The organism is Verticiella sediminum (genome assembly GCF_007558815.1).
GTDB lineage: Bacteria > Pseudomonadota > Gammaproteobacteria > Burkholderiales > Burkholderiaceae_B > Verticiella > Verticiella sediminum.
Genome location: NZ_VLTJ01000039.1, coordinates 556,656 through 610,004 on the forward strand (window position 1 = coordinate 556,656; position 53,349 = coordinate 610,004).

At 68.3% G+C, this 53,349-nt stretch carries 60 protein-coding genes, 1 tRNA gene and 1 pseudogene (2 of these 62 running past the window's edge); 27 read left to right on the top strand and 35 right to left on the bottom strand.

What is annotated here, in order from left to right; translation table 11 throughout:
• A pseudogene (locus FOZ76_RS22065) lies at positions 1–327 on the top strand (malic enzyme-like NAD(P)-binding protein) (its annotated part extends 930 nt beyond the left edge of the window); the annotation flags it as partial.
• Positions 328–431: 104 nt separating this feature from the next.
• Here the strand turns inward: FOZ76_RS22065 and FOZ76_RS22070 are convergent.
• The 6 genes from FOZ76_RS22070 to FOZ76_RS22095 form a co-directional block, all read right to left on the bottom strand.
• Positions 432–665, bottom strand: a complete 234-nt coding sequence (locus FOZ76_RS22070) for a hypothetical protein (protein WP_143950417.1) — start codon at positions 663–665, stop codon at positions 432–434.
• An 84-nt stretch (positions 666–749) separates the two neighbouring features.
• A complete protein-coding gene (locus tag FOZ76_RS22075; RefSeq protein ID WP_143950418.1) occupies positions 750–1,028 on the bottom strand; it encodes a 2Fe-2S iron-sulfur cluster-binding protein in 279 nt (92 codons plus the stop codon).
• Positions 1,025–1,345, bottom strand: coding sequence for a ferredoxin (locus FOZ76_RS22080; RefSeq protein WP_143950419.1), 321 nt, complete (start codon positions 1,343–1,345; stop codon positions 1,025–1,027). The genes FOZ76_RS22075 and FOZ76_RS22080 overlap by 4 nt, the downstream gene beginning before the upstream one ends.
• A 7-nt stretch (positions 1,346–1,352) precedes the next feature.
• The gene (locus FOZ76_RS22085) at positions 1,353–1,658 is read right to left on the bottom strand and encodes a 2Fe-2S iron-sulfur cluster-binding protein (protein ID WP_143950420.1); all 306 of its coding nucleotides are present in this window, start codon (positions 1,656–1,658) and stop codon (positions 1,353–1,355) included.
• 67 nt (positions 1,659–1,725) lie between these two features.
• Positions 1,726–2,790 (bottom strand): ornithine cyclodeaminase family protein, encoded by a 1,065-nt coding sequence (locus FOZ76_RS22090; protein WP_143950421.1) that lies wholly within the window; start codon positions 2,788–2,790, stop codon positions 1,726–1,728.
• A 147-nt stretch (positions 2,791–2,937) separates the two neighbouring features.
• Complete coding sequence (locus FOZ76_RS22095) at positions 2,938–3,678, bottom strand: sulfite exporter TauE/SafE family protein (RefSeq protein WP_143950422.1); 741 nt, start codon at positions 3,676–3,678, stop codon at positions 2,938–2,940.
• Between the two features lie 233 nt (positions 3,679–3,911).
• Between FOZ76_RS22095 and FOZ76_RS22100 the strand changes: the two genes are divergently transcribed.
• From FOZ76_RS22100 to FOZ76_RS27615, 7 genes are all read left to right on the top strand, one after another.
• Positions 3,912–5,438 (top strand): hypothetical protein, encoded by a 1,527-nt coding sequence (locus FOZ76_RS22100; RefSeq protein WP_143950423.1) that lies wholly within the window; start codon positions 3,912–3,914, stop codon positions 5,436–5,438.
• An 83-nt stretch (positions 5,439–5,521) separates the two neighbouring features.
• Positions 5,522–6,247 (top strand): iron-containing redox enzyme family protein, encoded by a 726-nt coding sequence (locus FOZ76_RS22105; protein ID WP_143950424.1) that lies wholly within the window; start codon positions 5,522–5,524, stop codon positions 6,245–6,247.
• Positions 6,248–6,466: 219 nt separating this feature from the next.
• A complete protein-coding gene (locus FOZ76_RS22110; RefSeq protein ID WP_143950425.1) occupies positions 6,467–7,942 on the top strand; it encodes an aldehyde dehydrogenase family protein in 1,476 nt (491 codons plus the stop codon).
• 29 nt (positions 7,943–7,971) lie between these two features.
• Positions 7,972–8,451 carry a GlcG/HbpS family heme-binding protein gene (locus tag FOZ76_RS22115; RefSeq protein ID WP_143950426.1) on the top strand — a complete coding sequence of 160 codons (480 nt, stop codon included), beginning with the start codon at positions 7,972–7,974 and terminating at the stop codon, positions 8,449–8,451.
• 58 nt (positions 8,452–8,509) lie between these two features.
• Positions 8,510–9,496 (top strand): 2Fe-2S iron-sulfur cluster-binding protein, encoded by a 987-nt coding sequence (locus FOZ76_RS22120; protein ID WP_143950704.1) that lies wholly within the window; start codon positions 8,510–8,512, stop codon positions 9,494–9,496.
• A 152-nt stretch (positions 9,497–9,648) separates the two neighbouring features.
• On the top strand, positions 9,649–10,293 hold the full coding sequence (locus FOZ76_RS22125; RefSeq protein ID WP_246129734.1) for a GntR family transcriptional regulator: 645 nt from the start codon (positions 9,649–9,651) through the stop codon (positions 10,291–10,293).
• 248 nt (positions 10,294–10,541) lie between these two features.
• Entirely contained in the window at positions 10,542–10,718 is a 177-nt protein-coding gene (locus FOZ76_RS27615) for a hypothetical protein (RefSeq protein WP_170235573.1), read from the top strand.
• Positions 10,719–10,840: 122 nt separating this feature from the next.
• Here the strand turns inward: FOZ76_RS27615 and FOZ76_RS22130 are convergent, their stop codons facing one another.
• The 7 genes from FOZ76_RS22130 to FOZ76_RS22160 form a co-directional block, all read right to left on the bottom strand.
• Complete coding sequence (locus FOZ76_RS22130; protein ID WP_143950428.1) at positions 10,841–11,350, bottom strand: Fur family transcriptional regulator; 510 nt, start codon at positions 11,348–11,350, stop codon at positions 10,841–10,843.
• 78 nt (positions 11,351–11,428) lie between these two features.
• Positions 11,429–11,923, bottom strand: a complete 495-nt coding sequence (locus FOZ76_RS22135; protein WP_143950429.1) for a DUF3299 domain-containing protein — start codon at positions 11,921–11,923, stop codon at positions 11,429–11,431.
• 21 nt (positions 11,924–11,944) lie between these two features.
• Positions 11,945–13,207 (bottom strand): ABC transporter permease, encoded by a 1,263-nt coding sequence (locus FOZ76_RS22140; protein WP_143950430.1) that lies wholly within the window; start codon positions 13,205–13,207, stop codon positions 11,945–11,947.
• Positions 13,204–13,908 carry an ATP-binding cassette domain-containing protein gene (locus FOZ76_RS22145; RefSeq protein ID WP_143950431.1) on the bottom strand — a complete coding sequence of 235 codons (705 nt, stop codon included), beginning with the start codon at positions 13,906–13,908 and terminating at the stop codon, positions 13,204–13,206. The genes FOZ76_RS22140 and FOZ76_RS22145 overlap by 4 nt, the downstream gene beginning before the upstream one ends.
• Positions 13,909–13,912: 4 nt before the next feature.
• Positions 13,913–14,524, bottom strand: coding sequence for a ZrgA family zinc uptake protein (locus FOZ76_RS22150; protein ID WP_211366393.1), 612 nt, complete (start codon positions 14,522–14,524; stop codon positions 13,913–13,915).
• Positions 14,525–14,623: 99 nt separating this feature from the next.
• Positions 14,624–15,793: a GGDEF domain-containing protein gene (locus tag FOZ76_RS22155; RefSeq protein WP_143950433.1), complete on the bottom strand. Its 1,170-nt coding sequence runs from the start codon at positions 15,791–15,793 to the stop codon at positions 14,624–14,626.
• A gap of 361 nt (positions 15,794–16,154) precedes the next feature.
• Positions 16,155–16,850 (bottom strand): SOS response-associated peptidase family protein, encoded by a 696-nt coding sequence (locus tag FOZ76_RS22160; protein ID WP_170235574.1) that lies wholly within the window; start codon positions 16,848–16,850, stop codon positions 16,155–16,157.
• Between the two features lie 140 nt (positions 16,851–16,990).
• On the opposite strand from FOZ76_RS22160, the gene FOZ76_RS22165 reads away from it, so the two are divergent.
• From FOZ76_RS22165 to FOZ76_RS22180, 4 genes are all read left to right on the top strand, one after another.
• Positions 16,991–17,881, top strand: a complete 891-nt coding sequence (locus FOZ76_RS22165) for a thioesterase family protein (RefSeq protein WP_143950435.1) — start codon at positions 16,991–16,993, stop codon at positions 17,879–17,881.
• 293 nt (positions 17,882–18,174) lie between these two features.
• Positions 18,175–18,468, top strand: coding sequence for a DUF1488 family protein (locus FOZ76_RS22170; protein ID WP_143950436.1), 294 nt, complete (start codon positions 18,175–18,177; stop codon positions 18,466–18,468).
• Between the two features lie 215 nt (positions 18,469–18,683).
• Positions 18,684–18,760: transfer RNA gene (locus tag FOZ76_RS22175), tRNA-Val, on the top strand.
• 221 nt (positions 18,761–18,981) lie between these two features.
• Positions 18,982–19,977, top strand: coding sequence for an arsenic resistance protein (locus tag FOZ76_RS22180; protein WP_143950437.1), 996 nt, complete (start codon positions 18,982–18,984; stop codon positions 19,975–19,977).
• 61 nt (positions 19,978–20,038) lie between these two features.
• Here the strand turns inward: FOZ76_RS22180 and FOZ76_RS22185 are convergent, their stop codons facing one another.
• From FOZ76_RS22185 to FOZ76_RS22205, 6 genes are all read right to left on the bottom strand, one after another.
• The gene (locus FOZ76_RS22185; RefSeq protein ID WP_143950438.1) at positions 20,039–20,266 is read right to left on the bottom strand and encodes a hypothetical protein; all 228 of its coding nucleotides are present in this window, start codon (positions 20,264–20,266) and stop codon (positions 20,039–20,041) included.
• A gap of 224 nt (positions 20,267–20,490) precedes the next feature.
• Positions 20,491–20,670, bottom strand: coding sequence for a hypothetical protein (locus tag FOZ76_RS22190; protein ID WP_143950439.1), 180 nt, complete (start codon positions 20,668–20,670; stop codon positions 20,491–20,493).
• A gap of 259 nt (positions 20,671–20,929) precedes the next feature.
• Positions 20,930–21,091 (bottom strand): hypothetical protein, encoded by a 162-nt coding sequence (locus FOZ76_RS27620; RefSeq protein WP_170235575.1) that lies wholly within the window; start codon positions 21,089–21,091, stop codon positions 20,930–20,932.
• Positions 21,088–21,465 carry a hypothetical protein gene (locus tag FOZ76_RS22195; RefSeq protein WP_143950440.1) on the bottom strand — a complete coding sequence of 126 codons (378 nt, stop codon included), beginning with the start codon at positions 21,463–21,465 and terminating at the stop codon, positions 21,088–21,090. Before FOZ76_RS22195 ends, FOZ76_RS27620 begins: the two co-directional genes overlap by 4 nt.
• 3 nt (positions 21,466–21,468) lie before the next feature.
• Positions 21,469–21,786, bottom strand: a complete 318-nt coding sequence (locus FOZ76_RS22200) for a hypothetical protein (protein ID WP_143950441.1) — start codon at positions 21,784–21,786, stop codon at positions 21,469–21,471.
• A gap of 122 nt (positions 21,787–21,908) precedes the next feature.
• A complete protein-coding gene (locus tag FOZ76_RS22205) occupies positions 21,909–23,150 on the bottom strand; it encodes a pyridoxal phosphate-dependent aminotransferase (RefSeq protein ID WP_143950442.1) in 1,242 nt (413 codons plus the stop codon).
• Between the two features lie 175 nt (positions 23,151–23,325).
• Here FOZ76_RS22205 and FOZ76_RS22210 point away from each other — a divergent pair, with 175 nt between their 5' ends.
• Positions 23,326–23,694: a TonB C-terminal domain-containing protein gene (locus FOZ76_RS22210; RefSeq protein WP_143950443.1), complete on the top strand. Its 369-nt coding sequence runs from the start codon at positions 23,326–23,328 to the stop codon at positions 23,692–23,694.
• Positions 23,695–23,719: 25 nt separating this feature from the next.
• Here FOZ76_RS22210 and hpaR read toward each other — a convergent pair whose 3' ends face one another.
• From hpaR to FOZ76_RS22230, 4 genes are all read right to left on the bottom strand, one after another.
• Positions 23,720–24,160: a homoprotocatechuate degradation operon regulator HpaR gene (gene hpaR, locus FOZ76_RS22215; RefSeq protein ID WP_143950444.1), complete on the bottom strand. Its 441-nt coding sequence runs from the start codon at positions 24,158–24,160 to the stop codon at positions 23,720–23,722.
• A gap of 34 nt (positions 24,161–24,194) precedes the next feature.
• On the bottom strand, positions 24,195–25,295 hold the full coding sequence (locus FOZ76_RS22220) for a mechanosensitive ion channel family protein (RefSeq protein ID WP_143950445.1): 1,101 nt from the start codon (positions 25,293–25,295) through the stop codon (positions 24,195–24,197).
• A gap of 239 nt (positions 25,296–25,534) precedes the next feature.
• Entirely contained in the window at positions 25,535–25,906 is a 372-nt protein-coding gene (locus FOZ76_RS22225) for a DUF423 domain-containing protein (protein WP_143950446.1), read from the bottom strand.
• A 110-nt stretch (positions 25,907–26,016) separates the two neighbouring features.
• Positions 26,017–26,919 carry a LysR family transcriptional regulator gene (locus FOZ76_RS22230; RefSeq protein ID WP_143950447.1) on the bottom strand — a complete coding sequence of 301 codons (903 nt, stop codon included), beginning with the start codon at positions 26,917–26,919 and terminating at the stop codon, positions 26,017–26,019.
• A gap of 94 nt (positions 26,920–27,013) precedes the next feature.
• Between FOZ76_RS22230 and FOZ76_RS22235 the strand changes: the two genes are divergently transcribed.
• The 4 genes from FOZ76_RS22235 (at position 27,014) to FOZ76_RS22250 (ending at position 31,244) form a co-directional block, all read left to right on the top strand.
• A complete protein-coding gene (locus tag FOZ76_RS22235) occupies positions 27,014–28,219 on the top strand; it encodes a CaiB/BaiF CoA transferase family protein (RefSeq protein ID WP_211366396.1) in 1,206 nt (401 codons plus the stop codon).
• Between the two features lie 158 nt (positions 28,220–28,377).
• Positions 28,378–29,130 (top strand): enoyl-CoA hydratase/isomerase family protein, encoded by a 753-nt coding sequence (locus FOZ76_RS22240; protein ID WP_246129702.1) that lies wholly within the window; start codon positions 28,378–28,380, stop codon positions 29,128–29,130.
• 30 nt (positions 29,131–29,160) lie between these two features.
• Entirely contained in the window at positions 29,161–29,973 is an 813-nt protein-coding gene (locus tag FOZ76_RS22245) for a crotonase/enoyl-CoA hydratase family protein (RefSeq protein ID WP_246129703.1), read from the top strand.
• Between the two features lie 290 nt (positions 29,974–30,263).
• Positions 30,264–31,244: a Bug family tripartite tricarboxylate transporter substrate binding protein gene (locus FOZ76_RS22250; protein WP_143950450.1), complete on the top strand. Its 981-nt coding sequence runs from the start codon at positions 30,264–30,266 to the stop codon at positions 31,242–31,244.
• A gap of 170 nt (positions 31,245–31,414) precedes the next feature.
• On the opposite strand, the gene FOZ76_RS22255 is transcribed toward FOZ76_RS22250, so the two are convergent.
• From FOZ76_RS22255 to FOZ76_RS22285, 7 genes are all read right to left on the bottom strand, one after another.
• Positions 31,415–32,557 carry an acyl-CoA dehydrogenase family protein gene (locus FOZ76_RS22255; protein WP_143950451.1) on the bottom strand — a complete coding sequence of 381 codons (1,143 nt, stop codon included), beginning with the start codon at positions 32,555–32,557 and terminating at the stop codon, positions 31,415–31,417.
• 17 nt (positions 32,558–32,574) lie between these two features.
• Positions 32,575–33,765 carry an acyl-CoA dehydrogenase family protein gene (locus FOZ76_RS22260; protein ID WP_143950452.1) on the bottom strand — a complete coding sequence of 397 codons (1,191 nt, stop codon included), beginning with the start codon at positions 33,763–33,765 and terminating at the stop codon, positions 32,575–32,577.
• A 2-nt stretch (positions 33,766–33,767) separates the two neighbouring features.
• A complete protein-coding gene (locus FOZ76_RS22265; protein ID WP_143950453.1) occupies positions 33,768–35,453 on the bottom strand; it encodes a long-chain fatty acid--CoA ligase in 1,686 nt (561 codons plus the stop codon).
• 120 nt (positions 35,454–35,573) lie between these two features.
• Positions 35,574–36,065, bottom strand: coding sequence for an rRNA maturation RNase YbeY (gene ybeY, locus FOZ76_RS22270; RefSeq protein WP_143950454.1), 492 nt, complete (start codon positions 36,063–36,065; stop codon positions 35,574–35,576).
• Positions 36,062–37,108 (bottom strand): PhoH family protein, encoded by a 1,047-nt coding sequence (locus tag FOZ76_RS22275; RefSeq protein ID WP_143950455.1) that lies wholly within the window; start codon positions 37,106–37,108, stop codon positions 36,062–36,064. Before FOZ76_RS22275 ends, ybeY begins: the two co-directional genes overlap by 4 nt.
• Positions 37,105–38,574 (bottom strand): tRNA (N6-isopentenyl adenosine(37)-C2)-methylthiotransferase MiaB, encoded by a 1,470-nt coding sequence (gene miaB / locus FOZ76_RS22280; RefSeq protein ID WP_211366433.1) that lies wholly within the window; start codon positions 38,572–38,574, stop codon positions 37,105–37,107. Before miaB ends, FOZ76_RS22275 begins: the two co-directional genes overlap by 4 nt.
• A gap of 180 nt (positions 38,575–38,754) precedes the next feature.
• Complete coding sequence (locus FOZ76_RS22285; RefSeq protein WP_143950457.1) at positions 38,755–39,909, bottom strand: aromatic ring-hydroxylating oxygenase subunit alpha; 1,155 nt, start codon at positions 39,907–39,909, stop codon at positions 38,755–38,757.
• 362 nt (positions 39,910–40,271) lie between these two features.
• On the opposite strand from FOZ76_RS22285, the gene FOZ76_RS22290 reads away from it, so the two are divergent.
• From FOZ76_RS22290 to folE2, 4 genes are all read left to right on the top strand, one after another.
• Entirely contained in the window at positions 40,272–40,532 is a 261-nt protein-coding gene (locus FOZ76_RS22290) for an exodeoxyribonuclease VII small subunit (protein WP_143950458.1), read from the top strand.
• 10 nt (positions 40,533–40,542) lie between these two features.
• Positions 40,543–41,463, top strand: a complete 921-nt coding sequence (locus tag FOZ76_RS22295; RefSeq protein WP_143950459.1) for a polyprenyl synthetase family protein — start codon at positions 40,543–40,545, stop codon at positions 41,461–41,463.
• A 44-nt stretch (positions 41,464–41,507) separates the two neighbouring features.
• The gene (gene dxs, locus FOZ76_RS22300; protein ID WP_143950460.1) at positions 41,508–43,394 is read left to right on the top strand and encodes a 1-deoxy-D-xylulose-5-phosphate synthase; all 1,887 of its coding nucleotides are present in this window, start codon (positions 41,508–41,510) and stop codon (positions 43,392–43,394) included.
• Between the two features lie 120 nt (positions 43,395–43,514).
• Complete coding sequence (folE2, locus tag FOZ76_RS22305) at positions 43,515–44,318, top strand: GTP cyclohydrolase FolE2 (protein WP_143950461.1); 804 nt, start codon at positions 43,515–43,517, stop codon at positions 44,316–44,318.
• Between the two features lie 82 nt (positions 44,319–44,400).
• Here the strand turns inward: folE2 and FOZ76_RS22310 are convergent, their stop codons facing one another.
• Complete coding sequence (locus tag FOZ76_RS22310; protein WP_143950462.1) at positions 44,401–45,288, bottom strand: LysR family transcriptional regulator; 888 nt, start codon at positions 45,286–45,288, stop codon at positions 44,401–44,403.
• A gap of 132 nt (positions 45,289–45,420) precedes the next feature.
• Here FOZ76_RS22310 and FOZ76_RS22315 point away from each other — a divergent pair, with 132 nt between their 5' ends.
• On the top strand, positions 45,421–45,846 hold the full coding sequence (locus FOZ76_RS22315) for a VOC family protein (RefSeq protein WP_143950463.1): 426 nt from the start codon (positions 45,421–45,423) through the stop codon (positions 45,844–45,846).
• 78 nt (positions 45,847–45,924) lie between these two features.
• Here the strand turns inward: FOZ76_RS22315 and FOZ76_RS22320 are convergent, their stop codons facing one another.
• On the bottom strand, positions 45,925–46,410 hold the full coding sequence (locus FOZ76_RS22320) for a YajQ family cyclic di-GMP-binding protein (protein ID WP_143950464.1): 486 nt from the start codon (positions 46,408–46,410) through the stop codon (positions 45,925–45,927).
• 56 nt (positions 46,411–46,466) lie between these two features.
• On the opposite strand from FOZ76_RS22320, the gene murB reads away from it, so the two are divergent.
• Complete coding sequence (gene murB, locus FOZ76_RS22325) at positions 46,467–47,489, top strand: UDP-N-acetylmuramate dehydrogenase (RefSeq protein ID WP_143950465.1); 1,023 nt, start codon at positions 46,467–46,469, stop codon at positions 47,487–47,489.
• Here the strand turns inward: murB and FOZ76_RS22330 are convergent.
• Positions 47,486–48,421 (bottom strand): LysR family transcriptional regulator, encoded by a 936-nt coding sequence (locus FOZ76_RS22330; RefSeq protein ID WP_143950466.1) that lies wholly within the window; start codon positions 48,419–48,421, stop codon positions 47,486–47,488. The two genes, murB and FOZ76_RS22330, sit on opposite strands and share 4 nt — an antisense overlap.
• Positions 48,422–48,577: 156 nt before the next feature.
• On the opposite strand from FOZ76_RS22330, the gene FOZ76_RS22335 reads away from it, so the two are divergent.
• The gene (locus FOZ76_RS22335; protein WP_170235576.1) at positions 48,578–50,011 is read left to right on the top strand and encodes a CoA transferase; all 1,434 of its coding nucleotides are present in this window, start codon (positions 48,578–48,580) and stop codon (positions 50,009–50,011) included.
• Positions 50,012–50,063: 52 nt separating this feature from the next.
• Positions 50,064–51,050 carry a Bug family tripartite tricarboxylate transporter substrate binding protein gene (locus tag FOZ76_RS22340; protein WP_170235577.1) on the top strand — a complete coding sequence of 329 codons (987 nt, stop codon included), beginning with the start codon at positions 50,064–50,066 and terminating at the stop codon, positions 51,048–51,050.
• A 70-nt stretch (positions 51,051–51,120) separates the two neighbouring features.
• On the opposite strand, the gene FOZ76_RS22345 is transcribed toward FOZ76_RS22340, so the two are convergent.
• Complete coding sequence (locus tag FOZ76_RS22345) at positions 51,121–51,741, bottom strand: LON peptidase substrate-binding domain-containing protein (RefSeq protein WP_143950469.1); 621 nt, start codon at positions 51,739–51,741, stop codon at positions 51,121–51,123.
• A 72-nt stretch (positions 51,742–51,813) separates the two neighbouring features.
• On the opposite strand from FOZ76_RS22345, the gene FOZ76_RS22350 reads away from it, so the two are divergent.
• Positions 51,814–52,188, top strand: coding sequence for a 2Fe-2S iron-sulfur cluster-binding protein (locus FOZ76_RS22350; RefSeq protein WP_143950706.1), 375 nt, complete (start codon positions 51,814–51,816; stop codon positions 52,186–52,188).
• A 5-nt stretch (positions 52,189–52,193) separates the two neighbouring features.
• Here the strand turns inward: FOZ76_RS22350 and FOZ76_RS22355 are convergent, their stop codons facing one another.
• Positions 52,194–52,523 carry an I78 family peptidase inhibitor gene (locus tag FOZ76_RS22355; RefSeq protein WP_143950470.1) on the bottom strand — a complete coding sequence of 110 codons (330 nt, stop codon included), beginning with the start codon at positions 52,521–52,523 and terminating at the stop codon, positions 52,194–52,196.
• Positions 52,524–52,724: 201 nt separating this feature from the next.
• On the opposite strand from FOZ76_RS22355, the gene FOZ76_RS22360 reads away from it, so the two are divergent.
• Positions 52,725–53,349 carry the beginning of a glycogen/starch/alpha-glucan phosphorylase gene (locus FOZ76_RS22360; protein ID WP_143950471.1) on the top strand. It continues 1,889 nt past the right edge of the window, so the window shows 625 of its 2,514 coding nt (coding positions 1–625); its start codon is at positions 52,725–52,727; its stop codon lies off the right edge, out of view.

Here is a 53,349-nt window from a genome sequence, read left to right on the forward strand (position 1 = left end):
TCGGACTACCCGAACCAGGTCAACAATGTCCTGTGTTTTCCCTTTCTGTTCCGCGGCGCGCTCGACGCAGGCGCGACGTCGATCACCGAGGAGATGAAGCTCGCCAGCGTGCGCGCCATTGCGGCGCTCGCGCGCCAGGACATCACGCCCGAGGTGGCGGCTGCGTATCCCGGCCGCAAGCTCTCGTTCGGGCCCGACTACATCATCCCGACGCCGTTCGACCCGCGCCTGATCGTCGAAGTCGCGGGGGCAGTCGCCCTGGCCGCCGAGAGCTGCGGCGTGGCCCGGCATCCGGTGCGCGACATCGAGGCCTACAAGGCGGCCCTCGCACGCGGCGAGTTCGTCACGGCGGCGGCCAGCCTGGGCTGACCCGGGCTTCGTCCCGGCATGCGGAACGAGGCCGGCAGTATGCCGGCCTCGTTGCATTCGGCTCAGGTGTCCAGCGCGCCGCCTGGCTCGTCGTCGTCCGCCTCGTCTTCGTTGGCCGCCTCGCGCAGCCGGGCCGCCTGCATGCCCTGACGCGCCGGTTCGAAGTGCAGGGTGCCGTGCCCGGGTGCGTCGAGCGGCTCGGGTTCCGCCGTGTCCCAGCGCTGGGCCCAGAAATAGAGCCGGCGCTGCTGCCGAAAGCGTGCATGGCGTTGCTGCTGTGTCACGATTGCGCGCATGGTGTCCTCCTGGCGGCAGGCTCCCGGCAGCGACTGCCCGGGAGCGAGGGCCGGCGCGCGCCGGGACGGCGTGCGGCGCCTCGACTACCAGGATACGCTGATATCGCCGTTGACGAAGGTCTGGCAGGCCATGCGATAGCCGGCGGCGAGGTCATCCTCGTTCAGATGGCGGCGTTCCTTGGGCTTGACGGCGTCGGTGTGCTCCAGGCCCGATTCGATCCGGCACTTGCAGGTGCCGCAGATGCCGCCGCCGCACTTGAACGGTATGCCGCCCTTCTCGCGCAGGGAGACGCGCAGCAGGTTGCTGTTCTCCGGCGCCTGGACGGTCTTGCTGTCGTTGGTGATGAAGGTGATGTGGATCATGGCTGCGTTGCCTGCGGATCGGAGCGCTTGACCAGGCGCGCATCCAGGGTGCCGAAGCGGGTGAGGGTGCCGAGTTCGTCGCGCGCCGCCTCGAGCGTGGAGAAATGCTCCAGAAAGCGGGTGGGCACGAGATTGAGTATGGGCGCGTCGCCCGCTGTGTCGATGACGCGCAGCTTGGTTTCGCGCGCGAGTTCTGCGATCACGAACTCTGCGCGCTTGCTGCCGTAGAACAGGTAGTCGTAGGCTTCGACGGGCCGTACGCCATCGACCGGTTCGGTACGGAACTGGCCGTGTTTGCTGGTGAGGATGATGTACATGGCGGGCTCACGCGGTGACAGTGTCGTCCTGGGCGATCTCGAGATCATGGGTCAGCCAGAGCTGGCAGGCCAGGCGATAGCCTGCGTCCAGGCGTTCGCCGAGCTGCCGCTTTTCCTTCCAGTTGGGCGGGGGCAGGTGTTCGGCGCCGGCAAGCACGCGGCAGGCGCAGGTCGAGCACTTGCCCATCCCGCACTGATAGCGCAGGTTGGGGAAGGGGAACTTGCGTATCCCGGCCTGCACGACCAGGTTGGCGTTGTCCTTGACCTCGTCGGCGTAGATCTGGCCGTTCTTGTGCAATACGACTCGGGGCATGGCGATTCCTTGAGACCGTCGGTACGGCTGATATTTATGAATACTGTATACCATATACCGTTTGTCATCAAGGTTGTGATCCAGGAATTCGTGCGCTAGCGCATCGCTGCAGTTTGGCCGACAAGGCAGGGCGTGCGCACGCGTTCGTCGCGGCGCCGCCCGCCGGGTCCGCGCGCGTCACGTCTGCGCCGCTGGTTGCTGCGTCTACGCCACGCCTTGCGCCCGGGCCAGCCAGCCGATAGGCTTCGCCGGCGATGGCGATGTCTTCCAGCCCGACGCCGACGGATTTGTAGAGCAGGATCTCATCCTCGCCGCAGATGGGCCGGGCCTCGCCGCACAGCAGCTCGGCGAGTTCGACGATGCGCTCGGCGCGCACGGCCCCGTCGCCGGCGAGCAGCAGATCGCCCGCTTCGCGCAGCGATTGCGGTTTCCATTCGACCACGATGGCCGCCGCGCGGCGCAGGGCGGTGTCGTCGAGCTCGCGGGTGTGGGGCAGGCTGGAGCCGATGGCTGCGATGAAGGTGCCCGGGCGCACCGCACCGCCATCGAAGAGCGGTGTGCTCGAGCGCGAGGCGGTGACGATGATGTCGGCTTCCCGGGCGGCGGTCTCGGCATCGGCTGCTTGGACCGCCGCTCCGCACTCGTCGGCCATGCGGGCGAGCAGGTCGGGATCGAGGCCGGGGCTGTGCACCAGGATGCGCTCGAGCGGATAGGCGCGCGCGAACTCGCGCGCGTGGCTCTGCCCCTGGACGCCGAAACCGTACACGGCCAGGGTCGCGGCCCCCGGGCGCGCCAGTTCGCGCGCGGCGATCACCGAGCAGGCCGCGGTACGCAGGCGCGTGATCGCACCGGCGTCCAGCGAGGCCAGGGGGCGGCCGTCCGCTGTGGAGAAGAGCACGATGACGAAGGAGAACCGGCCCTCGATCGTGGTGTAGACCTTGGCGCCGGCCACGCCCTGGCCGGGAATGACCGCGCCCAGCGTGGACAGCTTGACCCCCGCGGCCTGCGTGCGCTCGCGCGCCTGCATGGCGGCGCGGCCGTGGCCGAATTCGACGAAGGCGTCGCGCAGCAACTGCTGGGCGCGTTCCGGCGTGACCAGGCGGTCGATCATGTCATCGGTGATGTGCAGCATGGTGGGTTCCGTGGTGGCGTGAGGAAAAAAGCGTGGGTGGCCGCGAGCCGCGTTCGTGCGTTTTGGCGGGCGGCCCGAAGGGCGCGGTACACCTTGCCAGCGAAGCGCCAGGGCCGAACGCACAGGGAGTCCATCGTCTTCGCAGCCCTAGACGGCGCGCACGAGAATGCCGAGCGCGCCGGCGGCGCACAGGCCCAGCAGCAGCCGGCGCACATGGGCGGGCGACAGGTGGTGGCGCAGCCGGCTCGACATCGAGAAACCGCACAGCAGCAGCGGCAGCAGGAGCAGGCTGAGCTGCAGCTCGCGCAGGCCGTAGTGGCCGGTTGCAGCGAGCATGGTGATGGAAACCGCCGAGCCCACTGTCAGGATGGCGCCGATGGTGGCCCGCACGCGCGCGGGCGGCAGGTGCTGCATCACGATGGCGAAGGGCGGGGCGCCCGCGGACGTGAGCGTGCCCATGAAGCCCGAGGCCGCGCCGGCGGTGAGCAGGGTGCCCGTGGTGGCCTGGACGCGCCAGCCGAGCACGCTCAGGGCGACGGCGGCGAGGATGCAGAGCGCGAAGACGACGGCGAACACGCGCCCGGGTAGCAGGCTCATGACCGAGACGGCCAGCAGGGTGCCGCCGATGCGGCCGAACAGGGCGGTCGCCGCGTTGCGCCAGGCGATCTCATGACGCTCCCGGATTGCCGTGAGCAGCGATACCAGGCCGCCCATGGCCAGCAGCGGTCCCGGCACCAGCTCGGGAAAGTACAGCAGGGCGACGGGCGCGCACAGCATGGCGAAGCCCACGCCGCCCAGCCCCTGCAGGATCGCGCCGCCGAGCACCAGCGCACCCATGCCGGCATAGTGGGCCGGATTCGCCGCTAGGAGCGCCAGGATGTCGGGCATGCTCACCTCATCATGAATATAGTATACGGAGACGCGCGGTAGCTGCCTTCCTCAGAGGCACGGGACCGGAACAGGGCATGTCTTCGCGCTTCACATCGCCAAAAATTCTTGCGAGAAGCGGACAGCCGACATGCCGACTAGGGTAATTCCCGATACGCTGCCTGACGTTGGCATTCTGAATATAGTATACCTTTCGTGCAGGTTAGCCCGGTGCAACTTTTCAAGGACGTTTCATGCAACCAGACATCGTGATCGGGGCGGCCCATTGGCTGTATCTCGCAGGTGTGGCGGTCATCGTGTTGACGATGATCCTGCGCGCCAATGTGGTCGTGCCCTCCATCATCGGCACGTTTCTCGTGGTCTACGCCCTGACGGGCAGCTCAGTGTCGGGCGTGGCCGGCATCTTTCAGGCCAGCATCGTGGCCGCGCGCGAGCTGTTCAACATCTTCCTGGTCATCGCCTTCATGACGGCGTTGCTCAACTCGCTCAAGGCGCTGCGTTCGGACGTGCGCATGGTCGAGCCGTTCCGCGTGGTGATGACCAACGGCCATACCGCTTTCTTCATCCTGGCCGCGGTGACCTACCTGATCTCCCTGTTCTTCTGGCCGACGCCGGCCGTGCCCCTGGTCTCGGCGATCCTCCTGCCCGCCGCGATCGCCGCGGGGCTGCCGGCCCTGGCCGGCGCGATGGCGATCGCCATCGCGGGGCAGGGCATGGCGCTGTCGTCGGACTATGTGATCGGCGTGGCGCCCATGATCAGCGCCAAGGCGGCGGGCGTGAGCACGGCGATAGTGGCCGACCGCGCCCTGGTGCTGTCGCTGGTCGTGGGCGCAGTGGCGCTGCTGCTGGGCTACCTGTCCATGCGCAAGCGCATCCGGGCGCCGAGCCAGGCGCTGCTCGAGCAGTGGCAGGCCAAGGCCGAAGTGAGCGGGGCGGCCATGCACGAGCACGGCGGGTCGTTCGAGAAGGAAGCCTTGACGGAAGGCTCGCGCCACGACGAGCCGCTGGATACGCCGGCGCACATCCGCGCGAGTCTGCATGCGATCGAGCAGCGCCGCATCAAGTGGTCCAAGCTCTTCGCCGTGCTGACCCCGATCGCCTTCATCGCGGTGGTTGCGGTCATGGTGCTGCCGCGCCTGGGCTGGAACATCGCGACGCTGCGCGGCGGCGAGGCGGCGGCGCTGGTGGGCGGCGTGGCGGCGTTGATCATGATCTTCGCCACGCTGGCGATGGAAGGGCCGCGCCGCATGCTCGACGTCTGTGCGGACCACATCACCGACGGCTTCGTGTTCGCCTTCAAGGCGATGGGCTCGGTGCTGCCGATCGCCGGCTTCTTCTTTCTCGGCAACGGCGAAACCACTGCCGCCATCCTCGGCACGGAGACTGCACCCAGTCTGTTGTTCGAGCTGATCCAGGCGTACCAGACCGCCATTCCGAGCAATGCCGTCCTGGTGTCCTTCGGCGTGCTCATCGTGGGCATGATCACCGGGATCGACGGTTCGGGCTTTTCCGGTCTGCCGCTCACCGGCACGCTGTCCGGGGCGCTGGCGCCCGTGGCCGGCGTCGACCCCGAGACCCTGGCCGCCATCGGCCAGATGGGCGCGGTCTGGACGGGCGGCGGCACCCTGATCGCCTGGTCGTCGCTGATCGCCGTCGCAGGCTTCGCCCGCGTGCCGGTGCTCGACGCCGTGCGCGCCTTGATGTTGCCTGTTCTGGCGGGCCTGGCCAGTTGCGTGCTGGTTTCTCTGATCGTTTGGTAACCATTGAGTGAACCCTACGGGGTTTACATACCGCATAAACGGTATACAATATTCACTATACCCTTTACCACTAGGAGCCTGACATGTCCGAGTTGATGAGCCGTGAAGATTTTCGTGCCGCGCTGGAGTCCGCCATCAAGGGCAAGAGCGCCAACCAGTCGCCCTTCAGCCTGGCCTGGGCTAGTGGCACGCTCAGCCGCGAGCACCTGGCGCGCTGGGCGGAGAACCACTACCACTACGTCGGCCCGTTCGCCGACTACCTGGGCTACGTCTATGCGCGTATGCCGGCCAACTTCGTCGAGGCCAAGGATTTTCTGCTCGCCAACATGTACGAGGAAGAGATCGGCGGCGATCGCCACACCGATCTGCTGATCCGCTTCGCCGAGTCCTGCGGTACCACGCGCGAGCGCGTGATCGACCCTGACAACATGTCGCCCACCACGCTGGCGCTGCAGAGCTGGTGCTATGCCGTGGCCATGCGCGAAGACCCCATCGTTGCGGTGGCCGGTCTGGTCGTCGGGCTGGAGTCGCAGGTGCCCTCGATCTATCGCAAGCAGACGCCCACGCTGCGCGAGAAGTACGGCTTCACCGACGAAGAGGTCGAGTTCTTCGACCTGCACATCGTGTCGGACGAGATCCACGGCGAGCGCGGCTATCAGATCGTGCTCGAGCACGCCGACACGCCCGAGCTGCAGCAACGCTGCCTGAAGATCTGCGAAACCGGTGCCCAGATGCGCCTGCTCTATACCACCGCGCTCTACAACGACTACGTCAAGGGCGAGCAAGCGGCTGCCGCACTGGCGGCCTGAGCGTTCACGCATAGCCGGCGGGCCGCGGCGGCGCCGGACGCCGGACGCGGCGGCCGGCAGGCGGTGCATTTGCGCAGGCCGCGGGCCGCGCCTGCGGCACAGGGGCGGCCCGCATCGACTCCATCCGAGGGGCCGGGGAGCGCGGCGCACCGCCGGGCAGCTCGCATTCCTTCAGTCGGGGCAGGCAAGCCGTGCCCCGCACGCCACACGAGGCATTCCATGGCAGCAGTTCCCAGCGCTTCCGAGCGCATTCCGGTATTCGGCAACTACATCGACGGCGCCTGGGCCGAGGGCAGCAGCGGCGCGACCTTCGACAACGTGAATCCCGCGGATACGCGCGACATCGTCGGCCGCTTCCAGGCCTCCGGCGCCGAGGATGGACGGCGCGCCGTGGCGGCGGCCGCGGCCGCGTTCGACGGCTGGCGCGCCATGCCGCCTGGCAAGCGCGCGGCGATCCTGGTCCAGGCCGCCGCCTATCTGGAAGCCAACGCGGCGCGCTTCGCCGAGGAACTCACGCGCGAGGAGGGCAAGAGCCTGGGCCTGGCCAAGGACGAGTTCCTGCGCTCGGCCCAGACGCTGCGCTTTTACGCCGTCGAGGCCCAGACCCTCGGCGGCGAGACCTATCCCAACGACGACCCCGCCATGCTGGTGTACGGCCAGCGCGAGCCGCTGGGGGTGGTCACGGTCATCTCGCCGTGGAATTTCCCGGTGTCGATCCCTGCGCGCAAGATCGCGCCGGCGCTCGCCACCGGCAACACCGTGGTATTCAAGCCGTCCTCGGATGCGCCGCTTTCGGGCCTGCGTCTGGTCGAGGCCTTCGTCGAGGCCGGGATTCCGAAGGGTGTGCTCAACCTCGTCACGGGCGGCGCGGGCCAGGTCGGCCCCGCCATCGTGGAGGCGCCCGAAGTACGCGCGATTTCCTTCACCGGGTCCACGGCGGCGGGCCGGCAGATCCACAAGTCGGTGGACATCACCACCCGCACGCAGATGGAGCTGGGCGGCAAGAACCCGCTCATCGTGATGGAGGACGCGGACCTGGACCTTGCGGTGGATCTCACGGTGAAGGGCGGGTTCTCGCTGAGCGGGCAGGCCTGCACGGGCACCAGCCGCGTGCTCGTGGTGCCGCAGGTGCGCGCGGCGTATACCGAGAAGCTGCTCGCCAGGGTGCGCGGCCTCAAGGTCGGCAGCGGCATGACGCCGGGCATGGACCTGGGGCCGCTCGCCACGCGCAAGCAGCTCGAGACCGTGCTGTCCTACATCGAGATCGGCAAGGCCGAGGCGCGCCTGCTCATCGGCGGCGAGCGCCTGACCGACGGCGATTTCGCGCACGGCTACTACGTCGCGCCGGCCGTGTTCGCCGATGTCACGCAGGACATGCGCATCGCCCGGGAAGAGATCTTCGGCCCGGTCATCGCCATCATCGAAGCGGCCGACTACGCCGACGCCATCGCCAAGGCCAACGACACGGAATATGGCCTGGCCGCGGCGATCGTCACGCGCAACCCGGTCTACATGCACCGCTTCCCGCTCGACATCCAGGCGGGCACCGTGAAGATCAACCGCACGACCACCGGCAACCTGGTCAACGCGCCGTTCGGGGGCGTCAAGCAGTCGAGCACGTCGACCTTCCGCGAGTCCGGCCGCGCCGGGCTCGAGTTCTACACCCAGATCAAGACCGTCTATCGCGGCGTGTGAGCCGTTTTTTTTTCCCAGCAGGAGTCCGCATGAAGCAAGTCCTCAAGCTCGAAGCCGCCGAAGCGCGCCACATGGTCGACGCCGCCGTGCGCAAGGCCCGTGAGATCGGTGTCCTGGAGACGGTATGCGTGGTCGACGACGGCGGCTATCCGCTCGTGCTCGAGCGCATGGACGGCGCGCGCGTGACCGGGCCGCAGATCGCCTGGAACAAGGCGTTCACCGCAGCCGGCCACAAGCGCTCGACCCACCTGTTCAATACCGCGCCCAACGGCCCCGCGCTGCCCGGCAACGAAGCCTTCGGCATCCAGTGGAGCTTCGAGGGCAAGTTCGCCGTGTTCGTGGGCGGCTACCCGATCGTCGTCGACGGCGAGGTGATCGGCGGCGTCGGCCTGTCCGGCGGCAACGGCGAACAGGACACGGCCTGCGGCGTGGCCGCCCTCGAGGCGCTGCGCGAACTGCTGGGCGGCCAGGGCCTGGAGGTCCTCGCCCAGGCCGACATCAAGAAGTAAGCGCAGGAGCAAGACCATGGCCATGACCGATAGCTGCGAGCGTCCCGCGGCCCAGGACGTGACGCACCGCGTACAGATCCAGGAAACCGGCGCGATGTTCGTCGTGCAGCCGGGCGAGACCGTGCTCGAGGCGGGGCTGCGCGCGGGCGTGGCCATGGCGCACGAATGCCAGTTCGGCGGCTGCGGCACCTGCCGCGTGCGCGTGATCGAGGGCGAAGTGGGCTACGACGATATGCCGATGGCGCTGGTGGAGGAAGAGGCCGCCGCGGGGTTCGCGCTGGCCTGCCAGGCCCGCCCGCATTCGGACCTGGTGCTGAGCACTGCGCGCAACGAGCCCTGCGCGGAGCCGGTGTGGACGCAGGCCGAAGTGCAGGAAGTCGCGGCGCTCGCCGGCGACGTGCTGCACGTGCGCCTGGCGTTCGCGGCGGACATCCCGGCTCATCGGCCCGGCCAGTACCTCAAGCTGCGCACGCCGGTGGGCGAGCGCAGCTTCTCCATGGCCTCGCCGCCGCGAGGCCGGGAAGTGGACCTGCATGTCCGCTGCCTGCCGGATGGCCGCTTTACGAGCGGCGTGCTGCGCGACTGGCGGCCCGGCACGCCGGTCGAGGTGGAGCTGCCGCACGGCGACTTCTATTTCCGCGCGCGCGATGACCGGCCGCTCATCATGGCGGTGACCGGCACCGGGCTGGCCCCGGTCAAGAGCATCCTGGAAGGCTTGATGGACGACGATGCATGCCCGCCCGTCTGGCTGTATCGGGGCGCGCGCACCGAGTCGGATCTCTACCTGAACGAAGCGGTCGCGGGCTGGGGCGAACGCCTGTGCGAGTTCACCTATGTGCCGGTGCTCTCGCGGGCGCAGGAGGATTGGCCGGGCCGGCGCGGCCATGTCCAGGATGCCATCGTCCAGGACTTTCCCGATCTGTCCGAATTCGCGATCTATCTGTGCGGCTCGCCCGACATGATCCATGATGCGCGCCAGCGTTTCCTGCAGCACGGAGCGCATCCCTTGTACATGTATGCCGATGCCTTTACGTTCCAGCGTTGATGCATTGGCGTGCCGGCCCTGCGGTATACAATAATCGGAGCGCGGCCAGGCCGCGATTCTTCCGGTAGCTTGCCATGACAGACTCGGCCGACACGCTGTCGACGCACACATCCTCCAGCCCCGCAACGGGCGCCACGCTCAATCTGGGCGCCATGCATTCGCCGCTGTTCGCCCTGGTGACGGACAGGCTGCGCGAGCGCATTCTCAAGGGCGAATACACCTCGGGTACCCGCCTGGTCGAGGGCAAGCTGTCCGCCGAACTGGGCGTTTCGCGCATCCCGGTGCGCGAGGCGCTGCGCGTGCTGGCGGCCGAAGGGCTGGTGCATATCGAACCGCGCAGGGGCGCCTCGGTGGCCAAGCTCTCGCCGAACATCGCCAGCGAGATCGTCGAGGTGCGGGCCACGCTCGAAGGCTTGAACGCCAAGCTGGCTGCCCAGCGGCGCGACCCCACGCTGATCGCCGAGATCAAGAAAGTGCTGGAAGAGGGCGCGCGCGCGGCGGCGGCCGGAGACACCGAGCAGTTCCTGCGGCTCAATGCGCGTTTCCATGAATTGCTGGGCAATATCGCCGCCAACAGCGTGCTGCAGGACATCATGCGTTCGCTGCGCGAGCGTACCGACCGCCTGTTCGCTCCTTACAACGTCGTGCGTGCGCGCCAGAACTGGGAAGAGCATGCCCAGATTCTGCAGGCGGTGATCGACGGCGACGCCGACCTGGCCGCCTTGCTGGCGACGCGCCACGTGCACAACGCGGCCAGCGCGGTGGAGCCCACCGCTAGGCCCGACGCGCCCGGCTGAGCGCGGCGCCGCGGGTCTGCACCAGGGCCGCCGCGTGCGGCCCTGTGTTTTGGCCGGCACGATGAAGCTAGCAAAGTTGCGGCGGCTCGGGCGGCTTGGGCGGCTCGCCGCGGCTGAGTCGCGCTGCCATCATGCACCGACGCGGTGCAAACCCCCTATGTTGGGCGCCGATATGGCGCGGCGGAATGGCACGCTGCACCATGAAGTTGCTATAATAATGCTCAAGGTTAGATCAATTAGGGGAAACCATGATGTCGATCGACAAGACTTACTTCGATCAGCGCGTCGGTGAGCAGCTCCTGACGCATTTTGCGCGCCGCAACGAAGTGCGCCGCACCACGCCGCTGTTTCCGTTCAATCTCTTTGACGCCATGCGCTCCGAGAAGCATCCCGCGCAGGCCGGCGCCGAACCGAGTCGCGCCTGATGCGCGCCGCGTAGGAGCACGGCCAGCCTCTCGCTCTGGCTGATGAGCCCCGCATTTTCCGGAATGCGGGGTTTTGTTTTTTGCCTTGCGGGAGGTCTCAGCCCGGCAGCGGCTGCCGGACCTCAGTGCGCATGCTGGTGGGTGTGCGCGTCCTCGCGCTGCGAGGCCTGGCAATTCTTGCACAGGGCCTTGACCTCCATTTCGCCGCCCGAGAGCTTGAAGCCCGCCTTGTCGATACGGTCGGCCAGGCGCTTGCGCACCACGTCGTCGTGGATCTCGGCCACGGCGCCGCAGCCCGTGCATACGACCAGCAGGTTGTGCGGTGCGCCGTCGGCATCGCCACAGGCGATGAAGGTGTTGAGCGTATCGACCCGGTGCACCAGCCCTTCCTCGAGCAGGAAGTCGAGCGCGCGATACACCGTGGGCGGCGTGGCGTTCGGATGAATGGCGCGGATCTCGTCCAGCAGCTCGTAGGCCTTCAGGCTGCGCTGGTGGCGCAGCAGCAGTTCCAGCACCTTGCGGCGGATGGGGGTGAAGCGGCGGCCGCGGCGCGCGCACAGGGCTTCGGCGACGGCGAGCGCGTCGTCGACGCGATGCGGGCTGCAGGAGGCGGAGGTTTCAGTGGCGGGCATGGCAGAGGAAAACGCAGCGTTGGGGGCACGATAGCAGGCCGCCCCAGCGAGAGCAAACGCGCCGCCGGCCCCGGTTCCCTACATATAGGGGCGCACCTGCTCCGCTTCAAAGCTGTAGGACGCCGCGGCCACGTCGTTCTGCGTGGCGCGCACGTGCATCGTGCCCTCGATCCAGTAGGGGTTCCAGATCTCCACGTTCGGCACCGGCTCGGCTGGCTTGACCCACACGATCTGGTTGCCCGGCGGAGGCGGGACGTGAATGCAGGCCCCGTAGTAGGGCACCAGGAAGAATTCCGTCACCCGGTTCTTGTCGTCCGAGCTGAGCGGAACGATGTAGCCCGGCAGCTTGCCGCGCACGCCGTCCATCGTGGCGACCGTGCGCGAACTGCCGATGGGCTCGGCCGGGATATCGCTGTTGTGGTCGATTTCGATGTCGGCCATTTTTTCGAGTTCGGCCAGCTCGTCGGGCGGGATCATGTCCAGCCAGTCGATCTCGCGCAGCTCGGCCGCCCCGGCATGAGGCGCGAGCAGGCAGGCGCAGGCCAGCAGCAAAAGGCGTAGGTGTTTGAGCATCGGAACTCCGTCGGATGAGGATCAGGTGCGTACGCTGACGCCGTCGGCGACCGAACGCCGGTAGGCGAGCCATGCCGGCAGGCAGGCCGCGACGAGCGCGGCCGCCACGATACCACCCATCAGCCGCCATTCGCCGGAACTGGGCAGGGCCGGGCCGACGAGCAGGCCCAGTGTTGCCTGCACCCAGCCGGCCGCGCCCAGCAGGACGGCCTGCAGCAGCAGGTAGCCCAGCACCGTGCCGAGCACGGCCAGCCCCAGGGCTTCGCACAGCAGCAGCCCGGCGATGTGCCGCGGCCCGGCGCCCACTGCGCGCAGGATCGCCATTTCGCGCCGGCGGGCGTCCAGCGTGGCGAGCAGGACGGCCAGCAGGCCGAGGATGCCGACCGCCACCATGCAGACCGCGGTTGCGGTCAGTGCGCGTTCGCCCGTGCGCAGCAGGCTCCAGAGCTGCTGCAGGGCGACGCCGGGCAGCATCGCGGTGAGCGGCTCGCTGCGCATGTCGTTGACGGCGCGCTGCACGTTGAAGACGGCGCGGCGGTTCTCCAGCCCGACGTAGAAGGCGGTGATGTTGCGCGGCTGCAGGCGCTGCGCGTCGAGCGAGTCCGGATCGGGCGCGCGCCCGACGCGCGTGCCCGAGCGCCAGTTGATGTGGATGGCTTCGATGCCGGCCAGGCTCACGTACACGCCCTGGTCGATCGGCGTGCCGGTGGGCGCGAGAATGCCGGTCACCGTGAAGGGGCGGTCGTCGTGCAGTTGCGGATTGAGCGCCGCCGTCCCGTGGGCGAGCACAATGCGTTCGTCCACCGCGTAGCCGAGCGTGCGCGCCACATCGGCGCCGAGCACCGCATCGAAAATGCCCGAGAACGGCTTGCCGTGTGCGAACTCGAGCCCGCGCTCGCCGCCGTAGCGCACGTGCCGGAAATAGTCTTCGGTCGTGCCCACGACGCGATAGCCCCGGTGCGAGTCACCCAGCGAGATCGGCACCGTCCAGGCGACGTCGGGGCGTTGCGCGATCTCCTGGTAGCTCTGCCAGGAGAGGTTGTTGGTGGCGTCGCCCAGCCGGAATACCGAGTAGAGCATCAGTTGCACGGGATGCGAGCGCGCACCGACGATCAGGTCGATGCCGGCGACCGTGCGCAGAAAGGACGTGCGCGCGTCCTGGCGCAGGCGCTCGACGCCCAGCAGCAGGGCCGCGCTCAAGGCGATGCACACGAGCGCGATCAGCGCGGTATAGCGCCGGGCCCAGAGACTGGCGAAGGCAATGCGGGGCAGGGCAGCGGTCATGCGGGAAGCGGCGCCGGATGGGCGCGATTGAGCTCGGGCAGGGATTCGACGCGCAGAAATCGGCTGGCCAGGCGCTGATCGTGGCTGACGAAGAGCAGGGCGGCGCCGGTGGCGGCGCATTGCTCGAACAACAGGTCGATGAAGGCCTGCTGGGCCGCGGCGTCCAGGGCGGAGGTCGGTTCGTCGGCGAGGACAAGCTCGGGGCTGCCGATCAGGGCGCGGGCGGCGGCCACGCGCTGCTGCTGGCCGACGGACAGCGTGCCGGCCGCGCGGCCGTGCAACCGGCGGTCCAGGCCCAGGCGTTCGAGCAGGGCCTGCGCGGCGGCGAGCGGTGAGCCTACGGCTCGGCTTGCCTGGGCCGCGCGGCGCGCCGAGAAGCGGCAGGGCAGCAGAACGTTCTCGCGCACGCTCAGAAAGGGCAATAGATTGAACTGCTGGAAGATCAACCCGAGGTGATCGCCACGCAGGCGGTCCCGACGCCCGCGCGCCAGTCCCGTGAGGGCCTGGCCGGCGATCTCGATGCGGCCGGCTCCGGGCGTCAGCGTGCCGGCGAGCAGATTGATGAGCGTGCTCTTGCCGCAGCCGCTCGGGCCGTGCAGGAACACCGACTCGCCGGCGTCCAGTGCGAAGGAGGGCAGGTCGATGAGCTGCGGCCCGCCACGATAGGCGAACCGGAGCGCTGTGGCGGACACGACCGGCATGGAATCAGGGCAGTTGCAGCGTCGTCTGCGCCGGGGTGGCCACGCCGCCGCTCTGTCCGCTCGGGGTCACGGCTTGCCAGCGCAGTTCCGTGGTCTGGGGGAAGGCCTTGAAGACACCGAGGGCGAGCGAGGGCGGAATCGCGTCCGGGCACTCGAAGCGGTAGGTGGCCTCCCAGTCGGTGTGGCCATGGTCGTCGTGATCGTGGTGATCCTCGTCGCCGTGCGCCGTCTTCGCGTCGGCGGCGCCGTGCGCGTGCGCGTCCTTCGCATGGCCGTGATCATGGTCATGGTCATGGTCGTGATCGTGGTCATGGTCGCCGTCGGGAGCGTCCACCTCGACCGACACCTTGCAGGCGGCGAGGCCGCCGAAAAGCGCGGCACCGTCCTGCAGGCTGGCGCGCGTGGCGGCCAGCGCCTCTCGCTCGGCAGCCGTCTGTGCGGCATGCTCGAAGCCGACGAAGTTGTGCCCAGGGCCGGCCAGCACGATGTCGACGACGCGGCCCTCGATGGCGATGTCGAGGCGGCCGACGCCGTGTTCATGCGCATGCTGCTCATGGGCGGCAGCGACGGCGGGCAAGGCCAGGCAGAAAGCGAGCAGCGAACGGGACAGGGTCATGGTGCAAAGCCGGAGGGTCATGGATGCGAAATAATATAACATCTCACCATGTGCGGCCCAGCCGTGCGCCGGGCGTTACGATGCCCGGCGCGGCGCGTTCTAGGCGCTGAGCGGCTGGGTGTCGGCGCCGGCATGCTGTAGCTGCCCGCGGCCGGCACGCTTGGCGGCATAGAGGGCGGCGTCGGCGCGGGCAAGCAGTTGCGCCGCGCTTTCATGCGGGGCGGCGATGGCGGCGCCGGCGCTGTAGCCGTAACGGATGGTATGGCCGCCGCCGAGCACCGGCTGCGCGGCCAGCGTCTTGCGCAGGACACCATCGAACAGGGCCGCCGCGCCGAGCGGGGCGTCGGCGAGCAGCACAGCGAACTCCTCGCCGCCCATTCGCCCGACGGCGTCGTGTCCGCCCAGGCGCGAGCGCAGCAGCGTCACGAAGTGCACCAGCACAGCGTCGCCGCAGGCGTGCCCGTAAGTGTCGTTGATGCGTTTGAAATGATCGAGGTCCAGCAGCACCAATTGCAATGGGCGGGTGCCCGGCTGCTTCAGTTGGCGCTCCAGGCGCGTCATGAAGGCGCTACGCGCGTCGGCGCCGGTCAATCCGTCGCGATACGCGATGTTCTCAAGTTGCGAGATCAGCCGGTCGTGAGCCATCAGCATCAGGCTGACGACGAAGGCCGAGGTGCCGACCAGGCCGAGGGTTACGAAGGCCAGCGCCAGGCTGTTGGTGGGCGTGGTGGCGGGACGCACCGGATCGATGTAGAACGCGAAGGCCAGAGCGCGCGACAGGTTCAGCGCCAGCATGGCGGATGCGACCAACCAGCTCAGCACGTACGGGTAGGCAGGCCGCTGGCGCGGCCAGTAGCGCCACACCGTCCACGTATAGGCCGCGCAGATGCCGCCGTGGATCAGCGAGTAGACGACCAGGCGTTCGCGCAGGTCGTCGTACACATAGAGGGAGACGCTGTTGTAGATGACGGAGGCGACGAGGACGGTGGCCATGACGCGCCAGGGCGCGCGCAGGCCGAAAAACTCGCGCGAACCGGCATACAGCATGAGCATGCCGGCAAGAAAGGCGGCGTTGGCCGTGATGATGCCCAGCACGCTGGGCAGATTGTCCTGCCCACCGTAGAGCAGCAGTCCGACAATGAGCAGCAGCCCGCCGCTCAGCCAGTGCCTGGCGCCGGGCAGGGGGTAGCGCATCAGCGAGCCCAACACGGCGGTCACGATGAGGCACGTGAGGATGGGCAGCGCCATCGGGTTGAATAGCGTTTCCATGCGGATGGGTTCTGGCGGGTCCGTCGCGCTGCGGTGCAGCGCCGCATTATGGTACGGAAAGTCGGCCAAGAGCACGGATGCGGGTACGGAAATTCACCCGGGAGCAGGGATGCGCTGTTGTGGAGTACCCATCGGCCGCTCCATCGGCCCCTCCGCGACTTGCCTGGTCCGCCCGAAGGACGACAGGCCAGCGCCGGCGTGCCGTGCATTTCGGCGCGCAGCCGGCTGCGTGGTGAGTACGGCCATCAGACGCAGCCCCGGGACGCAGGAGGCGAGCGCGTCCTGGCCGTCGGGAATCAGGGCCGCGATGTCGCGCGCATGCGAGCACCGCCGGCCACACGCTTGCGGCTGCGCCGGGCGCTCAGCCTTCCACGTGGTGGGGCGGCGTAGCCGCGTCTTCGGGTGCGGGCAATGGCGCCGATTCGGTCTGCAGCGCCTGCCATTCGAAGGCGGGCGGGGGCAGCAGGAACTCCAGGGCCAGCAGGCGCGCGTGCTCGGGCGTGGTTTGCGGGTCGGCCCAGACACGGGCGTCCTCCTCGGCCAGCACCACTGGGCGATGTCCCTGGGCGTCGAGCAGGCCGTTGCCTTCCTGGGCCGAGATCAGGACCAGGCCGCTGCCGGCGCGCTTGCCGCGTCCGGGCCGCGCGTCGGTGATAGCCGCGGCGAACAGTGGAGCGCCGCGCGGGAGCTGGATGCGATACGGAATCGCGTTGCCAGCCTCGCCTTGCCATTCGAACCACGCGTCCAGCGGCACGAGGCAGCGGCCTTCGCGCCAGGCACGGCGCAGCGCCGGCATGGCCAGCGCCGTCTCCACGCGTGCGTGCAGATAGTGGTCGGGACGGCGCTGGCTGTCCGTCGCCGGGGTGTAGCCCCAGGGCAGCCAGGCCATCGCCGGCGCGCCGTGGTCCAGGCGGTGGAGCACCCGGACTTTGTCGCCGGGTGAGAGTACGGGGTGATCCGGCGCCGCGTCCAGGATCGGGCGGGGTGACGGGTCGTTCCAGCCCAGGGCGTCGAGATAGCTGACGCCCAGGGATGATTGTGCGAGACGCATGCGCATGGCAGTCCTCCTCGGGGTCGGGACCCACAAAGCAATCGCCGTGCCGCGCGGCATCGCGCGGGCGCTGCCGCTATGATGGAGGGCTGGCGCCGGTATCCATGGCGCAGCCGGCGGCACAGCCGCCGGGATCAGGAGGAGCCATGCGCAACGAAGAATGGCGGCGCGATCCCGCTGCCTACGAAACCCGTCAGGAACTCGCGACCCGCTATGCGGACATCGACCGCTGGCGGCATGTCAACAATGTGGCTGCGAGCGGCCTGCACCAGGAAGCACGCATGCACTGGCTGCGCCAGCGCGTGGGCCCCGATGCCTGGTACTCCGACGGTGTGCTGCTGCGGCCCGCCGTGATCGCCACCGACTTCCTGGGCGAGGGCCGCTATCCGGGCGCCATCGTCGCGGCCGCCTTGTGTACGCAGGCCGATGACCAGACCCTCGGCATGGCCAGCGCGTTGTTCCAGAATGGCGCGTGCATTGGACAGCAGCAGACCTGGCTGCAGGGGTGGTGCAATGGCGAGCCCGTGCCGCTGCCCGCCGCGGTACGGCAGGGCGCAGCCGGCGCGTTCGCACACCCGGCGACGGCAACCGACCCTGCCGTGGCGCCAGCCGAGCACGGCCCCCTGCCTTGGTCGCTTTCGCTGATGTCGCGTTTCGGTGATGCCGACGGCGATGACGTGATGGGCGACCTAGCCGTAGCCCGCCTCATGGAACAGGCGCGCGTCACTGCGCTGCGCCGGGCAGCACCGGCGTTTCACGAAGGTATCGTGGAGAGCGGCTTGGGCATCGTGGTGGCGCACACCACGGTGCGCCATCTCCAGTATCGGCGCGTGGTGCCGGAGTTCGACGCGCGCATCGGCATGGTCCGCGTGGGCTCGTCCTCCTTCACCGTGCGCACAGCCCTGTATCGGCGCGACGCCTGCATCGCCGTGGCGGACAGTGTGCTCGTGATCGTCGATCGCAAGGCCATGCGCGCCGCCTCCCTGCCCGAGCGCAGCCGCGACGCCCTGCTGGAGGTCGCGCCGTCTGCGGGTTGAATGTCGCGCGCCGTCCGGCTGTCCGAGCGGCGTGCCCTGATGCAGCATCGCCGCGTCAGGGCCGCTGCCTGCGCACGGCCGGCACGGCTCATAGCCATCGCCGTCCCGACCGGGCCGCCCGGCGTTGCCGGGCCGGTCGGCCCGTCGTAGCATGGCAGCGACTGGCGTATGGCGTCGCGCGCCGTACGCCAGCCCAGCAGATAGGCATGCCTTCTGCTGCCTCGTCCGCACGGGCGGCGCCATGCCGTCCGCAGGCAACGCGCGCGTCCAGCGCATCTACCCAAGGAGTCTGCATGAGCACGGAACTGGCCAAGGAAGTCCCGCCCGCCGTCATCGACGGCGCGGTGCGGTTCACCGCCCTGCTGCAGGGAAGGGTGCACCATGTCTTCGAGGTCTCGGGTGACGCCCTGGTGGAACATTTCGGCGCTCAGAGCCGCAGCGACGACGATCTGCTGGCCGCTTTCAAGCGCGGCAAGGCGGAGATTCTCGACGTCGCCGCCCAGAGCGCGAACATTCCCGTCAACGGTATGGTGGAACTGGGCACGGGCGATTTTTCCGAGCGCCGGCCGGGTCCAGCGTCGGCCTGACCGTCGTCGATCACGGGCTTTCGGCTGGGGCTTGTGCGTTCGTTCCGAATCGGTATAATTCGCGCCTCGCGAAGGGAACGACGCCGGCCGCAATGCCTCGTCGCCTGGCCAGCAGCAGCTTCGGCCGCTGTCCGTGGGGCAGCGATGTTCGGAAGGAAAATCGACCGTCGCTTGACACGATAAAATAGCCAGGTTAATATTTATTTCTTCGCTGCAGGCGGTTAGCTCAGATGGTTAGAGCGCTACGTTGACATCGTAGAGGTCGTAGGTTCGATTCCTATACCGCCTACCAAATACCGTGCGAACGTCGTCGACGTTGCCCAGAGAAGCCCGCGTAACTCCCTTGAGTTCGCGGGTTTTTTTATTGCTGGCACTGCCGAGTTCGCCCGTTGCGATCAAGCAGCGTTGGGACCAGGCCCGTTGTCCCGCTCATCGCCCATCCACGCGGGCGCGTCGAACACGAAGGAGCGACATGAGAGCGATCGTCCATCTTGCAGCGGCCGGGTCGGACGCATGAGCCGCCTGGCGCTGGAGCGGTATCAGGTCTGGGTCTACCTGCTGGCGATCCTCGTCGGACTGGCGGTGGGGTCGACGTGGCCCGGATCGGGTCCGGCGCTCGAGCGCGGGCTGTGGCCGACGCTGGCCCTGCTGCTGTATGCCACCTTTTTGCAGATGCCTTTGCTGCATGTGCGCGCCGCGATGCGTGACCGGCGCTTCACGGCGGCGATGCTGCTGGGCAATTTCGTCGCGATTCCGCTCGTGGTATGGGCGCTGGTCGAGAGCTTCGCCTTCGATCCGGTGACTCGGCTGGGCGTGCTCCTCGTGCTGCTGATGCCTTGCACGGACTGGTTCATCACCTTCAGCCAGTTGGGCAAGGGAGATGCGCTGCGCGCGGTGGTCAGCACACCGCTCAATCTGGTCTTGCAACTGCTGCTCTTGCCCTTCTATTTGTGGCTCATGGCAGACGCGCAGGTTCTGGCCGGATGGGAGCCGGCCACGCTCTTGCCGGCCGTGTTCGTGGTGCTCGCGCCGCTGGTGGCCGCTGCCGCCACCGAAAAGCTGGTCGAGCGGTATCCAGGCGCTGCACCCTTGAAGGACGGGGCGGCCTGGGCACCCGTGCCGCTGCTGGGCCTGACCGTGTTCCTGATCGCCGCGGCACACGCGGGCGCCGTGGCCGGGGCGCTCGCGGCCCTGCTCGCCGTGGTGCCGATCTTCGTGCTGTTCCTGTTGTTCGCCGCGCTGCTGGCCAAAGGGCTGGCTGCAGGGTTTCGCCTGCCGGCGGTACAGGGGCGCACCCTGGCTTTCAGCTTCGCCACGCGCAATTCGTTCGTCGTTCTGCCGCTGGCCCTTTCGCTGCCTGCAGGCGCGGAGGCAGCCGCGCTGGTGATCGTGACGCAATCCCTGGTCGAGCTGTTCGGTATGGTCGTGTACGTAGTGGCCATACCGAGGCGTCTTTTTCCGGAGACGCCTTTTTGCGCGTCAGCGGCGGGGCGACGCGCAGGCCCTTGAGCCGGTGACGCGGCCGCGCCCGGCCCAGCCCAGCCCGCGGCCTGCCCCTATGCGCACGGCGTCATTGCTCGGCCCATTGCCGGACCGTCTCTTCATACGGATGCAAGTGACCCCGCTGCTCGAGGATCTCGCCGGCGGCTTGGCGGCACAGCGCCTTGACGTCGCTTTCCGATAGCCCGTAAAGGCTCGCAACCGCATTCGCCGAGTCAGGCCCCGCGTCGCGGAGCTTGGCGAAGACTTGATGGTGCAATTGCTTGTCGTTGGTACTGCCAGGGTCTTCAGGGTTCATGATCGGCCCTCTGTGGTTTCGCCTCGGGCGATGTCGAGGCGACGGCGAGACATTGGACACAGCGGCCGCCCTCGTTCGCCCATTCACTTCGGCGGACAAGGCCTTGCATGCGCAGCCTCCCGCACGCTGGCGGCGGCCGTGCAGGGCGCGCGCTCAGGCAGCCGCCTGCTCGCAGCCGCCGCAGCCCGGGTGCGCCCCGATCGGGCGGGCCGCCGCGCCGGCCCTCAGGAGGGGCGACGGGCGCCGCCGCCTCGCTGGCGCTGGCTGGTCTGGTCCTGTCCCGTGCCAACCTGCGACGTATGCCCGCTCTTCTTGGAGCGGTTCTGCGTATCGCCGTGGCTGCGCTGCTCGTCGCGCCGGGTATCGTCGGCGCGCAGGGGAGTGGTCGGTTTGTCGTTTTTCATGGCTTGCTCCTTGTGAAAGTGGATCGTGGGTGGTGGATGCCGTGTTGCGCTCGGCCCTTGACTGTCGGTGTCGTCCCCGCACATGGCGAGCGGCCGACCGGCCCGCGGGACCTTGACGCATGGCGGCAAATGTGCCGATGTTTTCGCAAGGCCCATGCCAGGCTGCGCCGGTCTGCCGATGCGCGAGGCGCCCGGAGCATGGCGGGCATGCGTGCGGCGCTCAGTGGGCTTGCGGCTCGTCGCCGCGGGGCTGAGGCCTTCAGCCCGAGTTCTGCTCTTCGGGATGGTCGAATACCGGCCTGGCGGGCTCGGAGCGCCGCTCGGGCTTCTCCGCGTCTTCGGCCGGGCGCTGTTTCGGCTCGTCGGGCATCGGGCCTTCGGGACGGTCGCCGTCTTCGGGGCCGGGTACTTGTCGGGTCATGTCGTTCTCCGTTCGTCGTTGATATCGTCGGTGGGCGCTGCGTTGGGGCGGGTTCCGGCAGCGGCGGCCCGGGCCGGATGGGGCTTGCGGCGGCGCGGCAGCGGCTGCAGCACCCGTTGGGCCAGCAGAATGAGCGCGTACAGGCCGGCCAGTGAGACGAGCACGCGGGATTGGCCCAGAAGTGCGGCGGCCAGGCCATCCCACAGCGCGACCAGGCACAGCAGGCAGAAGGGAACGACGGCGACCCCGTGGCTCGCATGCAGGGCGAACGAGGCTTTGTCGTCGTCGCGCAGCCATCGCAGGAAGGCGTAGGCCAGCGCCACCACCAGCGTGCCGGCGCCGATCCAATTGGCTGCGTTCCAGATAGGCAGCATGAGCTAGCCCACCCGCCGGGCTCTGAGCATGCCGGCCGTGGCGCAGGCCCCGAGCAGCGCCCCCAACGCCGGCAGGCCGGACGTGCCCGCCAACGGCAGCTCCCAGCCCGGGGACAGGGCCGCCGCGGCCGCGCCCGCGAGGGCGCCAGCGAGCACGCGGCGCGAGGCCTCGAGGAAGCCGAGCGTCCAGGGTTCTCGCGCGCCTGCCTCAGTCGGTGCATCGTGCACCGCCCGCGCAGCAGCCGCCGCAGCGGCGCGTTCGCGCGGCTGGGCGGAAGGCGCAGGCTGCGGTGTGTGGCGGGGCGGGGGTTGTGTCGTCATGCGCGTCTCCGGGGAAGGAGAAAGGCATGGCGCATATCGCGTGCCAGTCGGCACGCCCGGGCGCGGCCCGGGCGGTTACGCGGTCTGCCGCGCCGGCAGCCGCGTACGATGGGCCAGGGGCCTCAGGCGGCCGCGGAGTGTTGCGCGTGCTTGGCCCGATAGACCGCCAGGAAGTCGGCCAGGCGTTGCAAGGCTTCGAGCAAATCCTGCTCATGCGGCAGGAACACGATGCGAAAGTGATCGGGGTAGGGCCAGTTGAAGCCTGTGCCCTGCACCAGCATCACGCGCGTGGCCTCGAGCACCTGCACGAAGAATTCGCGGTCGTCCTTGATCGGGTACATCTGCGGGTCCAGTCGCGGAAACATGTACAGCGCGGCCTGCGGCTTGACGCAGGTGACACCCGGAATCGACGTGATGAAGTCGTAGGCGATGTCGCGTTGGCGGCGCAGGCGGCCGCCTGCGCGCACCAGGTCGTTGATGCTCTGGTAGCCGCCCAGCGCGGTCTGGATCGCCCATTGGCCCGGCACGTTGGCGCAGAGCTTCATGTTGGCCAGCATGTTCAGGCCTTCGATGTAATCGGTGGCCATGGTCTTGTCGCCCGAAACCACCATCCAGCCGGCACGATAGCCGCAAGCGCGGTAGCTCTTGGAGAGCGAATTGAAGGTGAGGGTAAGGACGTCGGTCGACAGGCTGGCGATGGCCGTGTGCTTGACGTCGTCGTAGAGCACCTTGTCGTAGACCTCGTCGGCCAGGATCACCAGGTCGTGCTCGCGCGCAATGTCGACAATCGCCTGAAGCACCGGCACGGGATAGACCACGCCGGTCGGATTGTTCGGGTTGATCACCACGATACCCTTGGTGCGCGGGGTGATCTTGGCGCGGATGTCGTCCAGGTCCGGGATCCAGCCCTTACTCTCGTCGCACAGGTAGTGCACCGGCACGCCGCCGGACAGGCTGGTCACCGCGGTCCACAGAGGATAATCCGGCGCGGGCACGAGCAGCTCGTCGCCGTCGTCGAGCAGGGCGTTGGTCGCCATGGCGATCAGGTCGGAGGCGCCGTTGCCGAGATAGATGTCTTCCAGCGTGACGCCCTTGACGCCCAGTTGCTGCGTGTAGTGCATGACCGCCTTGCGCGCGGCGAAGATACCCTTGCTGTCCGAGTAGCCGGCCGAATCCGGCAGGTTCCGGATCATGTCCTGCTGGACCTCTTCCGGCGCATCGAAGCCGAACACGGCGAGATTGCCGATGTTGAGCTTGATGATCTTCTGCCCCTCGTCCTCCATCTGCTTGGCCCGGTCCATGATGGGGCCGCGGATGTCGTACAGGACGTGAGCGAGTTTGCTCGATTTGTGAATGGTCTTCATGGGCGTGGGCGCGGCAGGCACACTGTGGCTGTTGCGACTGGAGTATCGGCGAGGCTGGCAAGCCTGGTTGGGGGAAAAGTCTTTCATTGAACCATAAGTCGAGGCGCTTCTGCGTCGCGCCGGCGCCGCAGCGAGCGTCGCCACGTCCGGACGCCGGCTCCGGTATCCTGCGCGCATGTACCGGATCGTTCTTGCATTCGCGGCGTGGCTGGGATGGGCGCCGCTCGTGGCCGCGCAGTCCGCGCACGCTGCTCCCGTCTGCGTGCTCCCCGCGCTCGACCTGGACGGGCGCTATGCGCACCTGCGGCCCCGCCTGGAAGGCGTCTACACCCTGGTGGTGCGCGTGGACGGCAGCATCGTCGGCGTACGCACCGAGCGCAGTTCGGGCAATCCGGCGTTCGATGCGGCGGCGGCGGCCCGCCTGCGTACCGCCGACTGCCGCAACGCCAGCCGCGTGCGCCGCGCCAACCCGGCGGACGTGCGCGCCGTGGTGGAGGTGCCGGTCACGGTGAGTGCGGCCGCCCAGGCGATGCGGGTGCGCTGAATCCTGGTGTGGTGCCGCGGCCCGCTCAGCGGGGCAGGGCCCGGACCCGTTCGGTGAGCGCGTCGATGTCGGCATAGAGCCGATCGAGCAGCTCCTTGCCGATGATCTCCTCCAGCAGGCGGTAGCGCCGGTCCACTTCGGGACGCATGCGCTCGATCAGCTCGTGGCTGCGCTCGGTGAGCGAAATGGCCTGCCGGCGCTGGTCCGTCTCCTGGCGCTCGCGCCGGATCAGGCCCGCCTGCTCCATGCCGGCCAGCATGCGCGTCAGGCTGGGGCTCAGGATCTGGCATTGCCGGGCGATCTGGTTGGGCTCCATCGGGCCCGTCTCGCTCAGGGTGCGCAAGACCCGCCATTGCTGTTCGGTGACGCCGGCCTCGTTCAGCACGGGCCGGAAATGCGCCATCAGTGTCTCGCGTGCGTGCAGCAGCAGATGGGGGAGGTTGCGATGGTGAAACGACGGGCTCATGCTGCGATGTTAACCAATAACGCAGCGGCGGCGCTCAGGCCGTCGTCTGCCAGGTGGGTTCCTGTTCGCTGCGCGGGGCGTCGAACGAGGTGCGCAGGCGCGGCAGACTGTCCGGATAGCGTTGGGCGCAGAAGCCGATCATGGCCTCGCGGATGGCGCAGCGCAGCTCGAAGGCGGTGCCCGAGTCGCGCGCGCTCATCAGCAGCCGCACCTGCATCGCGCGTTCGCTGGCGTCGGTGATGTGCATCACGCATACCCGGCCGTCCCAGAGTTGGGAACCCTTGCAGACGCGCTCGAACTCGGCGCGCACGGCCTCGGTCGGGACCGAGAAATCCAGCCACAGGAACACTGTGCCCAGGATGCTGGCCGAACGGTGCGTCCAGTTCTGGAAGGGGTTTTCGATGAACCAGCGCAGAGGGACGATGAGGCGGCGCTCGTCCCACACGCGCACGACGACGAAGGTGCCGGTGATCTCCTCGACGCGGCCCCATTCGCCCTCGACGATCAGAACGTCGTCGATACGGATGGGCTGCGAGAAGGCGATCTGCAGGCCGGCGATGAAGTTGCCTAGCACCGGCTGCGCGGCAATACCCGCGACCAGGCCGACGATGCCGGCCGAGGCGAGCAGGCTGGCGCCGATCTGCCGCGCGCCGGGCAGGGTGAGCAGCATGAACGACAGCCCGATCAAACTCAGCACGAAGGTGGCGCTGCGCACCAGCACCCGGGTCTGCGTGAGGATGCGGCGTGCCTTGAGGTTGTCCGCCACTTCGTAGGGATTGCGTGCGGCCACGCTGGCGCCCATGGCGTGTACGCAGCGGATCGCGAACCAGGTGACGGCGGCGATGAACAGCATGCTCAGCACCTGGCTGGCGGCGGCCAGGCCGGCGAGTTCCCGAGGGGCGCCGCCCAGGACGAGGCGCACCGCGAAGAGCATGAGTACGACGCGGCTCGCCCGGCCGGTGTAGGCGAGCATCTGGGTGGCCACGGCCCGTTGGGCGGTCAGCCGGCGCAGGAGCGCATGCAGCGCGCGGTGCGCGGCATAGGCGGCCAGCAGCGCGGCACAACACACCCCGATGAGAATCGCCCATGCGACGACGAGTTCGCGTTGAGGGTCGGAAAGCCACTCGAAAGCCATGCGCCGTCCTCTTGTACAAGGACGCGGCGGGCCGGCCCGCGTCCGGTAAAGGGATGTGCCCGCACAGGCGCGGGCACGGAAAGGATGCTGCGATGCATCATTATCGGCGCATCCGGCACTCGACGGAACCGTGGGGACACCAACCGTAACGGATCGGCGGGACGTCGGCCGTTCGCGCGTGCCTGGAATTCAGTGGAAAGCCACGGCGCCGAATTCCGGAGCGGCTGTCGCGGCGCGGCTCAGGCCTGGCGCCAGGCGGCCCAGGCGAGCACCGCCCATGCCGCGATGAAGGCCACGCCGCCGATCGGGGTGATCGCGCCGAGCACGCGTATCCCGCTCAGCGCCAGCACGTACAGACTGCCCGAAAAGAGGACGATGCCGCCCAGCATCAGCCAGCCTGCAGTGCCGACGGCCGCGCCCAGTTTGGGCCAGAGCAGGGCGAGGATGAAGAGGCCGAGCGCATGCATGACCTGGTAGGTGACGCCGGTGTGCCAGACCGCGAGCATGTCGGCCGACAGCGTGTTCTTCAGGCCGTGGGCGCCGAACGCCCCGGCACCCACCGCGATGATCATGTTGATGGCGGCGTACACGATGAGCAGGCGTTCGGACATGTTGCTTCCCGGATGAATGGCAGGCGCAGGCAGTGTAGCGTAGCTGCCGGGTGCGGGTACCCGAGGTGTCGGCATGCCTGGGGGCCCGCCCGCTCGGACATGGCATCCGTTCACTGCGTCGGCCCGGCGTCGGGCAGCGCAAGGGCGGGAGCGAGATCGGCGACCAGCGCTTGCACCAGCCGCGAGGGATGGCTGCGCCAGACTGCGCTGATGCGCACTTCGTTGATCCGGTCCGTGAGGGCGAAGAGCGCGATTCCCGCGATGCCCGCCTGTGCGACCGACGCGGGCACCAGTGCCACGCCGCGATCCTCGCGCACGAGTTGCAGCATGGTGAACACATGGCGCGCCGTGTGCATGAGCTTCGGGCTGAAGCCCGCCTGGCGGCAGGCGACGATGAGATTGTCGTAGAGCGCGGGCGACACCTCGCGCGAGAAGCCGATGAAAGGCTCGTCCGCGAACGCGTGCAGGCCCGCGGGCGCAGGACGCCCGCGGGCCCGGGCCGACGATGTTGCGATGACGTACGGCTCGCGCGTGAGCAGGCGCGAGTTCAGGTTCGGTACGTCGACCGGCGCGTGGACGAGCCCGATGTCGATCTGCTCGCGCAGTACGGCCGACAACTGTTCGGCCGAGCCCATTTCGAAGAGCGATATCTCCGCGCGCGGAAATATCCGCTCCGCGTGGGCGGTAAGCAGCGGTGTCGCGGTGAATAATCCCGAGGCCACGACGCCGATGCGGATCGTGGCAAAGCCGCCGTCGGCTGCCCGGCGCGTTGACACAGCGGCGGCGTCGATCTGTTCCAGGATGGCGCGCGCCCGGGAAAGGAACACCTCGCCAGGGCCGGTGAGCTTGACCTCGCGCGGTGAGCGCTCGAGCAGGCGCACGCCCAATTCGGACTCGAGTTCCTTGATCTGGGTCGAGAGGGGCGGCTGGGAGATCGACAGGCGGCGGGCTGCCCGGCTGAAGCTCAATTCCTCGGCGACCGCCACGAAATAGCGCAGTTTGCGGATGTCCAAGATTCGATTTTCGTATTGTTGACGTACGAATTCAGTATTTCACATCAGTAAATCGTAATGACAACATGCGGGCAACCAGAACCCAGGAGACATGATGTCCGCATTTCCAGGCCGTCCGCTGGACAACGTCCGCATTCTCGACCTCTCGCGCGTGCTCGCCGGCCCGTGGTGCACCCAGCTCATGGCCGACTTCGGCGCCGACGTGATCAAGGTGGAGCGCCCTGGCGCCGGCGACGATACCCGCAGTTGGGGCCCGCCTTTCGTCGACCAGGGCGATGGCGAGCGCGTCGCAGCGTATTTCTGCTGCGCCAATCGCGGCAAGAAGTCCGTGGCGCTCGATATCGGCAATCCGGCGCATCGCGACGCCATCATCGAGCTGGCTGGCCGGGTGGACGTCGTGGTGGAGAACTTCAAGACCGGCACCCTGGAGCGCTACGGTCTGGGCTACGAGGCGCTGCGCCGCCGCAACCCGCGGCTCGTGTATTGCTCGATCACCGGCTATGGCAAGACGGGCCCGTACGCGGATCGTCCGGGCTACGACGCGGTGCTGCAAGGCGTAGCCGGCCTCATGAGCGTGACGGGCGAGAAAGACGGCGAGCCCGGCGCCGGTCCGCAGAAAGTGGGAGTGCCGCTCACGGACATCCTGACGGGCGTGTACGCGGCCTACGGCATCGTGACCGCGCTCTGGGAGCGCGAACGCAGCGGCGAGGGCCAGCGGATCGATCTTTCCCTGCTCGACGTGCTGGTGACGTCGATGGCCACGCTCGCGGTGCCTTATTTTGCGTCCGGCGTGGTGCCCACCCGGCAGGGGAACACGCACGCTTCCGTGGTGCCGAGCGACATCTTTGCGTGCGCCGATGGCCCGATCCTCGTGACCGTCGGCAACGATGCGCAGTTCCGCAAGCTGTGCCAGGCCTTGGCAGCGTCGGATCTCGCGGCCGACGAACGCTACGCGACCAACGAAGGGCGGGTGCGGCACCGCGAGGCACTGGTGTGCGCGCTGCGCGAACTGATGGCGCATCGGCAGCGCCTGCCGCTGATCCAGGCGCTGTCGGATGCGGGCGTGCCTGCGGGGCCGCTCAACGACCTGCGTCAGACCTTCGCGGATCCGCAGGTGCAGCATGCCGGGCTCACGGTCGACTTCCCGCTCGGCCAGGGGGCCGGCGGGCAAGTGAAAGTGCTCGGCAGTCCATTGAAATTTTCGCGCACGCCCGCGCAGTACGATCGCCCGCCGCCCGGCCTGGGCGAGCACACCGAGGCGGTCATGGCGGCGCTATCGCACGGACGGGAAGGAGCATGAGCGCCCCCGCCCGGCCGCCCGAAGGGGGCGCTCCCTCCCGCGGGGAGGATGTCGCGCAGCGACAGGAGGGCACAGCAGTGAGCGCCCCCGCCCGGCCGCCCGAAGGGGGCGCTCCCTCCCGCGGGGAGGATGTCGCGCAGCGACAGGAGGGTACAGCAGTGAGCGCCGCCGTTATCTACGAGGCCGCCGACGGCGTCGCCCTGGTCCGGCTCAATCGGCCCGAGCGGCACAACGCCGTGAACGAGGACATGCGCGCGGCCTTGCTCGACGCCTGGGCGCGTTTCGAAGCGGACCCGGGCGCGCGGGTAGCCGTCCTTTGCGCTGCGGGGCAGCGTTCCTTCTGTTCCGGCCGGGACATGGCCGAGCCTTCCGGCATCGGGCACCGGACCTTCCTGCCGATCCTGGGCGACACCGTGTGCGTCAGCAAGCCGGTCATCGCCGCCGTTCAGGGGGATGCTCTCGGAGGCGGCTGGTTCATGGCGCAGATGTGCGATCTCGTGGTCGCCGCCGAACACGTCCGTTTCGGGCTGCCCGAGGTCAAGGTGGGGCGCGTCCCTGCGTGGGCGGCGCAGTTGCGCGGCATGATCGGCGAGAAGCACATGCTCCAGGTCATGCTCACCGGCACGCCCATTTCTGCCGCCGACGCGCTGCGCATGGGGCTGGTGAACGCCGTGGTGCCGGACGAGGCGGTCATGGATGTCGCGATGCACTGGGCCGCGGCCATCGCCGCGAATGCGCCGCTGGCGCTCGCCGCGGCCAAGAGGATCGTCTACGAGAGCGCCGGGCTGGACCGCGCGAGCGCCTTGGAACATGCGTTCGAACTCGCCAGGCCCGTGCTGCACAGCGCGGATGCGGCCGAGGGCCTGGCGGCATTTCGCGAGAAGCGTGCCCCGGTGTGGCGGGGCAGATGAAGGCGCATGAGTCGCCGGGAGGAGATGCTGATGATGCAGGCAGGACAACCCTTTCTCGATGTCGAGGTCCAGGAGCACGTGGCCGTGGTCCGGCTGAACCGGCCGGAACGACGCAACGCCTTGAGCGAGCCCGGGGTGCCGGGCGAGTTCGAGGCGCTCGTGGACCGGCTGAATCAGGACATGGAGGTGCGCGTCGCCATCCTGACGGGCGCAGGGACGGCGTTCTCGTCGGGAGGCAACGTCAAGACCATGCTCGCGCGCAATGGCCCGGGCAGCGGGCCCGTGGCGGCCGTCCCGGGCCGGTACGCCAGCGGCATTCAGCGTGTGACGCGCGCCCTGTTCCGTCTGAACGTGCCCGTCATTGCCGCCATCAACGGGGCGGCCACGGGCGCCGGGCTGGACCTGGCCTGCATGTGCGACATGCGCATCGCGGCGCGCTCGGCCAGGCTGGCCGAAAGCTTCATCCGGCTGGGTATCGTGCCCGGTGACGGTGGCGCGTGGGTCCTGCCGCGACTGATCGGCGATGCGCGTGCGAGAGAGATGGCTTTCACTGGCGACGCCATCGACGCCGACACGGCGCTCGCCTGGGGACTGGTGTCCCAGGTGGTCGACGACGCAGGGCTGATGCCAGCGGCAATGGCCCTGGCTGCCCGGGTGGCCAGGAACGCGCCGTACCAGTTGCGCTTCACCAAGCAGTTGTTCCGCGATTGTCGCGACATGGATCTGGATCGTGCACTCGAGATGTCGGGGCTGTACCAGGCCATGTCGCACTGGACCGAGGATCACGCGGAAGGCGTCGCCGCGGCGCTCGACAAGCGGATGCCGGTATTCAAGGGACATTGACGCCGGCGCAGCGCCGGTGCGAACACTTCGACGAAAAGAACGTTCAGGAGACTAGAAATGAAACGACCCCCAACGCTCACTGCGTTCGCTGCCCCCGAGGGTGCCTCAGCCTCCTTCGGGCGGCCGTGCGGAAAGGAAGTGCCCCCACGCTCACTGCGTTCGCTGCCCCCCAAGGGTGCCTCAGCCTCCTTCGGGCGGCCGTGCGGAAAGGAAGTGCCCCCCACGCTCACTGCGTTCGCTGCCCCCCAAGGGGGCCTCAGCCTCCTTCGGGCGGCCGTGCGGAGACTGAAATGAAGACAAATATCATGCGCCGTGCGGCGCTTGGCGCGGCGCTGGCCGTGCTTGGCCTGGTCCAGGCGAATGTTGCGCTCGCGGAATCGACCACGCCGGTCAATGTGGTCGTCGCGTTCCCGCCGGGCGGCCCGGCGGATCGGATCGCCCGGGTGCTGGCGCAGCACCTGAGCGAGGCGCTGGGACGCAATGTGTTGGTCGAGAACCGACCGGGTGCGAGCGGCATGATCGCCGCGAGCTACGTGGCGCGTTCCTCCGACCCCGACAGCACGCTGTTCCTCTCCAATGCCGGAGCGCTCACGATCAACCCCGCGCTCTATCACGACTTGAGCTACGACCCCGCCAAGGATTTCAAGGCGGTGTCCATGGTGGCGGACACCACCACCGTCATGGTCACCTGGGCCCCCACCGAGATCGGCGACGCAGCCGATCTGGTCAAGCAGGCCAGGGGGGGCAAGGAGTTCAGCGCCGGGTCCTCCGGCGTCGGCGGCGCATCGCATCTGAGCCTGGAGATGTTCCAGGAAGGCGCGGACATCAAGCTGTTGCACATTCCGTACAAGGGCGCTTCGCCGGCCCTGACCGATCTGGTGGGTCGGCGCGTGGACGTGTTCTTCGGTGATCTTCCTGGCGTGCAGGCACTGATCGAAGGCGGCAAGCTCAAGCCCCTCGGGGTGGCGGCGGAACAGCCGTCAGCGCTGCTGCCCGGCGTCAAGACCTTGGAGGAGCAGGGCATTGCGGGCGTGGTTCCGAGCGGCTGGTACGGCGTGGTGATGCCCGCCGCGGCATCGGACGAGCAGGTGCAGCGAATGTCCGACGGCATTCACAAGGCGTTGAGCGGCGCCAAGGTGCAGCAGCAGTTGCAGGCGATGGGCGCCGTGGCGACGCCCAATTCCCCCGCCGAGTTCCAGGATTTCCTGGCGAACGATGCCCGACGCTGGCAGGCGTTGGTGACCCGGCGCGGCATACAGGCAAGCCAGTAGGCGGGGCTTGTCCAGCGGGGACGAAGGCACGCCGCCTCAAGCCGGGCGGCGTGCACCGCTGTGGCGCCGGCAGACGGGGTGAAGCGCACGAAGCAGTGCGCTGTCTTGCGTCCAGCCAGGTACACCCGGATGCTGCGCTCTGGGCGGCATCCGGGTGCGGCAGGGCAGGCTCAGGCAGCGTCCTGCAGACGCGCGTAGCGCTCCAGGTGGTAGTCGGCGTCGCCGAACTGCTGGCCGATCAGGGTGAGACGACGGAAGGTATGGGACACCTTCAGTTCCTCCGTCATGCCCATGCCGCCGTGCAGTTGCACCGCTTCCTGGGAGATTTGGCGGCAGGCGTCGGCCGTCTTGATCTTCGCGCCCGAGGCGATGCGCGCGCGTTCCTGCGCGTCGTCCAGCGTGTCCAGGCGCGAGCACACCAAGTACTGCATCGAGCGCATCTGTTCCTGCGTCACGAACATGTCGACCATGCGGTGCTGCAGGGCCTGGAAGCTGCCGATCGGCGCGCCGAACTGCTTGCGCGTCTTCAGGTATTCCAGGGTGTCGGCGTTGGCCGAACGGATCGCGCCGGACGCTTCCGCGCACAGCATGGTGTTGGCGAAGTCGAAGGCGGCTTCGATATCGGCCAGGGCGTTGCCGGCATCGCCGAGCAGCTCGCCCGACGAGACCGAGACGCCGTTCAGGACAATGTCCGCGGCGCGCTGGTTGTCCAGCGTGCGGTAGGCCGTCATCTTGAGCCCGGGCGCCTTGGCGTCCACGACGAAGAGCGAAATGCCGTCGGCGTCGCCCTCGGTGCCGGCGGTGCGCGCGCTGACGACGATCTTGTCGGCCATGGGCGCGCCGAACACCAACTGCTTCCTGCCGGAGAGTTTCCAGCCGTCGCCCGAGGCCTCGGCGCGGGTGGCCACCTGCGCGGCCTGGTAGCGCGATTCCGGCTCGCCGTGGGCCAGCGCGAGCTTGAGTTCGCCCGCGATCACCGGGCCGAGAATGGCTTCGTGCTGCGCGCCGCTGCCACGCTGGGCGATGAGGCGACTTGCCAGCACCGTGGGCAGGTAGGGCTCGACGACGAGGTATTCGCCCAGTGCTTCCATCACGCTCATCAGGGCGACCGCGCCACCGCCGAAGCCGCCGACCTCTTCGGGCAGCGGCAGGCCGAGCAGGCCCGTCTCGGCGAAGCCCGCCCACACCTCGGGGCTGTAGCCGGCGTCCGACGCGATGATGCGCTTGCGCGACTCGAAATCGTAGTGGTCGGCGAGGAAACGGCGGAGCGAGTCCGCCAGCATTTGCTGGTCTTGGTCTAGTTCGAAGTTCATCGTGGACTCTCTTGCGTTTACAGGCCCAGGGTCATCTTGGCGATGATGTTGCGCTGGATCTCGTTGGAGCCGGCGTAGATGCTCGTCTTGCGGTAGTTGCAATAGCGCGGCGAGAGCGCCATGTCGAGCACATCGAGTTCGCCGGCGGCCTGTTCACCGACGGGCGCGATGGCGGCGGCGGCGTTGCCCGCGGCCTGCATCATCAACTCGGTGAGCGCCTGCTGGATCTCGGTGCCGCGGATCTTGAGCATGGACACCTCCGCGCCCGGCGGGCGGCCGCCGCGCATCTCGTCGAGAAAGCGCAGGTTGGTGATCTCCAGCGCGGCGAGTTCGATTTCCAGGCGGGTGATGCGGTCGCGGAAACGCGCATCCTCCATCATGCTGCGGCCGCCGCCCGCCGGGCACTTGGAAGCGAGTTCCTTGAGATGGGCGAGTTCGCGCTTGGAGACGCCGACGCGGCCGGTGTTCAGCCGCTCGTGGCCGAGCAGGTACTTGGCCACCGTCCAGCCCTTGCCTTCTTCATGGACCAGGTTCTCCGCCGGCACGCGCACGTCGTCGAAGAAGACTTCGTTGACCTCGTGGTGGCCGTCCATCAGGATCAGCGGACGCACCGTGATGCCCGGGGTCTTCATGTCGATCAGGAGAAAGCTGATGCCTTCCTGGCGGATGCGCGGGCTGGGGTCGGTGCGCACCAGGCAGAAGATCCAGTCGCCGTAGTGGCCGAGCGTGGTCCAGATCTTCTGGCCATTGACCACGTAGTGATCGCCGTCGCGCACGGCGCGGGTCTTGAGCGAGGCGAGGTCCGAGCCCGAGCCCGGCTCGGAATAGCCCTGGCACCAGAAGTCGTCACCGTTCAGGATGCGCGGCAGGAAGTGCTTCTTCTGCGCCTCGGTGCCGAATTTCATCAGTACCGGCGCGCACATGGACAGACCGAACGGCACCAGCGGCGGCGCGCCGGCGAAACCGCATTCTTCCTCGAAGATGTAGCGCTGGGTGGCGTCCCAGCCGGGGCCGCCCCATTCCTCGGGCCAGGCCGGCCCGGCCCAGCCCTTGGCGGCCAGGATCTTCTGCCAGCGCAGGATGTCTTCCTTGGACAGGCCCTGGTAGTGATCGACCTTGAAGCGCAGGTCGGCCGGCAGGTTGGCAGCGAGCCAACTGCGGACTTCGTCGCGAAACGCGATTTCTTCGGGGGTGTAGTTCAAGTCCATGGTCAGGCTTTTTCCTTGGTGTTTTCGAGTTCCTGCAACTTGCGCCAGAACACCTTGCCCGTGGCGGTCTTGGGCAGGGCGTCGACGAATTCGACGAGGCGGGGCACCTTGTAGGCGGCCATCTTCTCGCGGGCCCAGGCGGTGATGTCCTCGGGCTCGACCGTGCCGACGGCGTCGCGGCGCAGCACGATGACCGCCTTGACCGTCTCGCCGCGGTGCGGATCGCGGCTGGCGATCACGCAGGCCTCGGAGACTGCCGGATGGCCATAGAGCATGGCCTCGACCTCGGCCGGCCACACCTTGTAGCCCGAGGCATTGATCATGCGCTTGAGGCGATCGGTGATGAAGAAATAGCCTTCGTCATCGTAGTGGCCGAGGTCGCCGGTGCGAAAGAAGGGCTTGCCGTCGATCTCGATGAACGACTCGGCGGTGGCCTCCGGACGGCGCCAGTAGCCCTTGAACACCTGCGGGCCGTTGACCACGATCTCGCCCGTCTCGCCAGGGCCTTTTTCCTCGCGCGTCTCGACATCGATCACGCGGGCGTCGGTGTTGAAGATCGGGATGCCCGCGCATTGCTGCTTGGGGCGATGCGGCGGGTTGATGTGGGTCGGCGCGATTGTCTCGGACAATCCGTAGCCTTCGATGAACTCGAGCCCGATCACCTTCTTCAGGCGCTCGGCCACGGCCTGCGGCATGGCCGCGCCGCCGCCCGACAGATAGCGCAGCGAGGACAGGTCGTATTTCTCGACGTCGGGATTGGCCAGGAAATCGATCATCATGGTGGTGATCCCGCCCATGGCCGAGACCCGGTACTTCTCGATGAGCTGCGCGGCGACCTCGCGGTCCCAGCGGGTCATGACGACCGAGGTTTCGCCGGCCAGGATCGGCACGTTCATGCCGCTCTGCATGCCGGTGACGTGGAACATGGGCAGCACGGCCAGGCCGATGCGGTCGCCCCCGCTGGGCATCCAGACCGCCTGGGCGGCCGCCGTGCTCATCACCGAGCCGTGCGTGTGCATGCAACCCTTGGGCGCCCCGGTGGTGCCGGAGGTGTAGGGCAGCACGGCCAGATCGTCGCTGCCCACGGTCAGTTCGGGCGCGGCATGGCCGCTCTCGAGCATGGCGCTCCAGCCGATCAGCGTGGCCGATGCCGGTGCGTCGGGCAGCGGCACGGTGCGCGCCTGCACGATGTCGGGCAGCGCGCCGACCGCAGGCTCGGCGGGCAGGTAGTGCGAATAGGGCGCGCTCACGCCATGCTGCAGCGTGCCGTCGGCCAGCAGCGGCTCCCACTCGGGCAGGTTCTCCTGCCCGAAGACGGCGGTGTTGGCCTGGCTGTCCTGCATCAGGTAGCGCAGCTCGTCGGCCTTGAGCATGGGATTGGCCGGCACCACCACGGCGTTGGCGCGCAGGATGCCGTAGTAGCCGATGATGAACTGCGGACTGTTCTGCACGTTGAGCAGCACGCGATCGCCGCGGCGCACGCCGCAGACATCGTGCAGGTAGCCTGCCAGCGCCTCGACCTCGCGCTTCAGGCGCGTGTAGTCGATCACCTCGCCGTAGTACACGATCGCCGGCTTGCCCGGGTATCGCGTGGCGGCGACGTCGAGGTTGTAGCAAAGACTGGTCTTCGGCACGGTCAGCGTCTTCGACGCGTGAGGCGGCCAAAAGGGGTAATGACGGGTGAACATGCAGTCTCCTGAACTGTATGATTGCCATACTTTTTATTCAGTCTAACTGCGTCGCGGTGCGAGCGTCCATGGCCCCCGCCAGGGCGTTCCGCATCGCAGAACGGTTTCGGGGGATACCGGCTATTCGATATCGCGTTCGCGATAGGGGTCGGGCACGCGCAGGCGCGCCAGGATGCGGGTTTCCAGCGCTTCCATCTGCGCGGCCTCTTCCTCGTCCAGGTGATCGTAGCCGAGCGCGTGCAGCACGCCATGCACGACCAGGTGGGCGGCGTGCTGGCGCAGCGGTTTGCCCTGTTCGGCGGCTTCGCGCTGCAGCACGGGCAGGCACAGCACGATGTCGCCGTGCAGTGTGCCTTGCGGGTCGATGCCGTATTCGAAGGTGAGCACGTTGGTGGCGTAGTCGCGCTCGCGGTAGCCGTGATTGAGCGCGCGGCCCTCGTCGGCGTCGACCAGGCGCAGGGTCAGCTCGGCTGCCTGCGGCGGTTCCTCGAGCGTTGCGGCGCCCGCGTTCAGGGCCGACTCGGCCCAGCCGCGCAGGCGCCAGCGCGGCAGCTCGGCGGCTGTCGCGCCGTACTGGATGCTCAGCGAGAGCCGGACCTTGCCCTCGCTCATGGGCGGTTGGAGTCGGCCTGTTCGTAGGCGTCGACGATGCGTGCGACCAGCGGATGGCGCACCACGTCGCGGCTGGTGAAGCCCGAGAACGCGATGCCGTTCACGCCCTGCAGCACTTGCAGGGCGTCGGCCAGGCCGCTGCGCTGGCCCTTGGGCAGGTCGACCTGCGAGGGGTCGCCGGTGATCACCGCCTTGCTGCCGAAGCCGATGCGCGTGAGGAACATCTTCATCTGCTCGGGCGTGGTGTTCTGCGCTTCGTCCAGGATCACGAAGGCATGGTTGAGCGTGCGCCCGCGCATGTAGGCGAGCGGCGCGATCTCGATCGTCTGCTTCTCGAAGAGCTTCTGCACGCGCTCGAAGCCGAGCAGGTCGTAGAGCGCGTCGTACAGCGGGCGCAGGTAGGGGTCGACCTTCTGCGCCAGGTCGCCCGGCAGAAAGCCCAGGCGCTCGCCGGCCTCGACGGCGGGGCGGGTCAGCACCAGGCGCTGGACGATGTCGCGTTCCAGGGCATCGATGGCGCAGGCCACCGCGAGCCAGGTCTTGCCGGTGCCGGCCGGGCCCGTGCCGAAGGTGATGTCGTGCGAGAGGATGTTCTTCAGATAGTCGCGCTGGCGCGGCGTGCGCGGGCGCAGGTCCGTGCGCCGGGTGCGCAGCACGATGGTGTCGTCGTCCTCGTCGGGCGAGGGGACGGGGGGCGCAGGCGCCGGCTCGGCGGCCGCCGTCGCGGCCTCCTGCTGGCGCGTCTGGGCGTCGCGCTGCATGCCCTTGATCTCGACCAGGCCCAGTTGCACGTCGTCGACCGACAGGGGGCGATGACGCGCCCGCACGTGCAGGAAGTTCAGGGCGACGGCCGCCTCGTCGGCGCGCTCGCCGGTGAGCGTGACGCGGTTGCCGCGGCGCGCGATCTCGACCGAATAGGCCGCAGCGAGCTGGCGCAGGTTGTCGTCGAGCGGGCCGCACAGGTTGGCGAGGTGGGTGTTGTCGCCGTCCAGGACGACCACGGTGGGACGAACACGCTTGCTACGCGTGCGGGGAGCTGTCATGGGGCCAGTGTCTCCTGGCGCAGACCGCGCGCCTTGTCGAATGCGCCGACGGCGGCGGCGCTGGTCGAATCCTCAGCATTGGCCATGCCGTCGCGCGTGACGACGTCGGCCCGCAGGCTGTTCGGATAGGCCTCGGTGATGCGCACGTCGACCATCTGGCCGATCAGGCGCGCCGGGGCGGTGAAGTTCACGATGCGGTTGTTCTCGGTACGCCCCATCAGGTCGGTGTCGCCGTTGCGGCGGGCCGGCCCTTCGACCAGCACGCGCTGCACGGTGCCGACCATGGCCGCGCTGATCGCCTGCGCCTGCGCATTGATGAGGGCCTGCAGGCGCTGCAGGCGTTCGAGCTTGACCGACTGCGGTGTGTCGTCCTCGAGGTCGGCCGCGGGCGTACCCGGGCGGCGCGAGTACACGAAGGAGAACGAGGTGTCGAAGCCGACGTCCTCGATGAGCCGCATGGTCTTCTCGAAGTCGGCCTCGGTCTCGCCCGGAAATCCGACGATGAAGTCCGAGGACAGCGTGAGCCCCGGGCGCGCCGCGCGCAGCTTGCGCACGATGGACTTGAACTCGAGCGAGGTATAGCCGCGCTTCATCGCCGCCAGCACGGTATCGCTGCCCGCCTGCACGGGCAGGTGCAGAAAGGGCACCAGCTTGGGCAGGCTGCCGTGCGCCTCGATCAGGCGCGGCGTCATTTCCTTGGGGTGCGAGGTGGTGTAGCGGATGCGCTCGATGCCCGGAACGTCGTGCACGTATTCGAGGAGCAGGGCGAAGTCGGCGACTTCGCCGTCGCCGAGCGGCGCGCGGTAGGCGTTGACGTTCTGGCCGAGCAGCGTCACTTCGCGCACGCCGAGTTCGGCGAGATCGACGATCTCGGTCAGCACGTCCTCGAACGGACGCGAGACCTCCGGGCCGCGCGTATACGGCACCACGCAGAAGCTGCAGTACTTGCTGCAGCCTTCCATGATCGAAACGAAGGCGCTCGGGCCCTCGACCCGCGCAGGCGGCAGGTGGTCGAATTTCTCGACTTCGGGAAAGCTGATGTCCACCTGCGAACGGCGTTCGGCGCGGCTGCGGGCGATCAGTTCGGGCAGGCGGTGCAGCGTCTGCGGGCCGAACACCACGTCCACATAGGGCGCGCGCTGCACGATCGCGGCGCCTTCCTGGCTGGCCACGCAGCCGCCCACGCCGATCACGATGTCCGGGCGGGCCTGCTTGAGCAGCTTGGCGCGGCCGAGGTCGGAGAACACCTTTTCCTGCGCCTTCTCGCGCACCGAACAGGTGTTGAAGAGGATGACGTCGGCTTCCTCGACGTTGCCGGTGAGTTCGAGGCCCTGGCCTTCGTGCAGCACGTCGGCCATCTTGGCCGAGTCGTACTCGTTCATCTGGCAGCCGAAGGTGCGGATATAGACTTTGCGCGCGCGACTGGGCGCGCCTGCCGGGGTTTCCGGCGAACGGGTGGTGTCCATGCGATTGCCGTAACGGTTGTTGAGTCCGGGGGCGGGAAAACCGGCCATTGTAGCCTTGGCGCGATCGGGTGTGTCGGGTACGGGCATGGCCGGTATCGGTTTCAAGGCGGTGTCGCCCGCACCGGAAACGGCGACGCCGGCAAGATGCCGGCGTCGCGCGGTGCCCGGTGGCGCAGGGCGTCAGTCCCGGATCGCGTCGCCCATGGTGTCGCGATACCACTCGTGAAAGTGCTGCATGCCGTCTTCCATCGGCGACTGGTACGGGCCGACTTCGCTGGTGCCGCGCTGCATCAGCGCGCGGCGCCCGGCGTCCATGCGCTCGGCGATCTCGTCGTCCTCGACCGCGGTCTCCATGTAGGCGGCCTGCTGGGCCTCGATGAACTCGCGCTCGAAGGCGGCGATTTCCTCGGGGTAGTAGAACTCGACGATGTTGACCGTCTCCTGCGGGCCCTTGGGGTACAGCGTGGACATCACCAGCACGTGCGGATAGAGTTCGATCATCAGGGTGGGGAAGTAGGTCACCCAGATCGCGCCGTAGTCGGGCGCCTTGCCGTCGCGGTATTCGAGCAGGCGGTCGTGCCACAGGCGGTACACGTCCGAACCCGGTTGCGCGAGCGCATTGTGCACGCCCACGCGCTGCAGGCTGTGCTGGCGGGCGAACTCCCAACTGAGGTCGTTGCAGGTCACGAAGCGGCCCAGGCCCGGATGGAAAGGCCCGACGTGGTAGTCCTCCAGGTAGACCTCGATGAAGGTCTTCCAGTTGTAGTTGCACTGGTGGACCTCGATCTTGTCGAGCACGTAGTCGGAGAAGTCGAACTCCGGGCGGCCCAGCAGTTCGCCGAGGTCCTTGGCCACGTCGCGCGGGCCCTCGAACAGCAGGCCCTTGTAGTTCTGTACCGGGAAGCGCTGCAGGTTCATGCAGGGCGTGCTTTCGAACTGCGGCGCGCCCAGCAGTTGGCCGCGGGCGTCGTAGGTCCAGCGGTGCAGGGGGCAGACGATGTTGCCGCCCTGCGCGCGCAGGTTGCCGGCCGAGTTCTCGGGGCCGGATACGTTGCCCGCCGCGCCGCCCAGCATGATGGCCTGGCGGTGGCGGCAGACGTTCGAGAGCAGCTCCACGCCCTGAGGGTTGCGCACGAGCGCGCGCCCGCCGTCCTCCTGGAGGAGGGTGCGATAGTCGCCGACGTTGGGCACGAGCTTCTCGCTCCCAACGTACAGCGCCGATTGCTGAAAGATGGTTTGCAGTTCCCGCTTGAAGATCGATTCGTCGAAGTAGGCGGTGACGGGCAACTGCGCCCGGCTGGCTGCCACATGTGCCATGCGACCGATATCGGTCATGATTCCCTCCGCGTAGCGTACGACGTCGCCAAGTCTGGAGTCGGTGGGCCACGTCGCGCTGCGCAAAGGCGGGCTCGCCCTGCGCTCAAAACGCATCGATGACACATCGCCCGCATACCCGGGTAGAAGACGCCAAAGTGGTGTGGCCGACTTTTCCCGGAAAATTACCGTTCAGGGCGGCGCGAAGAAAATTTGATCGCTTGGATCAACCAAACTTTACATTGTACCTCCAAGCAGCGTTCGACCGCCAGCGACCCGGGGTGTTCCCCCGGCCTGCAGCCGCCCGCTTCCATTACAATGCTCGCCTTTCGTTTTCGCCCCGCGCCGCCGTAGCGGCAGCGCGCACGGCGCAGGAGCCAGCCATGAGCGACAACCCCCAGAAGCCTGGCGACGCCGGGACCCCGCAGAATTTCGAGGCCGCCCTCGGGCAGCTCGAAGCCCTGGTCGCCGAACTCGAGCGTGGCGATCTGCCGCTCGAGGCCTCGTTGCTGGCCTATCGCAAGGGGGTCGACCTGGTGCGCGTCTGCCAGCAGCAGTTGGCGGCGGCCGAGCAGCAGGTCAAGGTGCTGGACGCGGATTTGCTGAGACCCCTGGACGCCGACGACGTTCGCGGCGATGCCTGAGACATATCGTATGAGCACCATCACGACATTGCCGCAGTTCGCGAGCTGGCTGGAGAGCGCCCGCCGCCGTTGCGAGGACGCGCTTGCGCGCCATCTGCCCAAGGCCGAGGACGTGCCCGCCGCGCGCCTGCACGACGCCATGCGCTACGCCGTGCTCGGTGGCGGCAAACGGGTGCGCGCCGCGCTGGTGTATGCCGCCGGCGCGGCCTGCGGCAGCGCGACGCAACCGGTCGCCAATGGCCTGGACGCCGCCGCCGCCGCGGTCGAGTTCATCCATGCCTATTCGCTGGTGCACGACGATCTGCCGTGCATGGACGACGACGTCATGCGGCGCGGGCGCCCCACGCTGCACGTGCAGTTCGACGAAGCCTGCGCGCTGCTGGCCGGCGACGCACTGCAGCCGCTCGCCTTCGGCTGCCTGGCGCAAATGCCGATCGCGCCCGCGCTGGTGGCCCAGGCCGTGCGTACCCTGGCCGAGGCCAGCGGCAGCCTGGGCATGGTCGGTGGCCAGGCGATCGACCTGGACAGTGTCGGCCGCAGGCTGAGCCTGGACGAGCTGGAAACCATGCACCGCATGAAGACCGGCGCGCTGCTGCGCGCGAGTGTCGCACTGGGCGCCGTGGTGGCGGGCGCCGCTTCGCCGATGCGGCGCAGCCTGGATACCTATGCCCAGGCGATCGGGCTGGCCTTCCAGGTGGTGGACGACGTGCTGGACGTGAGCGCGGACAGTGCCGCGCTGGGTAAGACCGCGGGCAAGGACGCCGCCGAGAACAAGCCGACCTACGTCTCGCTGCTGGGCCTGGAGCGCGCGCGCGAGTTGGCCGAGGCGCTGCGCATCGAGGCCCACAACGCGCTGCGGGAGCTGGGCGAGGGCCAGCGCATCGAGCCGCTGGCCGGGCTGGCGGATTACATCGTGTTGCGCGACCGTTGACGGGTCTGGCGCGGCATTCCCTGACGATATTGGATAATCGCGGCATGACTACTGATTTGCTGGACCGCATCCAGTCGCCGGCGGACGTGCGCCGACTGACGCGCGGACAACTCGACACGCTGGCCGGCGAGCTGCGCAGCTTCGTGCTCGACTCCGTATCCCGCACCGGCGGGCACCTGTCCTCCAACCTGGGCACGGTCGAGCTGACCATCGCCTTGCACCATGTCTTCGACACGCCGCACGACCGCATCGTGTGGGATGTCGGTCACCAGACGTATCCGCACAAGATCCTGACCGGACGGCGCGACGCCATGGCGACGCTGCGCCAGGCCGGCGGCATCTCGGGCTTTCCCAAGCGTTCGGAATCCGAGTACGACGCCTTCGGCACCGCGCATTCGTCCACCTCGATCTCGGCCGCGCTCGGCATGGCCGTGGCCTCGCGCAACGCGGGCGTCAAGCGCAAGCACATCGCCGTGATCGGCGATGGCGCGATGACGGCCGGCATGGCTTTCGAGGCGCTCAACAACGGCGGCGTGACGCCGGACATCGACCTGCTCGTCATCCTGAACGACAACGACATGTCGATCTCGCCTCCCGTGGGCGCGCTCAACCGCTACCTGACGCGGTTGATGTCCGGCTCGTTCTACGCGGCCGCGCGCAACATGGGCAAGGCGGTGCTGCAGCACATGCCCTCGCCGGTGCTCGAGATCGCGCGGCGGGTGGAGAACCATGCCAAGGGCATGGTCGGGCCGGCCACGCTGTTCGAGGAGATGGGGTTTCATTATTTCGGCCCGATCGACGGTCATGACCTGGATGCACTGCTGCCCACGCTGCAGAACCTGCGCAACCAGACCGGGCCGTTGTTCCTGCACGTGGTCACGCGCAAGGGCCAGGGCTACAAGCTCGCCGAAGCCGACCCCGTGCTCTACCACGGTCCCGGCAAGTTCGACCCCGCGGTGGGCATCCGTCCGGCCAGCAAGCCGGCGCGCCAGACCTTCACCCAGGTGTTCGGCAACTGGCTGTGCGACATGGGCGCGGCCGATGCGCGCCTGGTCGGTGTCACGCCCGCCATGCGCGAGGGCAGCGGCCTGGTCGAGTTCGAGAAGCGCTTTCCCGGGCGCTACTTCGACGTCGGCATCGCCGAGCAGCACGCCGTGACCTTTGCCGCGGGCCTGGCCTGCGAGGGCCAGAAGCCGGTCGTGGCGATCTATTCGACCTTCCTGCAGCGCGCCTACGATCAACTGATCCACGACGTGGCGCTGCAGAACCTGGACGTCACCTTCGCCCTGGACCGCGCCGGGCTGGTCGGCGCGGACGGCGCCACGCACGCGGGCAACTACGACATCGCCTTCACCCGCTGTATTCCGAACATGGTGGTGGCCACGCCGTCCGACGAGGCGGAGTGCCGGCTGCTGCTCAGCACCTGCTACCAGCATCCGGGGCCGGCCACCGTGCGCTATCCGCGCGGTAGCGGCGCCGGGGTGGCCGCGGGCGACGGTCTGGCCACCGTCCCGCTCGGCAAGGCGGTGCTGCGCCGCGAGGGCGGCAAGGTGGCGCTGCTGGTCTTCGGCACGCTGCTGCCGGCGGCCATGGCGGCGGCGCAGGCGCTGGACGCCACGGTGCTCGACATGCGCTTCGTCAAGCCCATCGACCGCGAGGCCATCCTGCGGGCCGCGGCCGCGCATGCTGCGCTGGTCACGGTCGAGGAGGGCTGCATCATGGGCGGTGCCGGCAGCGCCGTCGGCGAAGTTCTCGGCGAGGCCGGTGTGGTGCTGCCGCTGCTGCAGCTCGGCCTGCCGGACCGGTTCATCGACCATGGCGACCAGGCCACGCTGCTTGCCGGCCTGGGGCTGGACGCCACCGGCATCGAGCGCGCGATACGACAGCGTTTCGGCGATCTCTACGCTCGTCCCGACGTGGCCGCGGCTTGAACGTCCCGTCAGGGGGCTGTCGTTTTGCCCAGGTGATACTATCGGAACGATAGGTAATACCTTACCAATACAGTCGGGATTCGGGTCATAATGCTGCCTGGTCCCGCTTTTCAGATTGCCATGAACTCTCCTCTCGATTCCGCGCTGGCGATGCCCGATGTGCAGTCCAGCTACGACCCCCGCCAGATCGCGATCCAACGCGTGGGCATTCGCGGCGTCAGGCACCCCTTCATCGTCGCGGGCGAGGATGGCGAAGCCATGCCCACCGTGGCCGATTGGACGCTGACGGTCGCGCTGCCTGCAGATCAGAAGGGAACGCACATGTCGCGTTTCGTGGCCTTGCTCGAGAAGCATCGCCGCACGCCGGCCGACCTGGACGGGTTCTCGGCCATGGCGGCCGAGATGCTCGGGCTGCTCAATGCGCAGCGGGGCGAACTGATCGCGAGCTTTCCGTATTTCATCAACAAGACGGCGCCCATCTCGGGCGTGCAGAGTCTGCTCGACTACGCAGTCACCTGGACCGCGCGCGCCACCACCGGCGGCGTGCAGCGTGAAGTCAAGGTCGTCGTGCCGGTGACCAGCCTGTGCCCCTGCTCCAAGACCATCTCGCAGTACGGCGCGCACAACCAGCGTTCGCACGTCACGGTGGCCGTGGTGCTGGAAGAGGGCGAGGCTTTCTCGATGGACGGCCTCATCCGCGCCATCGAGAGCGAGGGCTCGTGCGAGCTCTGGGGCCTGCTCAAGCGCACCGACGAGAAGTTCGTCACCGAGCATGCCTACGACAACCCCAAGTTCGTCGAGGATCTGGTGCGCGATGTCGCCGCGCGGATCGCGATCCATCCGGGCGTGGCGAGCTACGTGGTCGAAGCCGAGAACTTCGAGTCGATCCACAACCACTCGGCCTACGCCGTCGTCGAAGGCTGAGCCACCGGACATCGCAGCCGTCCCTGGTGTATGCCAGGGCGCCGTCCAGACCCCGCGTGCCCACGGCGCGCGGGGTCTTCGTTCATTTGCGCCCGCGTTGCGCCGCCGCGGCCTGCGCGTCGATGCAGGCGATCAGCGAGGCCAGTGCGCCCGCCGGTGCGGGGTGCGTGCGAAACACCAAGCCCAGGTCGCGATGGAATGTCTGCTCGCCCAGGTCGAGCGCGCGTACGCGGCGCGGCCAGGCCCCGTGCATCACCGGCTCGGGCATGAGGGCGACGCCCACGCCGTCGGCCACCAGCCGCACGATGGCCTCGAGCTCGTCGGCTTCGCACACCTCGTGCGGGCGCAACTGGCGCTCGCGCAGAAAGCGCTCGACCTGCCGGCCGCCGAACGAGGTCCGCTCATAGCGCACGAAAGGCTGGGTGGCGAGCAGTTCGGCCCAGTCCGCGCCGGGCGTCGTGCGCGGCACCAGCAGGCGAAAGGGCTCGCGCACCAGCGTGCTCCAGTGCAGGTCGCTGTGCAGGCCGAAGGGCGGGCGGATGACCACGGCCAGATCCAGTTCGCCCGCATCGACCCGGTTGACCAGGTCGATCGATACGCCCGGCACGATGCGCGTGTGCGCGTTCGGGTGCTCGCGGTGAAAGCGCGCGAGCGCGTCGGGCAGCAGTGTGCGCTGGATCGACGCGATCGCCCCGAGCTGGATGCGCGTCACGCCGGCCTCGGCCGTGCCCGCCGAACCGAGCTGCTCGTAGAGGGCGAGCAGCTCCTGGGCCTGCGCCAGCACCTGCGTGCCGCGGGCCGTGAGCTGCGCCGCCCGGCCGTGCTTCTCGAACAGGGCGAAGCCCAGGCCTTCCTCGAGCCGCCGCATCTGGGCGCTCACCGCCGCCTGGGTCAGGCCGACCTTGGCGCCGGCCCGCGCGAAGGTACCTTCGCGGGCCACGGCGAGGAGGGTGCGCAGTTCACGGATCATGGATCAATAATTTTTGTGTTTTCGAAAAATATATATTGATTTTATTTTGATTTGGACCGTACTACCATGTCGTCCATCCACCTGTGGCGCTGGCTGGCGCTGCGGGGCCGACCTCGATACGGAGCCTACGCCATGAGTCTGTCGCCTTTTCACCTTGCCATCCCGGTCTACGACCTGCCCGCCGCGCGCCGCTTCTACGGCGAAGTGTTCGGCCTGGCGGAGGGGCGTTCGAGCCAGCAGTGGGTGGATTTCGATTTCTTCGGCCACCAGCTCGTCATTCACGAGCATCCCAAGACCGCCTCGCAGGATCACGCGCACACCAACCCGGTGGACGGCCATGACGTGCCGGTGCCGCATTTCGGCGTGGTGCTGGGCTGGGAGGCGTGGGAAGCCCTGGCCGAGCGGCTGAAGTCCTTCGACACCAAGTTCGTGATCGAACCCTATGTGCGCTTCCAGGGCCAGGTTGGCGAACAGGCCACCATGTTCCTGCTCGACCCCTGTGGCAACGCGCTGGAGTTCAAGGCCTTCAAGGACCTCGGGCAGCTCTTCGCGAAGTGAGCGCGGGCGCGCGCCCGACAAAACAAAACCCGCGCCGGGCAGGCCGGAGCGGGTCGGTGGCTCGGCGGGTGATCGCCTTCAGTCGCGGAAATTCTCGACGGTGAGGGGAATATCCTGCACGTCCTTGCGCAGCATGGCGATGATCGACTGCAGATCGTCGCGCTTGGCGCCCTGCACGCGCACGCTGTCGCCCTGGATGCTCGCCTGGACCTTGATCTTGCTGTTCTTCACCAGGGCCACGATCTTCTTGGCATTCTCCTGGGGAATGCCGTTGCGCACGGTGAGCACCTGCTTGACCTTGTCGCCGCCGATCTTCTCGACCTTGCCGCGGTCGAGAAAGCGCACGTCCACGTTGCGGCGCGTCATCTTGTTCAAGAGGATGTCGATCACCTGGTCGAGCTGAAAGTCGCTGTCGGCGTAGGCGGTGAGTTCCTTCTCGCCCTGGTCCACGCGCGCATCCGATCCCTTGAAGTCGAAGCGGTTGCCGATCTCCTTGTTGGCCTGCTCGACCGCATTGCGCAGCTCCACCGTATCGGGCTTGCAAACGGCGTCGAATGAAGGCATGTCGTACTCCTGGAAAGCGGGTCTGTCGATCCAAATGAGTATGACATAATTCGCGGGTGCCTCTTGCCGCCGTATCCCCCGCCCTCCATGATCTCTCGCGCCTGAACACGCTGGCGCTACAGGCGCATGCACGCACGGTGGTCGCGCTGGATCGCCTGGATGCGGTGGAGCGCCTGTTCGCACAGGCGCCGGCGGCCTTCGTGCTGGGCGGCGGCAGCAATGTCGTCCTGCCCCGCGTCTTTCCGGGCACCGTGGCGCTAATACGCCTGGCCGGGATACGCCGCCTGCCGGACGATGCGGGCGACGTCATCATCGAGGCTGCCGCGGGAGAATCCTGGCATGGCTTCGTCGCGCACTGCGTCGCGCAGGGCTGGGGCGGGCTGGAGAACCTCGCGCTCATTCCCGGCACGGTGGGCGCCGCGCCCGTGCAGAACATCGGCGCCTACGGCGTCGAAGTCTGCGAGCGCCTGGAGAGCGTGACCGCCTATGATCGCCACGCGCGCGAGTGGGTGCGGTTCACGTCCGACGCCAGCGCCTTCGCCTATCGCGACAGCCGCTTCAAGCGCGAGCCCGGACGATGGCTCATCACCGCGGTGCGCTTTCGGCTGCCGTCGGCCTGGACGCCCAGGCTGTCGTATCCCGACCTGCGCGAACGGCCCGAATGGCGCGATGGCGCCCCGACCCCGCAGGCCGTCTTCGATGCGGTTTGCGCGATCCGCCGCGCCAAGCTGCCTGACCCCGCTCAACTGCCGAATGCCGGCAGTTTCTTCAAGAACCCCATCGTGCCCGCCGCGCTGGCCGAGCGGCTGCGTGCCCAGGCGGCGCGCATGCCTGCCTGGCCGCTGGCCGACGGCCGGGTCAAGCTCGCAGCCGGCTGGCTGATCGAACAGGCGGGCTGGAAGGGCCGCCGGCTCGGCCGGGTGGGCATGCACGAGCGCCACGCGCTGGTGCTGGTCAACTACGGCGGTGCCGAGCGGCGCGACGTGCAGGCGCTGGCCGATGCGGTCGTCGCGGACGTGGCGGCGCGCTTTGGGGTGATGCTCGAGGCCGAGCCGGTGCAGGTGCCGGCCGCCGGCTAGGCGCGGCTTTCCGGTGCGCGCGCCGGCGCCGTCATCTCGTCGCTGAATTCTCTCGCCAATTCCAGCAGTGCATGCAAGGCCGGGTTGTCGTCGCCGTGGCGCCAGGCCAGCGAGATCTCCTGGTAGAGCGCTGGCTCGTCATGCGATAGCGGCACGTAACGCACCTTGGGATGGATCAGCGAGGCCAGGTTGCCTGGTACCAGGGCAACGCACAGGCCGGCGGCCACCACGCAGATCACGCTCGCGATCTGCGAGGCCTCCTGCTCGATGGCCGGCTGGAACCCCGCTGCGGCGCACACGGAGAGCAGTTGGGCATGCGAGGCCGGCACCTTGTCGCGCGAGAAGGCGATGAAGGCTTCGCCGGCAAGCTCCGCCACATCCAGCGAGGCACGTTGCGCGAGGCGATGCTGGGAAGGCAGCGCGGCCATCAGTTTGTGGCGCGCGAACGGCTGGGTGCATAGCTGGGGCTCGTTGCTGGGCAGCGGCGTGCGCAGCAGACCGACGTCCAGGTCTCTGCGCTTGAGCTGTTCGATCTGGTCGCGGCTGGTCATCTCGGCCAGACGCAGCCGCACGCCGGGCCGGCGGCGGCGAAAGCGAGCGACCAGATCGGGCATGAAGCCGTAGCCGACGCTGCCGATGAAGCCCATGGCCACCGCGCCCAGGGTGCCCTCGTTCGCCGAGCGCGTGCGTTCGAGCACGGCGGCTTCGTAGCGCAGCCAGTGATAGGCCTCCTGGAGAAACACCTTGCCCGCCGGGGTGAGCGCCACCGAACGCTTGTTGCGCAAGAAGAGCTGGGTACCGAGGTGGCTCTCCAGCCTTTGAATGGCCTGGCTGAGCGGAGATTGCGCAATCCCGGCGCGCTGTGCCGCGCGCGTGTAGTTGAGTTCTTCCGCAACCGCGATGAACTGGCGAAGCAGGCGGGTGTTGAGCATGGCGGGGGCAGCGGCTGGGGTAGTGGCGGGTTACGCATGTCGCCGTGACTCGCGCCGCCCAGACTTAGATATGAATCAGCTTACAGAGCAATGAATTATATGTTGGACGGCACAAGAGCGCTTCCCTACACTGCGACCGCATCAGGAGGAGTAGCGATGTCCAATCCAACGCACGACGAAACCCGCGCTCTCGAGGCGCGCGAGGCTGTGAAGGCCCTGCTGGCACCGCATCAGGCCGTGCCCGACGAACTGCTCTCGCGACTGCGCCTGCACGGTTCGGCACAGGAATTCGACAGCCCGCACAAGCTGGTGCTGGCTTCGGCCAGCGCCGTGGGTGCGTTCGCGCTGGGCGTGGAGCAGTACTGGCGCCTGGCGGGCGGGCCCGGCCAGTCCATCGGCATCGACTGGATGCAGGCGGCGTCCGGCCTGAACCCCGGCCACTTCCAGACGCAGAGCGGCTACGCCTTGCCGGCCCTCTCGCTGCTGACCGAACTCAAGGCGGACTTCTACGAGACGGCCGACGGCAGGTGGTTCTTTCCGATCGGCTCCTATCCGCACTTGCGCGACGGCGTGCTGGAGTTGCTCGACTGCGCGAACACGCAGACGGCGCTCGCCGCCGGCATCGGCCGCTGGCGCGCCGACGACCTGGAGCAGGCGTTCGCCGAGCGCAAGCTGCCCGGCGTGTACGCGCGTTCGCAGCAGGAATGGCTGGCGCACCCGCAGGGCAGTCTGCTGGCCCAGGTTCCGCCCATCTCGCTGGAGAAGATCGGCGATTCGGCGCCCGAACCGCCCCGACTTCTCGAGCGTCCCCTGCAGGCGTTGCGCGTGCTGGACATGGGCCACGTGATCGCCGGGCCGGTGGTGGCGCGCACGCTGGCCGAGCACGGTGCCGACGTGTTGCGCATCGGCGCGCCGACCAACCAGGATCCGTTTCGCCAGACCGTGGACACCAACATCGGCAAGCGCTCGGCATTCCTGGATCTGGACGTGCCGCTCGATCACGCCAAGGTGCGTGAGCTGATGACCGGCGCCGACGTGATCGTGCAGTCCTGGCGTCCGGGCAGTCTGGAACGGCGAGGCTTGGGCGCCGCAGATGCCGCAGCACTGCGGCCGGGCGTGATCTACGTCAGCGTCAGCGCCTTTGGCGACGAAGGCGCGTGGCGCGAGCGCGGCGGATTCGAGCAGCTCGGTCAGGCCGTCAGTGGCGTGACGGTGCGCGAGGCCGTGGGCGGGCGACCGCGCGTGGTGCCGACCTACCTGCTGAACGACTATCTGTCGGGTTACCTCGGCGCGGCCGGCGTGATGCAGGCCCTGATGCGTCGTGCGACCGAGGGCGGCTCCTACCACGTCCGGGTCTCGCTCGCGCGCACATCGATGTGGGTGCAGGATTTGGGCCTGTTGCCGTTCGATGCCGGGCGCGGCGAGCGCCGGCACTTCGCCGACGGGCTGCGTCCCGTGCTGCAGACGCGCGAGTCCGCGTACGGTCCGCTGCGCCAGTTGCCGCCCATCGCGCAGTTCTCGCACACGCCGGCGCGCTGGGACCTGCCGCCCGCGCCGAACGGCGCCCATGCGCCGGCTTGGCGCTGCTGAACGCAGCCCGCACAGCCTCGCCATCCACCATCGACAAGAAGGGAGACACATCATGTCCAAACGCAGACTTGCCGCATCGCTCGCGGCGCTTTCGCTCACCGCTTCCGGCGCCGTCTGGGCACAGTCCACGGACAACTACCCGAGCAAGCCCATCAGCCTGCTGATCGGCTTTGCGCCGGGCGGCCCCACCGACGCCATCGGCCGCGTGCTGTTTCGCAAGGTGTCGGAGCTGCTGGGCCAGCCCATCGTGATCGAGAACCGGCCGGGTGCGGGCGGCAACATCGCCGCGGCGGAGCTGCTGCGCACCGCGCCCGACGGATACAAGCTGATGTACGGCACCTCGTCCGTGACGACCGCGCCGGCGCTGTTCTCGCGGGACGACTTGAATCCGGGCAAGGCGTTCGTCGCAGCCGGTTGCTCGGTCGCGGTCCCCCTGATCCTGCTGGTCAGCAAGAGCAACAAGGCGCCCGATGCGCGTGCCTTCTATGGCGAGATCAAGCAGGACCCGCAGCGCTACTTCATGGGCACCTCGGGCAACGGTTCGGTCGACCATCTGGTCGGCATGGAGATCGCCGACAAGCTCGACGTGAATGCCGAGACGGTGCCGTACAGCGGCAACGGACCGGCGCTGACCGACCTTGCCGGCGGCAACACGGGCTTCATGTATTCGGGTTCGTTCAACAGCGCCATGCCTTTCATCCAGAGCGGACAGGTGCGTGCGCTGGCGGTGACCTCGGCACACCGCTCCGAGGCGCTGCCGGATGTGCCCACGCTCAGCGAGAGCGTACCCGGGCTCGAATCGTTCGACGCCGGCACCTGGCAGGTGCTGCTGGCTCCCAAGGGAACGCCGACGCCGATACTGCACAAGCTGAACGACGCGCTGCAGACTGCGCTCAAGGATCCGGACGTGCTCACCAGCTTGCGTTTCCAGGGTGCGGAGGCCATGGACATGACGCCGGAGCAATGCCAGCAGTATGTCGATGCCGAGTTCGTGCGCTGGACCGCGACGGTCGAACGGCTGGGACTCAAGCTGAACTAGGGCCTGTCGACGGGCTGTAGTTCAGGGCCGGCCTTCAGGACCGGCCCGGGCCGCCCCCGCGCACGGGGGCTCAGTCGTCTTCCAGCAACCCGTGCTCTTCGAGCACCGCGTGGATTTCGCCCAGGCGCGCGAGCGGATCGTCCTGGGCCAGCAGATCGCGCTTGCGGCGGGGCGACAGGGGCAGCAGTTCGGCCCAGCGGTTGGCCACCCAGCCAGCCTCGTCCAGACGAAAGGGCGGCGCGACGGGCATGCTGGCCGGTGCGGTGCCGTCGCGCTGCAGCGAGGCGATGAGCCGGCCCAGGGCGTCGGCCGCCGGTTGCAGGGCGGCGGGGATAGGCTGCGTGGGGTCGTCCGCCAGCGGGGCCGCCTCGCCTTCCCACAGCCCGTAGCGCCCCTGCGCAACGTCGCTCAGGCGAAAGCGGGCGCCGCCGCGGCATCGGATCTGGTAGAGGCCCGGCATGGGCTGGTGGCATTCCTCGATGTGCGCAAGGGTGCCGACATCGGCGAGCACTTCGTGGCCCTCGGGCGTGCGGACTTCGCGGCCTTCGAGTAGCACCACGACGCCGAACGGGCTGCCGTCGGCCACACAGCGGCGGATCAGGTCGAGGTAGCGCACCTCGAAGATGCGCAGTTGGAGGCTGCCGTCCGGAAACAGGGCATTGCCTAGCGGGAACAGGGAGAGGGCGGACATGGCGTTGTGCGGGCAAGGAGGACGAGCGGGCGGGCGGACAGGGCGGACAACACGGCCGCGTGGCGGGCTATGATGACGCCGATCCCTTCTGCGAGGTTTCGATTGTCCATCGATTCGGTCCATGACGTGCGGCTACGGCCCAGCGGCTGGGTGTTCGGCGTTGCGCCCGGCGAATCCATTCTGGAGGCGGCGCGCCGCGCCGGCATCCGCATGCCCAGTTCGTGTCGCAACGGAACGTGTCGGGCCTGTTTGTGCCGCATGGTCTCGGGCGCCGTGGACTATCGGGTGGAGTGGCCGGGCGTCAGCCGCGACGAGCGTGACGAGGGTTGGCTGTTGGCCTGTGTCGCGCGGCCGCGCATGCCCCTGGTGCTCGATGCCCCGCGCGCCGCGCGCCTCGCGGATGAGGCGCCGCGGGCGCCGCTTCCGCTGACGGGCGCGCGCCGCTAGACGGCTCAGCCGCAGCGTGCCGACGAGACGCGATTGCTCTCGTCGAGAATGACGGTGAGACGGCGCGGGTTGTATTCCAAGGTCATGACCTCTCCCGGCTTCATCACGCGCAGGGTGCTGGCGCCCGAACGCTGCTGGGCGTCGCTGGCGGCGCGATCCGACCAGGCCTGGCCCGCGAGATTGGCGATCGGCTCGTTGTTGCAGACCTGGTCGCCGCCCATGGCAGGCGGCGGTGCCGACGCGCTGCTGTCAGCCCTGGCAGATGTCTGCGGCGCGCCGGACGAGCATGCCGCGAGCAGGGCGGCGAACATGGGAACGATGAGCTTGGCGTTCATGACTTCTCCTGTAGGACACGATGGGCGGCGCCAGCGCCGCACGTGAGCCCAGCGAGCCTGCAACCGGCGTGCCCGCTGGGCTCACGCAGGCCGCTACCGTAACATGTTGCCGTTCGCGCTCGTACGGGTGCGGCATCTTGCTTGCTGACTCTGCCGTTTTTCCGGCCCGCCTGGGCGGGCGTCTGCTGCGAGGATACGACGTTGAATACTCTGGAACCAGGCCACCTGCGAGGGCAGGGTGGCGTCGCCGAGGACGATGTGCGGACCGCGTGCGAGCCCGAGGCCCTGAAAAGGGCATTCCTGGATCATCTCCTGTATACGCAGGGCAAGACGCTGGAAATCGCCAGCCACAACGATATCTACCTGGCGGTGGCCTACACCGTGCGCGACCGGCTGCTGCGGCGCTGGTCGCACACCTCGTCGCGCCACAAGCGGCACGGCACGCGCACCGTCGCCTACCTGTCGGCCGAGTTCCTGATCGGCCCTTCGCTGGGCAACAACCTGCTGAACCTGGACATCACCGACGCCCTGCGCGAAACCCTCGCGCGGCTGGGCATCGATCTGGACGAGTTGGTGCGCCGCGAGGTCGAGCCCGGCCTGGGCAACGGCGGCCTGGGCCGCCTCGCCGCGTGCTTCATGGATTCGCTGGCCACCGGGGAGATCCCCGCCATCGGCTACGGCATTTACTACGAGTACGGCATTTTCTTCCAGACCGTGGTCGACGGCTGGCAGGTCGAGAACACCGACAAATGGCTGCGCTTCGGCAACCCCTGGGCGATCCATCACCCCGAGTGGGGAGTGGAAGTCAAGCTGGGCGGCTATACCG

Excerpts from the sequence above, each read along its gene's own strand:
- FOZ76_RS22070 (WP_143950417.1), bottom strand. The coding sequence starts at position 665 with ATGCGCGCAATCGTGACACAGCAGCAACGCCATGCACGCTTTCGGCAG.
- FOZ76_RS22075 (WP_143950418.1), bottom strand. The coding sequence starts at position 1,028 with ATGATCCACATCACCTTCATCACCAACGACAGCAAGACCGTCCAGGCG.
- FOZ76_RS22080 (WP_143950419.1), bottom strand. The coding sequence starts at position 1,345 with ATGTACATCATCCTCACCAGCAAACACGGCCAGTTCCGTACCGAACCG.
- FOZ76_RS22085 (WP_143950420.1), bottom strand. The coding sequence starts at position 1,658 with ATGCCCCGAGTCGTATTGCACAAGAACGGCCAGATCTACGCCGACGAG.
- FOZ76_RS22090 (WP_143950421.1), bottom strand. The coding sequence starts at position 2,790 with ATGCTGCACATCACCGATGACATGATCGACCGCCTGGTCACGCCGGAA.
- FOZ76_RS22095 (WP_143950422.1), bottom strand. The coding sequence starts at position 3,678 with ATGCCCGACATCCTGGCGCTCCTAGCGGCGAATCCGGCCCACTATGCC.
- FOZ76_RS22100 (WP_143950423.1), top strand. The coding sequence starts at position 3,912 with ATGCAACCAGACATCGTGATCGGGGCGGCCCATTGGCTGTATCTCGCA.
- FOZ76_RS22105 (WP_143950424.1), top strand. The coding sequence starts at position 5,522 with ATGTCCGAGTTGATGAGCCGTGAAGATTTTCGTGCCGCGCTGGAGTCC.
- FOZ76_RS22110 (WP_143950425.1), top strand. The coding sequence starts at position 6,467 with ATGGCAGCAGTTCCCAGCGCTTCCGAGCGCATTCCGGTATTCGGCAAC.
- FOZ76_RS22115 (WP_143950426.1), top strand. The coding sequence starts at position 7,972 with ATGAAGCAAGTCCTCAAGCTCGAAGCCGCCGAAGCGCGCCACATGGTC.
- FOZ76_RS22125 (WP_246129734.1), top strand. The coding sequence starts at position 9,649 with ATGCATTCGCCGCTGTTCGCCCTGGTGACGGACAGGCTGCGCGAGCGC.
- FOZ76_RS27615 (WP_170235573.1), top strand. The coding sequence starts at position 10,542 with ATGATGTCGATCGACAAGACTTACTTCGATCAGCGCGTCGGTGAGCAG.
- FOZ76_RS22130 (WP_143950428.1), bottom strand. The coding sequence starts at position 11,350 with ATGCCCGCCACTGAAACCTCCGCCTCCTGCAGCCCGCATCGCGTCGAC.
- FOZ76_RS22135 (WP_143950429.1), bottom strand. The coding sequence starts at position 11,923 with ATGCTCAAACACCTACGCCTTTTGCTGCTGGCCTGCGCCTGCCTGCTC.
- FOZ76_RS22140 (WP_143950430.1), bottom strand. The coding sequence starts at position 13,207 with ATGACCGCTGCCCTGCCCCGCATTGCCTTCGCCAGTCTCTGGGCCCGG.
- FOZ76_RS22145 (WP_143950431.1), bottom strand. The coding sequence starts at position 13,908 with ATGCCGGTCGTGTCCGCCACAGCGCTCCGGTTCGCCTATCGTGGCGGG.
- FOZ76_RS22150 (WP_211366393.1), bottom strand. The coding sequence starts at position 14,524 with ATGACCCTGTCCCGTTCGCTGCTCGCTTTCTGCCTGGCCTTGCCCGCC.
- FOZ76_RS22155 (WP_143950433.1), bottom strand. The coding sequence starts at position 15,793 with ATGGAAACGCTATTCAACCCGATGGCGCTGCCCATCCTCACGTGCCTC.
- FOZ76_RS22160 (WP_170235574.1), bottom strand. The coding sequence starts at position 16,850 with ATGCGCATGCGTCTCGCACAATCATCCCTGGGCGTCAGCTATCTCGAC.
- FOZ76_RS22165 (WP_143950435.1), top strand. The coding sequence starts at position 16,991 with ATGCGCAACGAAGAATGGCGGCGCGATCCCGCTGCCTACGAAACCCGT.
- FOZ76_RS22170 (WP_143950436.1), top strand. The coding sequence starts at position 18,175 with ATGAGCACGGAACTGGCCAAGGAAGTCCCGCCCGCCGTCATCGACGGC.
- FOZ76_RS22180 (WP_143950437.1), top strand. The coding sequence starts at position 18,982 with ATGAGCCGCCTGGCGCTGGAGCGGTATCAGGTCTGGGTCTACCTGCTG.
- FOZ76_RS22185 (WP_143950438.1), bottom strand. The coding sequence starts at position 20,266 with ATGAACCCTGAAGACCCTGGCAGTACCAACGACAAGCAATTGCACCAT.
- FOZ76_RS22190 (WP_143950439.1), bottom strand. The coding sequence starts at position 20,670 with ATGAAAAACGACAAACCGACCACTCCCCTGCGCGCCGACGATACCCGG.
- FOZ76_RS27620 (WP_170235575.1), bottom strand. The coding sequence starts at position 21,091 with ATGACCCGACAAGTACCCGGCCCCGAAGACGGCGACCGTCCCGAAGGC.
- FOZ76_RS22195 (WP_143950440.1), bottom strand. The coding sequence starts at position 21,465 with ATGCTGCCTATCTGGAACGCAGCCAATTGGATCGGCGCCGGCACGCTG.
- FOZ76_RS22200 (WP_143950441.1), bottom strand. The coding sequence starts at position 21,786 with ATGACGACACAACCCCCGCCCCGCCACACACCGCAGCCTGCGCCTTCC.
- FOZ76_RS22205 (WP_143950442.1), bottom strand. The coding sequence starts at position 23,150 with ATGAAGACCATTCACAAATCGAGCAAACTCGCTCACGTCCTGTACGAC.
- FOZ76_RS22210 (WP_143950443.1), top strand. The coding sequence starts at position 23,326 with ATGTACCGGATCGTTCTTGCATTCGCGGCGTGGCTGGGATGGGCGCCG.
- hpaR (WP_143950444.1), bottom strand. The coding sequence starts at position 24,160 with ATGAGCCCGTCGTTTCACCATCGCAACCTCCCCCATCTGCTGCTGCAC.
- FOZ76_RS22220 (WP_143950445.1), bottom strand. The coding sequence starts at position 25,295 with ATGGCTTTCGAGTGGCTTTCCGACCCTCAACGCGAACTCGTCGTCGCA.
- FOZ76_RS22225 (WP_143950446.1), bottom strand. The coding sequence starts at position 25,906 with ATGTCCGAACGCCTGCTCATCGTGTACGCCGCCATCAACATGATCATC.
- FOZ76_RS22235 (WP_211366396.1), top strand. The coding sequence starts at position 27,014 with ATGTCCGCATTTCCAGGCCGTCCGCTGGACAACGTCCGCATTCTCGAC.
- FOZ76_RS22245 (WP_246129703.1), top strand. The coding sequence starts at position 29,161 with ATGATGCAGGCAGGACAACCCTTTCTCGATGTCGAGGTCCAGGAGCAC.
- FOZ76_RS22250 (WP_143950450.1), top strand. The coding sequence starts at position 30,264 with ATGAAGACAAATATCATGCGCCGTGCGGCGCTTGGCGCGGCGCTGGCC.
- FOZ76_RS22255 (WP_143950451.1), bottom strand. The coding sequence starts at position 32,557 with ATGAACTTCGAACTAGACCAAGACCAGCAAATGCTGGCGGACTCGCTC.
- FOZ76_RS22260 (WP_143950452.1), bottom strand. The coding sequence starts at position 33,765 with ATGGACTTGAACTACACCCCCGAAGAAATCGCGTTTCGCGACGAAGTC.
- FOZ76_RS22265 (WP_143950453.1), bottom strand. The coding sequence starts at position 35,453 with ATGTTCACCCGTCATTACCCCTTTTGGCCGCCTCACGCGTCGAAGACG.
- ybeY (WP_143950454.1), bottom strand. The coding sequence starts at position 36,065 with ATGAGCGAGGGCAAGGTCCGGCTCTCGCTGAGCATCCAGTACGGCGCG.
- FOZ76_RS22275 (WP_143950455.1), bottom strand. The coding sequence starts at position 37,108 with ATGACAGCTCCCCGCACGCGTAGCAAGCGTGTTCGTCCCACCGTGGTC.
- miaB (WP_211366433.1), bottom strand. The coding sequence starts at position 38,574 with ATGGACACCACCCGTTCGCCGGAAACCCCGGCAGGCGCGCCCAGTCGC.
- FOZ76_RS22285 (WP_143950457.1), bottom strand. The coding sequence starts at position 39,909 with ATGACCGATATCGGTCGCATGGCACATGTGGCAGCCAGCCGGGCGCAG.
- FOZ76_RS22290 (WP_143950458.1), top strand. The coding sequence starts at position 40,272 with ATGAGCGACAACCCCCAGAAGCCTGGCGACGCCGGGACCCCGCAGAAT.
- FOZ76_RS22295 (WP_143950459.1), top strand. The coding sequence starts at position 40,543 with ATGAGCACCATCACGACATTGCCGCAGTTCGCGAGCTGGCTGGAGAGC.
- dxs (WP_143950460.1), top strand. The coding sequence starts at position 41,508 with ATGACTACTGATTTGCTGGACCGCATCCAGTCGCCGGCGGACGTGCGC.
- folE2 (WP_143950461.1), top strand. The coding sequence starts at position 43,515 with ATGAACTCTCCTCTCGATTCCGCGCTGGCGATGCCCGATGTGCAGTCC.
- FOZ76_RS22310 (WP_143950462.1), bottom strand. The coding sequence starts at position 45,288 with ATGATCCGTGAACTGCGCACCCTCCTCGCCGTGGCCCGCGAAGGTACC.
- FOZ76_RS22315 (WP_143950463.1), top strand. The coding sequence starts at position 45,421 with ATGAGTCTGTCGCCTTTTCACCTTGCCATCCCGGTCTACGACCTGCCC.
- FOZ76_RS22320 (WP_143950464.1), bottom strand. The coding sequence starts at position 46,410 with ATGCCTTCATTCGACGCCGTTTGCAAGCCCGATACGGTGGAGCTGCGC.
- FOZ76_RS22330 (WP_143950466.1), bottom strand. The coding sequence starts at position 48,421 with ATGCTCAACACCCGCCTGCTTCGCCAGTTCATCGCGGTTGCGGAAGAA.
- FOZ76_RS22335 (WP_170235576.1), top strand. The coding sequence starts at position 48,578 with ATGTCCAATCCAACGCACGACGAAACCCGCGCTCTCGAGGCGCGCGAG.
- FOZ76_RS22340 (WP_170235577.1), top strand. The coding sequence starts at position 50,064 with ATGTCCAAACGCAGACTTGCCGCATCGCTCGCGGCGCTTTCGCTCACC.
- FOZ76_RS22345 (WP_143950469.1), bottom strand. The coding sequence starts at position 51,741 with ATGTCCGCCCTCTCCCTGTTCCCGCTAGGCAATGCCCTGTTTCCGGAC.
- FOZ76_RS22350 (WP_143950706.1), top strand. The coding sequence starts at position 51,814 with ATGACGCCGATCCCTTCTGCGAGGTTTCGATTGTCCATCGATTCGGTC.
- FOZ76_RS22355 (WP_143950470.1), bottom strand. The coding sequence starts at position 52,523 with ATGAACGCCAAGCTCATCGTTCCCATGTTCGCCGCCCTGCTCGCGGCA.